Raw genomic sequence first — 57,671 nt, 5'->3', positions numbered from 1 at the left:
GTCTCAAAATCCATGGCGACAAATGGCACGTCGCTGATTGGCGTCTGCGGACTCACCATGCCAGCGCCATAATAGTCGCGCAGTCGTGGATCGCGTGCGGTTTGACGCAGCTGCGCAAAACGAGCCGCCCAATCCAGTGGCTCGTTTGATGGGACTTGTTGACCCGGTGGTGGCAGTGGTGGCGACATCAGTTAATCCGGTTCACCTGATAACGCATGCGCAAAAACTTCTGCGCATTACTGATGACCTCGAACGCGTCTTTCAAATTACGGCGTTCGAATTGCGTCAGATGCTCCGGCTCGACGTTATTGTCCGGCTCGCGTCCGGCTTCAATATCGAGCGCCTGATGGCGAGCGCGAACCACCGCAATAAACTCCAGCGCATCGCGCAAATCGTTGCCGTTGCTGTGACCCAGCACGCGCGATTCGGCAATGTCTTTCAAGCGGTTAAACGAGTTTTGTGAGGTGGAGCCACAGGCCAGCGCATGCACTCGGATAACATCCGACAAGGGTGCGGTGCCGCGTCGTTTTAAGTTGATCGAATTGTTGTGCTCACCGTCTTTTTCCATCACAAAGGTACGGAAAAAACCCAGCGGCGGTGTTCGATTCAACGCATTGCGCGCCAACGCGGCCAGAAACAAAGGTCGATGCCGCGCGCGACCGGCCACCAATCGTTTCAGGCTTTCGGCAAAGGCGGTTTCGCCGTAGACGCCATCGAGATCAAAAAAGATCGATGAATTGAGTAAGGCGCGCGGATCCGGTTTATCAATCCAGTCGGTAAAATATTGCTTCCACACCGACAACGGCTGACGCCATTGCGGGTTGGTCGCCATGATGCCGCCTTTGCAGTAGGTGTAACCGCAGGCCGCCAACCCGTCGCTGACACGGGTTGCCAGTAATTTGAAATATTCGTCGTGTTGTTTGGGATCGAAGCGATCGTCCAAGACCAGCGCATTGTCCTGATCGGTAATGATGAACTGCTCGTCGCGCGCCATGGAACCGGCCGCCAGAAAGCAATACGGCACCGGTGGCGGCCCCAACTCCGCCTCTGCCAATTCCAGCAGTCGGCGAGTAAAGCTGCGGCCGATACCCGCCATGGCGCTGCCGACCATGTGCGAGTTGGCATCTTCATTCACCATCCGCACAAACGCCAATTGTGCTTCCGGCGCCAGTTCCGCCAGTTCTTCCACGGTTTGGCGATGGTGAATGTGGCTGACGATGTAGAGACTCGATTGAGACTCATAACGAATGATGTCCGACAGCCCGACCACACCAATGGTTTCGTTATGGCGACGCACGGGCAGGTGATGAATGTTGTGTCGCAGCATCAACAACATGGCTTCGAACACAAAGGCTTCGCTGGAAATGCTGATGACATCGGTCGACATGATGTCGCTGATCGGCGTGTCGTACCCCAAACCTTTGGCCAGCGCCCGGGTGCGCAAATCGCGATCGGTAATAATGCCCACGGTGTTATGAGCTTCGTCGTCAGAAGCAATGACCAAAGACGATACCCCTTCATCGGTCATCACTCGTGCTGCTTCAGCGAGCGTTGCGGTGATCGGCGCGCGCACGGCTTCACGTGACAACAGTTTATCCAGCCGTGAGGTCATTAATTCGTTGCTTTGTTCGCGCTCTACGACCGCGGAACGCAAACGCGACGGATCATCGATTTCGACGAAATCGGCAAACACTTCCTGCGCTTCCCACAGACGATGAAAGAGGTCCGCTTTGATGTAATAAATCAAAGTGTCTTCGATCGCCTTCACCGGAAACCGCACCGGGCGTCCCATCAGCAGCGCCCACTGGCCAAAGATTTCACCTTCGGCCTGGCGGTTATAGAAGTTGCCATTACGCCGATAGACTTCGACCGCCCCACTGCGTATGTAGTGCAGGTCTTCAATTGACTGACCAAATTCAAGAATGGTGGACCCGGCTTTGAAGTAAGCAATTTCCACTTGGCACGCCACTTCATCAAGCCACACCTCTTCCAGACTGTCGAAGGGGGCAAAACGGCGCAGGTGTTCGCGTATTTCGATCTGTTCGACTTCCATGGGCCTGTTCGGAGCAGACAATTGAGCGCTGAGACTGGCAATGATTGACCGGAAAATCAATTACCCTGCGCCGCTACGTGGCGATTCACCTCTGGGCCGCGCTATCATGCCGCCATGATCAACGCCTTATTCATTGGCCCGGGTGCTATTGGCAGCCTGCTGTGCTGGCAATGGCAGACGCGGTTATCGCCCTGGGTTTACCCGCACCGACCTGACCTGACGTTGCCCAGCGACCTCGTCGATGGGCCGAATACGCACCCCTTGCATTGGCAATTGTGGCCAACGGACGCTGACTTCCGTCGTATCGACCTGGTTCTGGTCTGCTGCAAAGCCAATCAGGTGGCGGATGCCGTTACCGCGCTGCTGGAACCGCTCTCACACGCCACCTGGCTACTGACCTGCAATGGCCTGGGTGCGCAACAATGGCTGGCGGATCAATTACCCAGCCAGGTGCTCTGGGGCACCACGACCGAAGGCGCTCGGCCGCTTGGCGATGGTCGCATGCAACGCAGTGGTACCGGTCAGACCTTGATCGGCCCGGCCGCCGCCCACTCGCTGAGCAACCGCAGTTTCAGCCTGGGACAAAGCCTGGTCACACCAGCCGGCCCAATACCGGTCGACTGGCACGATGATGTGCTGTCCACGCTGTGGATGAAGCTGGCCATCAACGCAGTGATCAATCCCGTCACGGCCTGGCATAGCCTGACCAATGGCGAATTGCTGGCGTCGCAATGGCGAGCAGAGATCGACGCCTTGTGTGCGGAAATTTCCGAGGTTGCAACGGCTTGCCAGCAACCTCTGCCCGACGATCTGGCCCAGCGTGTACTGACCGTTGCACAGCAAACGGCCACCAATCATTCGTCGATGCGGGTTGATGTCGACGCTGGCCGCGCCAACGAAATCGACTTTATTAATGGTTATCTGGTTCGCCAAGGCTACGAAGCTGGCATCAAAACGCCTAGACTGAGCCACTGGCACCAGCGCCTAGTCAGTCTGCAACCCGCGCTGACCTGATTACCGCCAAAAGGATTGTTCATGGCTCACTCCAACCTGTCTTTGCTTGGTCGTTTGCTCGCCTGGTTATTGGGCACAACCGCAGCGAGCAGTGCGGCCATTGGTGTGGTGGTGGTGTCCGGTCGGCATCTCGATGCGGTCGTGGTCATCGCGCTGATCACGGCCATTTCAATTTTGTCAGCGGCCGTTTTGCTGCTGATCATGCGTCGCTATTTTCTTGCTCCGCTGAAAGATCTGATGCGTGTTTCCAATCAGGTTACCAGTACCGACGACATCAAACTGCGCGCACCCAAATACAAGTCCGACGAGCTGGGCCGAGTTGTGGACGCTTTCAATGCCATGCTCGACCGGGTGGAAAAACGCGAAACCGAACTGACGGCTGAACGCGACCGCGCCACCCAGGCGCTGCAACAGTCTGAAGCGATGACCGAAGAAGCCCAGCGAACGATGCATAAGTTGGAGTTTGAAGTGCAGGTTCGCCAGCGCATCGAACGCAAACTGACCGATTTTCAGAACTACCTGAACGCCATCATCAATTCGATGCCATCGACATTGATTGCTGTCGACGCTCACTTGCTGGTTACGCAGTGGAACCAGGAAGCCAGTCGACTCAGTGGCACACGTTCGGATCAGGCGTTGGGTTTGCCACTGGCCGATGCCTTTCCATTGCTCGGTGAACACCATGATCTGGTGCAACAAGCGCTCTCAGAACAAAGCCTGCAAAGCCGCCATAACCTGCAGCTGACGTTGCCCGACGATCAACGCGTTCGGCTCAATCTGGTGATCTACCCATTGCAGCAAACCGAAGCGCACGGTGCAGTGATTCGTCTTGATGACATCACCGAACAATTCCGACTCGAAGAAGTGATGGTACAGACTGAAAAGATGATGTCGGTCGGTGGCCTGGCTGCGGGCATGGCGCATGAGATCAACAACCCGCTGGGTGCCATTGTACAAAACGCTCAGAACGTTCAGCGCCGTCTCGACCCGACGCTGAAAAAAAATCGCGAAACCGCGACCGGGCTGGAACTCGACTTGGAACGCTTCCAAGCCTATCTGCAAGCGCGCGAAGTGCCCCGCTTTCTCAACAACATCACGGAGTCCGGGCTGCGAGCGTCTCGCATCGTAACCAATATGCTCCAGTTCAGCCGCGCCAGCGGCCACCAATTGCATCCCTACCCGATTGGTCAATTGCTGGAACAAGCCATCAACATTGCGGTGAACGACTACAACCTCAAAGCGGGCTACACCGACCACAACCTGTTCGTCGATCAGGATTTTCGCGCACCGGAAATCGAAGTCCCCTGCGTGATGACCGAATTGGAACAGGTGCTACTGAACCTGCTGAAGAACGCAGCCCAGGCCATCCGTGAGCGTTTCGAAACGCTGAACGACATCGACGAAGGCATCATTCAAATCCACCAATATCTGGATGGCGACGACTGCGTCATCGAAGTCAGCGATAACGGCGCCGGGATGAGCGAGGCCACCCGCAAACGTCTGTTCGAGCCGTTTTTCACCACCAAAGAAGTCGGTGTCGGCACCGGTTTGGGCTTGTCGGTAAGCTTCTTTATCATCACCGCTCACCACTACGGCCACATGAGTGTTGAATCCGAACCTGGCCAGGGCAGCCGTTTTATGCTGAGACTGCCGTTGCAGTTGCCGGAAACCGAAACCTCTGAAGCCTCCGCTCACTGAGACAGGATCGAAGCATGGGACACCGCTTATCTAAGATTTATACCCGCACTGGCGATGACGGCGATACCGGTCTGGGTGTATCGCAACGCATCGGCAAAGACAGCCTGCGCATTGCCGCCATTGGCGACATCGATGAACTCAACGCGTCCATTGGCTTCTTAGTACAGGCACTGCCAACGGATCACTCCGGGCAACTCCGCCTGAGCCAGATACAGCATGACCTGTTCGACCTCGGTGGTGAGCTGGCCATGCCGGGCCATGAGTTATTGGACGATGTGCTGGTCACCGAACTGGAAGCCGACATCGATCGCATCAATGCGGATCTGCCGCCGTTAAAAAACTTCATTCTGCCCGGCGGTACCGAAGCCGCCGCTCGTGCGCATTTGGCTCGCACCGTCTGTCGGCGCGCCGAGCGCTCGCTGGTGGCGTTCAATCGCTCCGAGCAACCGGGCCATCAATTGGCACAGCATTACCTCAATCGCCTGTCTGACTGGTTGTTCGTGTTTTCACGCCAACTGGCAAGGGCTGACGGCGGTTCGGAAGTCCTTTGGCAAAGCCGGCATAAGCGATAATTCGGGCACTTCGTCACAGACAGCCCGACTTTCGTTAAGGAAGCTCTAAACCTTAGCGCAGGCCGGTCGATACGGTTTGCAGTATCCCTGATAACGAGAGTCATTGAATGGCGGCCATCATCCTGGGCAAAAACCTTCTCAGCGAAGACGAGCTGATTGAATATGCCTTTAGCAACGACAACAGCAGCGACCTGAATCTGGGCCAGTTACGAACTCTGGCCGGGGAAGCCGCGATGCTGTCGTCGCTGATGCTGATCCGGATCATGAAGGCTGACCGCATCTACATTCCAACCCGCCCCTCCATTACCGGACAGCCACCCAACCATTGACCGCATCAGCAAGCCGCCGTGCAGTAGCCCCTCTCCTGCTCATCGTGATAGATTAGCCGCCAATTCCGGCGGTTTTTGCCGTCTGTCGTTTGCATCGACACTAGACTGACTCCACCACTGACTCACTGAAGGGTTTTCGCATGAGCAATACGCCTGCCGATCTGAAATATCACGCCTCCCACGAATGGGTTCGCGACGAAGGCGACGATCTGGTTACCATCGGCATCTCCGACTTCGCTCAACAACAATTGGGCGACGTTGTCTTTGTCGAACTGCCAGAAGTTGGCACGGCTGTGGTCGCTGGAGAAGCGGCGGCGGTTGTGGAATCCGTTAAAGCGGCTTCGGACGTCAACTCCCCGGTAACCGGCACCGTTGTCGCGGTGAACGAAAGCCTCGAAGAAGCGCCCGAACAGGTCAACGAAGACCCCTATGAAGATGGCTGGTTCTTCCAAGTAAAACTCAATGACGCCGGCGAGTTGAAAGATCTGATGGACGCCGAATCCTACCAGGACCAGTGCGCCGAGGATTGATCCTCAGCCTGCCGTGGGCCGGCCATATTGCCGGCCCGTCACTGTGAATCATGGACCGTGCCGCCCTATGACCGACCCGCTTTCGCTAGAGCAACTCGAAGCCCACGACGAATTCATTCACCGCCACATTGGCCCGACGCCTCCAGAACAGGCGCAGATGTTGGCCAGTTTGAGCGTCGCCAGTCTGGACCAACTGACCGAGCAAATTCTGCCACCTGGATTACGGCTCACCGGCGAATTAAGCATAGAGCGGGCAACCTCTGAAAGCGATGCGCTGGATTATCTGCACGCCGTCGCTCGCCAGAATAAGGTGTTTAAGTCGTACATCGGTCTGGGTTATCACGACACCCGTGTGCCCGCAGTCATTCAACGCAATGTTCTGGAAAACCCCGGCTGGTATACCGCCTATACGCCTTATCAACCGGAAATTGCTCAGGGTCGGCTGGAAGCGCTGTTGAACTACCAGCAAACGATTACCGACCTCACCGCCATGGATCTGGCCAACGCATCACTGCTCGACGAAGCCACGGCAGCGGCCGAAGCCATGGCAATGGCCAAGCGTTGCGTTAAGAACAACCCCGCTCACACCTTCTTCGTTGATGACAATGTGCTGCCACAAACGCTGGATGTGATTCGCACCCGCGCTGCCTATATGGGCATCGAAGTGATTACAGGCCCGATGGAAAACGCCGCAGACCAGCCGGTATTTGCAGCGCTGCTGCAGTACCCTGGCGCTAACGGCGAAATTCGCGATCCTCAGCCGGTGATCGAGCAACTGCATCAGTGCAACGCACTGGCCGTGGTCGCGACCGACCTGATGGCACTGTTGATGCTGACACCGCCGGGCGAAATGGGCGCTGATATCGTACTCGGCAACAGCCAGCGCTTCGGTGTGCCACTGGGATTTGGCGGACCTCACGCGGCCTTCTTTGCCACCCGCGACGACTTCAAACGTTCCATCCCCGGCCGCTTGATCGGCGTCTCCAAGGACGCTCGTGGCCGCACCGCTCTGCGCATGGCCCTGCAAACACGCGAACAACACATTCGCCGCGAAAAGGCCAACTCCAACATCTGCACCGCACAGGTGTTATTGGCCAACATGGCTGGATTCTATGCGGTTTACCACGGACCAACCGGCTTGAGCCGTATTGCGCACCGCATTCATCGACTGACCGGTATTTTGGCCGAAGGGCTTGAGGCCAAAGGCATTCACCTGGTTAACAGCCACTTCTTCGATACCCTGACCATTGACCCCCAGGGCAATCGTGATCTGATTCTGGAGCGCGCGGCCCAGCGACAAATCAATTTGCGTCAGGACGCCGACGGCAAACTCGGCATCAGCCTGAACGAATGCACCAGCCGCGAAGACGTCGAAGAGCTGTTCGATGTGCTGATGGGCGACCATGATTTCTCGGTCGCCGAAATCGATCAGCAGATTACCGATCAGGGCACCACCTTTATGCCGGAGAACCTGGAACGCGAATCCGGCTATCTGGACCATCCGGTGTTCAACAGCCATCACAGTGAAACCGCCATGCTGCGCTATCTGAAGCGGCTGGAAAATCGTGATCTGTCATTGGCTCACGCCATGATCCCGCTGGGTTCCTGCACCATGAAACTTAACGCCAGCGCCGAAATGCAGCCGGTCTCGTGGCCAGAATTTAATCGCATCCACCCCTTTGCACCGCGCCCCCAGACCAAAGGTTACCGCACCTTGTTGGAGGAGCTGGAAACCATGCTGCGCGCCATCACGGGTTTTGACGCCATCAGTATGCAGCCTAATTCAGGTGCTCAGGGTGAATACGCTGGACTGTTGGCCATTCGCCGTTTCCAGCAGGCTCAGGGTGACGAGCAGCGCGATATCTGCCTGATTCCTCAATCGGCCCACGGCACCAACCCAGCGTCCGCGCAGATGATGGGACTGACGGTGGTGGTCGTGAAAACCGATAACGACGGCAACGTTGACCTGGACGACCTGCAAACACGCATTGACGCTGCCGGCGATCGCTTAAGTTGTCTGATGATTACCTACCCGTCCACGCACGGCGTTTATGAAGAAGGCATTCGCGACATCTGCGATCGCATTCATGCTGCCGGCGGTCAGGTGTATATGGATGGCGCCAACCTCAATGCACAGGTCGGTGTCATTCGGCCGGCCGACATCGGTGCCGATGTCGCTCACCTAAACTTGCATAAAACCTTTGCCATTCCACATGGTGGTGGCGGTCCGGGCATGGGCCCAATTGGGGTTGTGAGCCATCTTGCGCCTTATCTGCCTGGTCACGTTCTGGCCACTGAGCTGGACTTAAGTGCCGATCAAGCAGTCTCAGCAGCGCCCTTTGGCAGTGCCTCCATCTTGCCGATTTCCTGGATGTACATTCGCTTGCTCGGTGCTCAAGGCTTGCGCCAAGCCACCCAGGTTGCCCTGCTCAATGCCAACTACCTGGCTGAGCGGCTGAAAGCGCACTACCCCATTTTGTACAGTGGCCGCGAGAATCGCGTGGCGCATGAATGCATTCTCGACCTGCGCCCGCTCAAAGCGGAAACCGGGATCACCGAGGCTGATATCGCCAAACGGCTGATGGATTATGGCTTTCACGCACCTACCATGAGTTTCCCGGTGCCTGGCACCTTTATGGTGGAGCCGACTGAGAGTGAGAATCGGGCTGAGCTCGACCGTTTCGCTGACGCTATGATCGCCATTCGCGAGGAAATCAAACGAGTCGGTTCCGGTGAATGGCCCGCCGATAACAACCCGCTGGTACGAGCGCCTCATACCCAGGCCGATCTCATGGAAGACTGGCAGCGCCCTTACCCAAGAGATCTGGCGTTTTATCCGCTGGACTGGGTGGTGGACGCCAAGTTCTGGCCAACGGTCAACCGTGTCGATGAGGTGTGGGGCGACCGCAATCTGTTTTGTGCCTGCCCAAGCCCGGATGCTTACCAAGAGGACGATGCCTGATGGAACTGATCTTAAGTGTGATGGCCGCCGATCGACCCGGCATTGTTGAACGCATCGCCGCCGTGGTCGCCAGTCACGGTGGCAGCTGGCAAGAAAGCCGACTCGCCACCATGGCCGGCCGCTTTGCCGGCATTGTTCGCGTCAGTCTGGAACAGGAACATTACGGCGAACTGCAAACGGCGCTGCAAGCCTTGCGCGATGAAGGCTTAAGCGTACAAATCGAAGTCGGTGATAGCGATGCCGACGCTGTGGAGTCGCATTGGATTGAAGTGATCGGCAACGACCGCGCCGGCATTGTACGAGAAGTGACGCGTGCTTTGGCCGCCGAGCAAGTTAACGTCATCGATCTGGCGACCGAAGTGGAACCGGCATCGATGAGCGGTGGCCTGTTGTTTCGCGCTCGACTGGAACTGGGCCTGACGCCGGGCCAATCCATGGATGCCGTCATCCAAGCCCTGGAAGACTTATCTCCCGACTTGATGGTCGATCGACTGGATGACTGACGATCGCCAATCCTAAAAAAGGCGGCTCAAGGCCGCCTTTTTTATTCATCCATCACACCCATCAACCTGGCGACAAGCCGCGCATCCGTTCAGCACGACGACGCAACAATTCCAAGGTTGTCAGCAGCAGAATCGACAGCACCACCATCATGGTCGCAACCGCCAAGATGGTCGGACTGATCTCTTCGCGAATCCCCGACCACATCTGAATCGGAATGGTGCGTTGTTCCGGTCCGCTGACAAACAGCACCACCACCACTTCGTCAAACGAGGTGATAAAGGCAAACAGCGCACCGGATACCACACCGGGAGTCACCAGCGGCAAAATCACCTTGAAGAAGGTTGTTACCGGGTTAGCACCCAGGCTGGCGGCGGCCCGTGTCAGACTGTGATCAAAGCTACTCATCGTCGCCGTCACGGTAATCACCACAAAGGGAATCCCCAAAGCGGTGTGCGCCAGAATAACGCCCAGATACGTTTGGCTCAGGCCGACACGAGAGAAGAAGAAAAACATGGCCGCGCCAGAGATGATCAGCGGTACGACCAAGGGCGAGATCATTAATGCCATGATGGTATTGCGGAACGGCATGAAACGACTCGACAACCCCATCGCTGCCAACGTTCCCAAAATAGTCGCCAGAATGGTCGACGCAATAGCAATGAGGATGGAGTTACGGATTGAGCCCAACCAGGCGCTGGAGGTAAAGAAGTCGACATACCAGCGCAGCGAGAACCCCTCTGGCTTCAGCGACAACATAGCGTCGGTGAAGGTGAAATAGGGTTCGGCGTTGAAACTCAACGGAATAATGATCAGCAGCGGCCCGACCAAAAACAAAAAGATCAGCGCGCAGATGAATCGGAAGACGTAATACCAGACCCGTTCCGGGCCGGTTGCATAAGAAGGAACGGCCATCGATTACCCCAGCTTCACATTGTCAACGCCAATCAGGCGGTTGTAGACGAGATAGAATGCGATTACCACAAACAGCAGGATGGAAGCGATGGCCGCCGCCAGACCCCAGTTCAGGGACGTCTGCATATGGAACGCAATAAAGTTGGTGATGAAAATACCATCCTGACCACCCACCAGAGCGGGGGTGATGTAGTAGCCGATGGCAAGGATAAACACCAGAATCGAACCGGCACCAATGCCTGGAATCGTCAGCGGGAAATAGACCCGGCGGAAGGCCAGGAAGGGTTGAGCACCCAAGGAGCGTGCGGCTCGCATGTAATAAGGCGGGATTGTCTTCATCACCGAGTACAGCGGCAAAATCATAAAGGGCAGCAGAATATGTGTCATCGCTACCAGCGTGCCGGTTTTGTTGTAGATCATCGACAATCGACTGTCATCGGCAATGATGCCGAGGCCGACAAAGATGTCGTTCAATACCCCTTGTTGCTGCAAGATGGCAATCCAAGTGGTGGTACGAACCAGCAACGAGGTCCAGAACGGCAACAGCACCAGAATCATCAGCAGGTTGGAATAACGCAGCGGTGTATTGGCCAATAAAAACGCAATGGGATAACCCAACAACAAACACAAACCGGTAATCGCAATACTCATCCAAAACGTTCGGACAAAGAGTTGTTGGTAGATCTTCAGATATTCCGGCTGAGAGACAATCTCACCGTTGCTGTCGTATTTCATATCCAGCGCAGCCAGGTAATACGACAGTGTATAAGGGTCGGACTCGCGCTCAATTAAACGCCAGGTTTCCAGTTCACCCCAGTCTTCATCAATATCCAGAATCGCAGCCTTATAGGGGCCACTTTCAATTCTTCCGGCGCGGCGCGAGGTTTTCATAATCAACGATCGCATACCGGAAGATTCATAATTCAATCGGCTGGCAACTTGACCCAGATTGCGCGCTTCTGCGCCTGCCAGCAGGTCTTGGGTTAAGGCATCAAAAACGGGTTCATCGGGAATGCTTTCGCCATCCCAATCTTCCAAAGCGGCGACGGTGCGCGACAGCTGAGTTCCCACTTCGGGGTTATCGACGCTGCGCTGGAGCATATCCAGAATAGGCATGATAAAAGCGACGACAAGGAAAACCAGAAGCGGTGCTACCAATAAAAAAGCGCGAATTTGATTGCGCCGGTTGGTCCGCATCAGGCTGACCTTCAGAGGTACGCCATTGGCCGTTGTCAGCCCTTGGCCGGCCTTGCTCATACTGTTTTCAGTCACATTACTGTCCTGTTACGGAAATAAACGTCTGGAAAGATACCGGGGCCAAACGGCCCCGGTGACACTCACCCTTAGCGGGCCAACCAAGCGTTGAAACGCTGGTTCAGTTCGTCGCCATAGTTGGACCAGAACTCGTCATCTTTCTGAATGGCAGTCGCGAAGTTCGGACCGTAAGTCGGCATGTGCGGCTTCATATCAATGCCTGTTTCAGCGTGGGTGCTGACCATGGCAGCAGAAGACTCACGAGCCGGACCGTAGGAAATGTACTTGGCTTGGTCCGCCAGACGCTGGGTATCGGTTGCGAACGCCAGGTAATCTTCAACTTTGTCGAGTTTGCCAGCCGGTACAACCCAACCATCCAGTTCGAATACCTGCTTGTCCCAGATAATTTCAAACGGCTGGCCTTCGCTAACGGCAGCATCGAACAGGCGACCATTATAGGCAGAAGCGAAAACCACTTCCTGGTCAGCCAGCAACTGAGGTACCTGAGCACCTTCTTCCCACCAGATCACGTGATCCTTAATGGTGTCCAGCTTGGCAAAAGCACGCGCCACGCCTTCTTCGGTTTCCAGAACGTCGTACACGTCTTCAACAGCAACACCATCAGCAACCAACGCCCATTCCAGGTTGTTGATCGGACGACGCTGCAGTGCACGCATGCCCGGGTAGTCTTCCAGGTTGAACACGTCTTCCATCAGGAATGGCTGGTTGTCCGCTGGGAAGGCTTCCGTGTTAAAACCGATCACGTTTGAATAAACGATCTGTGGCACGAAGCATTCGCTCAGCGAGCCTTCGATAAAGTCTTCAGAAGGCAGAGTGCCGTCTGGAGCCGCCGCCAACAGAGCATCGTGATCAATCGGCTCGACCAGACCTTCGTCACACGCAACCATCGCATCAGACGGCAGGATATCGACCAGATCCCAGGTGACGTTACCGGCTTGGGTCTGAGCGCGCAGACCGGCCAGTGCATTGGAAGAACGGTCAATATTGACGATCTCGTCTCCGCTCATTTCCATCCAAGGTTGGTGATAAGCCTGCTGTTGACTGGCTGTGTAGGCACCGCCCCAGGATACGATGTTCAGTGTATCCGCCTGGGCCCAAGTACCGGCTAGGGACATTACCGCCAGGCCTGCGAGAGCCTTAGGTACAATTACCGTCTTCGCTTTCATGGTTGAGTCTCCTGCATCATAGTTAACCGGTGATATCCGGCATTCTGATCTGCTTATAATTGTTGATGCGCGTTTCATTACGCATCTAGGGCTCGACAATCGGTGTGGGACCAGCCCACCCGGATCTTCTGACCACGCTTGAGGGACTGCTTGTCGATGGAATTCGGTGTCTTCACCACAAATTCATCATTGCCACAGACCGACACCCGCGTACGCAGATGATCACCGAGGTAAATCACATCTTTCACCTCAGCATCGAAGATGTTGGGCAGTGCTCCGTTATCCGGATTGATCACCACCCGCTCAGGGCGAATCGACAGGGTTGAACTCTGACCGGCATCGTTCACCGCCACCGGCGTGGCTTCAACAACCGACCCATCCGACAAACGCACCTGACACTGACCATCCTTCATTTGCGCAACTTCACCGCCAAAACGGTTGTTCTCGCCAACGAAAGACGCAACGAAGGCGTTCTCCGGACGTTCGTAGAGTTCATCCGGTGTTGCCAGCTGTTGCACCACGCCGTCGTTAAAGACCGCAATACGGTCCGACATGGTCAACGCCTCGCCCTGATCGTGTGTCACGTAGATCATGGCCACATTCAGTTCTTCGTGAATGCGTTTGATTTCTAACTGCATTTCTTCGCGCAGATTTTTATCGAGTGCGCCAAGTGGTTCATCCATCAGCACCAGCTCCGGCTCAAAGACCAGTGCACGAGCCAGAGCGACACGTTGCTGCTGACCGCCCGACAACTGCGCGGGGCGACGACCTTCAAAGCCTTGCAACTGCACCATACCCAGTGCCTTGTCCACCTTCTTGGCGATTTCGGCTTTATCGAAGCCGCGCACTTCCAGTGGGAAGGACAGGTTTTCAGCGACACTCATGTGCGGGAAAAGGGCGTAATTTTGAAACACCATGCCAATGCCGCGTTTATGCGGTGGCAAGCGGGTAATGGGCTCGTTTTTGAGCAGAATCTGACCATGCGTTGGTGTTTCAAAGCCGGCCATCATCATCAGACAGGTGGTTTTACCTGAGCCGGAAGGACCCAGCAGGGTGACAAATTCACCTGGCGCAACATCCAGATTGAAATCCTTCACGACCAACGAAACACCGTCATAACTTTTCTGAACGTTCTTGAACTTTGCGAATGGCTCCACGGGGTGATCCTGTCCAGTAAATTAACCTTATAGCTATAATTAACAGCCTTACGAAACGGCGTCCAGTCTTGCGTTAAAAATCTTGATTGCTACTGATTTTTAACGTTTTTTTTGATTTATTTCGGTTCACAAGGCCCCTCAATCGCCCCAGTAAGGTGCGAAAATGCGACCGATTACAGCCACGTCCTCAACAATGGTTCGACCAAGAAAAGTTAGCAATTTCCTTGCCTTCTAAAGCTTTCGACAACGAAACTTTTTTGAGCGTTTTTCGAGCCATTGGCGCAGTGGATCGGCCAAAAAAAAGCGAGCCTGTCAGCTCGCTTTCTTGGTCAACCTTCGCTTAAGAGCGTGGCTCCGAAGCCAGCCCCTTATAAAGGGTGTAACAGCCGACCAGCAGCACCAGCGTAAACGGCAAGCCGGTGGATACGGCCATCGCCTGCAAGGCTGCCAAGCCACCACCCAGTATCAGGGCGATTGCCAACAGACCCTCAAAGGACGCCCAGAATACGCGCTGCGGTGTGGGTGCTTCCATCTTGCCACCAGCGGTAATGGTATCGATTACCAAAGAACCGGAGTCCGATGACGTCACGAAGAACACAATGACCAGGATGATGGCGATGAACGAGGTGATCTCTGCCAACGGCATGGCGGCCAACATCTCAAACAAACGCAGATCCAGACCGGCATCCGCAACAGCGGTGTAGCCATCGTTGATGAACTGGTGAATGGCAGTGCCACCAAAGGCGCTCATCCAGAAAGCACAGACCAGTGACGGAATCAGCAACACACAGATGATGAATTCACGGACGGTGCGGCCACGCGAAACGCGCGCGATGAACATACCGACGAACGGTGACCAGGAGATCCACCAGGCCCAGTAGAACGATGTCCAGCCCTGGCTGAAGTTGGAGTCGTCACGTGCGAACGGCATGGACAGACCACCAAAGTTCTTGGCGTAGTTAAAGAGGTCGCCAAAGAAGCCAGTGATGATAGCCAGCGTCGGACCGACCAGAACCACGAACAACAGCAACAGAATCGCCAGACCCATGTTGATTTCAGACAGTCGCTTAACCCCTTTTTCCAGACCAGCGACGACCGAAATCAAAGCAACGGAGGTAATACCCAGCACCAGAACAACCTGAGTCGTGGCTCCCAAAGGAATGCCGAACAAGGCGTTCAGACCAGCAGCCGCCTGAGCAGAACCCAGACCCAGCGAAGTCGCCAAACCAAAGATGGTGGAGAACACCGCCAGGATGTCGATGATGTGACCCGGCCAACCCCAGACGCGCTCACCCAGAATCGGGTAAAAGATCGAACGCACGGTCAGCGGCAGACCTTTGTTGTAGGAGAACAACGCCAGGCCCAACGCCAGAATGGCGTAGATCGCCCAAGGATGGAGACTCCAATGGTAGATCGCCGCAGACATGCCCAAATCAGCCGCGGCCAATTGATCGCCGGCTGCTGCACCCAATGGCGCCCAGTCCGAACGAGCACCGCCGTCAGCAACGCTGGTGCCGCCCAAAGCGGTTTGGAAGTGGCTCATCGGTTCGGACACGCCGTAGAACATCAAACCGATGCCCATACCGGCGGCGAACAACATGGCGAACCAGCCTGCGTACGAATAGTCCGGCTTGGCTTCTGTACCGCCCAGTCGAACCTTACCCAGTGGTGACAGGACTAACAGCACACACACCAGGACAAAGATGTTACCGCTGAGCAAGAAGAACCAATCGAAGTTGGTATACAACCACGACAGCAGGCTTTCAAACACCGGACCAACACTGCTTTGGAACGCCAGCGTCAGGAATACAAAAGCAACGATGACGAGACCGGAAATCATGAACACCCGGTTATGGATGTCGAGACCAAACGGACCAATACTCATCTTAATATTGTCCTGGCCTACCTGATAATCGGTATCGATCGGATTCGCCTCTCCTTCAGGAGGGATCATATCCGTGTTATCTGTCATTACAGTCCCCTACTCTAATCATCATGACGGAGTTTTATGCGACTGGATCCACCAGCCATTGTCTCACCTGACACGACCGACTGCACAAGCAATAACAGACCGTATCGACAGTGATGACTTTTTATTTCGAGGTCTAAACACTACGGCATTGACAGAGTACTTACAACCCGATTCCCCCGCATTCCCTGCCTGCAAGCGACATAGAATGCGGGGTTAGCGACCTGATAACCGGGCTATAAGAGGCTTAAGAAAGGGAGGATGACAACTGCCCATCGGCAAACTGAAGATCGGCCAAACGGCGATACAAGGGTGATGATTGCAACAATTCCGCATGACGACCAACGGCTTGAATGCGGCCTTGATCGAGCACCAGAATACGATCCGCTTCCAACACGGTTGCCAAGCGATGCGCAATGATGACCGTCGTGCGATCACGCATCAGCACGCTCAACGCCTGTCGAACCTGATGCTCACTTTCGGCGTCCAGCGCGCTGGTCGCTTCATCCAGTAACAAGATGGCGGGGTTTTTCAAAATAGCCCGGGCAATGACCAGCCGTTGTTTCTGGCCACCGCTCAAACGCACACCGTTTTCACCCAGATGACTGTCAAAGCCGTCGGGCAGCGCCATGATGAAATCGTAGGCATGGGCGGCTTTAGCCGCAGCGATGACGTCGTCATCACTGGCGTCGGGTCGACCATAGCGGATGTTGTGCCAGACATTTTGACTGAACAACACCGGCTGTTGCGGCACCAGACCAAACTGATGGCGCAGATCGTCTAACGCCAACTCGCGTACGTCCTGCCCCTGCACCCTGACCTGCCCTTGCTGCGGATCGTAGAACCGCAACAGCAACTCAAATAACGTCGATTTCCCGGCGCCACTCGGACCGACCAACGCAATGGTTTCGCCGCGCTGCACACTCAGCGACACCTGGTCCAGCGCCGGTTTATCCGGTCGACTGGGATAACTGAAGCTGACGTTATCGAGGCGCATGGCTTCACTGTGCGTCAGATTGGTGGTTACTGCCTGATCCGGGTCGGTAATTAAAGAAGGCTCAGCGAGCAACTCCATTAAGCGCTCGGTTGCACCCGCCGCGCGCTGCACCTCGCCATAGACTTCTGACACACCGGCCACACCAAACGCGACCATAACGGCGTAGAAAACGAAAGCCGCCAACTCACCGCCCGTCATCTGACCCGTCATCACGTCATAGCCACCCACCCAAATCATGGCGGCAATGGCGGTGAACGCCAGCAAAATCACCACCGCCATGAGAAAAGAGCGCTGGCGAATACGCTGTCGGGCAACGGCCAATGCTTCGTCAACCTCGACCTGAAACGCCTGACGTTCGAAATTTTCCCGACCGTAACTTTGCACCGTTTTAATCTGTCGGATGATCTCGCCAGCATAGGTCCCGACATCCGCCACGCTGTCCTGACTGCGACGACTCAACACCCGCAACTGGCGCCCCATCAATATGACCGGTACCAACACTGCTGGCACGCCCAGTAACACCACTGCCGACAATTTTAGATTGGTCACCACCAACATGATCAGCCCGCCAGTCACGGTGAGCATATTGCGCAACGCAAAAGACAAACTCGAACCGATGATGGATTGCAGCAACGTGGTGTCTGTGGTCAACCGCGACATGATGTCGCCGCTTTGGTTTTCTTCAAAATAACTGGGATGCAACCGCACCAGTTGGGCAAACACATCGGCGCGCAAATCAGCGGAGACTTTTTCACCCAACCAGGTCACCAGATAAAAGCGGGTAAAGGTACCGATGGCCATGGCAACCACCAATACCATCATCAAACCCAACGTCTTATTCAGCGCCTCCAGCGAGGAAGCCAGCAACCCCTGATCAATCACCAGACGCACGCCCTGCCCCATCAGTAAGGTGAGACCGGCGGTTAAAACCAGGGCTAGGATGGCGCCTATCAAAATGCCGCGATAGCGACTCAAATAAGGCCAGAGCTGGGCCAAAAAGCCAAACGGCAAGGAAGGTGGGACAACGGGTTGGCTGGACATGGGGATCCCCTTTCATGGATGCTGCCACCATCTGGGCCCAACCTCGGCAAAACAAGCGCCGCCGGGCCGAAAGTGACTTCTGGACAGCGACCCACCGGAGCCCTGAATGGCTAAAAAACCTTTGGCATTACTCAGCAAAGAACAGCGTGAACACCTCAACCACCATTGCCAGCACTGGTTCAATAACGAACTCAATGTCGATCTGGGTCAGTTCGAGGTGGAATCGGTCATCGATTATTTTATTGAGCAATTAACACCGGCCATTCACAACCGAGCCATCGCCGAAGCGTTGGCGCTGGTGCGTGAATACCACGCTCGCACGGAAGACGATCTTTACGCGCTGGAAGAAGCTGAACGCGGCTAACGAACAACGGCCCGGTCAGACCGGACCATCCAATAACGCCGCGGGTGTCTGCTCACAAACGGCATCCCCAAAGGCGGCTTTTAAACTTGGGTAGGCGTTGATCAACTGGGTTAACCGAGACGGATCGCCCGTGGTCAGTAAGGTGGTTTGCGCGGCCTGCCCTGGCATGGGTTGATAGCGCCGCCCCACTTCAGCAGCAATGGCTTCCCCGGTGTCGATCAGTCGAACGCCCGAGCCGATTAAATCCTGAATGCGTTCACGCGCCAACGGATAATGCGTACAGCCAAGAACCAAGCGATCGATTCCGGCTTCCACCAAACCTGGCACGTATTCATGCAACAGCCGCTCGATATCCGGGTTATCCGGGCCACGTTCAATGGCCTCAGCCAGATGCGGACACGACTGATTGAGAATACGGGTGTTGGGGTTAAAGCGGGCGGCTAAATCCTGATAGCGCGTTGAGGCGAGGGTGTTCTCGGTGGCCAGAATGCCGATGGTGCCGGTTCGACTGCCCAGCGCAGCGGGTTTAATGCCCGGCTCAACGCCAACAATAATGACCGGCAGCCGCTTACGCAGCGCTTCCACACAATGGGCGGTGGCAGTGTTACACGCCACCACCAGCATGGTTGCGCCCTGTCGCAACAACCAGTCAGCGATCGCATCGCAGCGTTGCTGCAATAACCAACTGGGCTTGGCCCCGTAAGGCGACCAGCGCTGATCGGCGACATACAACAAAGGGGCTTGCGGTAACTGCTGGCGTACCCAGCGCAATACCGTCAGCCCCCCGATACCTGAGTCGAAAACCCCGATCACACCTGTTACTCCTGCTCAATCGAGGCAGCAAGCCTAAGGTGAGACTGCGGGGAAGTAAACTCAGATCAGTTGCAAAGCTTCCTTGGCATCCCGGTATTCCAGACCCAGATCCTCGGCGACGCTTTGATAGGTCAATTGACCGCGACAAACGTTCAGGCCGGCCAACAAATGCGCATCATCTTGCATCGCTTGTTTCGGACCTTTATTGGCCAACGCTAAGGTAAACGGCAAGGTGGCATTATTCAGCGCCATGGTTGAGGTCCGGGCAACCGCACCGGGCATATTGGCAACGCAGTAATGCACCACATCATCGACGACATAGGTCGGTTCGGCGTGGGTCGTTGCTTTCGAGGTTTCAAAACACCCACCCTGATCGATGGCAACATCCACGACCACCGCACCTGGCTTCATCCGTTTAATGAGCTCCGCGGTCACCAGCTTAGGCGCTGCCGCCCCGGGAATCAGCACCGCACCAATCACCAGATCGGCTTCAAGCACTTGCTGCTCCAAGGCTTCACGCGTCGAATAGAGGGTGCACAAACGGTTGCCATACTGACGATCCAGCGCTCTCAAGGTGTCGATGTTTTTGTCCAACACCACCACGTCAGCACCCAGACCAATCGCCATAGCAATGGCATTTTGACCGACCACGCCACCGCCGATGACAACCACTTTAGCCGGCGCCACACCGGGAACACCGCCCAACAACAAACCCCGACCGCCCTGAGCTTTTTCCAGACAATGCGCACCCGCCTGAATGGACATACGGCCCGCCACTTCAGACATCGGTGCCAACAGCGGCAACCGACCGGCAGTATCAGTGACCGTTTCATAAGCGATGCATACCGCACCGGATTCCAGCAGATCGTGAGTTTGCTCCGGATCGGGAGCCAAATGCAGGTAGGTGAACAGCGTGTGGTGGGGTTTCAGCTTCTTGCGTTCGATCGCCTGAGGTTCTTTGACTTTGACGATCATTTCAGCCCAGTCAAACACCGCATCGGCGGTCGGCAAAATCTGGGCACCGGCCGATTGATATTCTTCATCGCTAAAACCGATGGACGCGCCAGCGCTGGTTTCAATGGCCACTTGATGACCGTGGTGGATTAACTCGCGTGCCGCTGAAGGTGTCAGCCCCACGCGATATTCATGGTTTTTGATTTCCTTGGGAACGCCAACTTTCATCGCAGCCCTTCTCCTGTCGAATGGATTTGGCCAGGCCCCGAGTCGGGCACAGGCAACCCTGACAGTATAGAAAGTCCACCTCAAAAAGGGGTTCTGTAATGGCTCAACAAAACCCGGGATTACTCGATAAAACTTACAGTCTAGAGATGTTTTATCCAGAAAAAGACAAATTCACAGGAATATCATCTGCTCAATTGGCATCAGGACTGACCTGACGAACCGAGTGACGCTCGATTAAGCGCGGTGTAAAGCGGCGCGGCTGTTCAACGGCAGGAAAGCGCTCTTCCAGATCGTGCAACACCAATTGGGCGGCCAGAGCACCCATCTCGCCAATCGGGTAGCGCACAGTGGTTAACCTCGGAGACAACAGTCGCGCCAGTATGACATCATCAAAACCAACGACTGATAGTTGCTCCGGCACGGCATATCCGCTGTCTTTGAGCATGTTAATCGCACCACCGGCCATGGCATCGTTGTAGGCAAAAACCGCAGTCAGGTCGGGACTGCGCCGCAGCACTTCGGCCATGGCATCGTGACCACCGGCCTCATCGGGAAACGCCCGCACCTGGTCTTTTCGATCGGCCTCCAGCCCAAACTCCGCCAAGGCACGCTGATACCCACGTTCACGATCGGCGCCATCTTCAATGCCTCGGTTGGAGCCAATGTAGCCAATACGGCGATGTCCGCGGGACAACAAATGACGAGTCGCCAGGTAAGCGCCTTCTTCGTTGTCGAGGTAGACGCAACGTTCTTCGAACTCCGGCAACAGATGGTTAATCAACACCACCGGCGTCGAGCCTTTTAACAGCGCCGCCAACTCTTCTTCCGGTAACGCCTTGGCATGTACGATCAGGGCATCACAGCGACGCTCCAGCAAGAACCGGATGGATTCCCGTTCCTGCTCAGCCTGGTGATAGCCCGCAGTAACAATGACGTGTTTGCCCGCATCCAGCAGGACACGATGCACACCAGCCATCAGTTGCGCAAAAAACGGCGAATCAATCTCACCCACCACCAGACCAACACAGTCGGAACGTTGGCTCACCAACGCTCGAGCCAATGAGTTGGGTCGATAATCGAGCGCCTGCATCGCCGCCAAAACCGCCTGTCGCTTAACTGGCACAACGGAGTCCGGGTGATTGATCACTCGCGAAACCGTCGAAATCGAGACTCCTGCCTGAGCGGCAACGTCTTTAATGGTGGACAAACAACCGCCCTCTGCTGATAAAACGGAGCCACAGTCTGACCGCTTTCCAACGGCGATACAACGACGAGCGTGCGCACCACTTGAAAACGTTTTCAAATCACTTAGACTGAGCCAATAAAAATACAGGAGTCCATGATGACGCCGCCAAAGTTCGATGCGCAAGACCATCCGCATCGCCGCTACAATCCTTTGACTGACGACTGGATTCTGGTCTCACCCCACCGTGCTAAGCGACCTTGGCAAGGACAGACCGAAGTTCAAGACAATGCGGTTCATCCCAGTTACGACCCCGACTGTTATTTGTGTCCGGGCAACGAACGAATCAGTGGCGAAACCAATCCGCATTATCAGGATACCTACGTTTTCGAAAACGATTTCGGCGCCTTGATGCCAGATGCACCCACCCAGAGCGACAACACTGACGACCCGCTGATGCGCGCTCGTCCCGAAGCCGGTGTTGCCCGGGTGCTGTGCTACAGCCCAGACCACAGTCTGACACTGCCCGAACTGCCATTACCGGCAATACGGAGGTTAGTCGATACCTGGGTCGAGCAGTTAACCGAACTCGGCCAGCGCTACCGCTGGGTGCAGCTGTTTGAAAACAAAGGCACGTTGATGGGGTGTTCGCAGCCTCACCCCCATGGCCAAGTCTGGGCCAATACCAGCTTACCGTCTTTGCCAGCGCGCGAGGATCAGAGCCAGCGTCATTATCACAACGATCATCAAAGCCCTCTGCTGCTCGATTACGCTCAGCGTGAAGCCGCGGACGGTGCACGAACCCTGGTGCAGAACGAGCACTGGATTGCCGTTGTGCCTTACTGGGCGAGCTGGCCGTTTGAAAGCCTGGTACTGCCCTTGGCACACCGCCGTCATCTGAATGAGTTGAGCGATGCCGAAAAAGACAGCCTGGCGGATTTACTCAAACGCCTAACCAGTCGCTACGACAACCTCTTCCAAACCAGCTTTCCTTACTCCATGGGCTGGCATGGCGCACCCTGTGGTGACAGCGATACCAACCACTGGCAAGTTCACGCTCACTTTTTCCCACCCTTGTTACGCAGCGCCACGGTGCGCAAGTTTATGGTGGGTTATGAAATGCTGGCAGAGGCCCAACGCGACCTAACACCCGAACAAGCGGCCGAACGGTTACGCGCTGTCAGCGACCATCACTATCGGGAGCGTCGCGCATGAATCCATTAGCTATCGCAACCCGAAGCGCCTTTGAACGCTTGTTTCAAACACCGGCCGAAGCCAGCTTTCTGGCGCCGGGTCGGGTCAACCTCATTGGCGAACACACCGATTATAACGATGGCTTTGCACTGCCCGCGGCCATCGATTTCCACACCTGCCTGGCGGGTCGGGCGCGAGACGACCGCATCATTCGTCTGTGTGCTTTGGATCAGGGTGAAAGCTGGTCTGAATTTGACCTGGACAACCCCATTGAACGCGACCCCAAAGCGCCCTGGTCCGACTACCTGCGTGGCGTCTGCAAAGTCATGCTCAGCTCCGGCTATCGCTTAAGCGGCGCCGACCTGCTGATTCATGGCAACATTCCTCAAGGCACCGGTCTCAGTTCATCGGCGTCTATGGAAGTGGCCACCGCCCGAGCCCTGACTGGTTTCAGTGGTGAACCACTGGATGGCCCGGCAGCGGCGCGTTTCGGTCAACGTGCAGAAAATGAATTCGTCGGCATTCAGTGCGGCATCATGGACCAGCTGGTATCGGCCTGTGGCCTGGATGGGCACGCGACTCTTATCGATTGTCGTTCGCTGGACATCCGTCCGGTGCGCTTGCCCGACGACGCTGCCATTGTGGTCATCAACTCGCGCATTCAACGAGGATTGGTCGACAGTGAATACAACAGTCGCCGCCAGCAATGCGAGCAGGCCGCACACATTCTCGGTGTCGCCAGCCTGCGCGATGCTAAACCCGAAGATCTGATCACCCACCGGGAAGAACTGCCCGCCGTCACGGCTCGCCGAGCGCGCCACATTTTGACCGATAACGAGCGCACCCTGGCCATGGTTGACGCACTGGAGCGCAGTGACTGGCAGGCCATCGGCAAGCTGATGGCCGAAAGCCACGCGTCCATGCGTTACGACTTTGAAATCACCCTGCCGCCCATTGATGAACTGGTCGATGCAGTTGCTCAAGCGCTGCGCGGCATGGGCGGTGTACGCATGACCGGCGGCGGCTTTGGCGGCTGCATGGTGGCCGTCGTACCTCGTGATCAGGTCGATACAGTCCTGGCCGTGGTCGAGCGTGGCTATCCGGATGGTCGGAAGCCGGCACCGGTTGCCTATGTCTGCCAGCCGGTCGATGGCGCATTCTAAGCCGGCTGGACTTGACCGAAGCCAGCTTACACAATGCGCCTTCAGCCATTCTCAGGAGTCGATCTTGTCTGATAACACGCTGATTGCCGAAGAAGTCTGGGGCCAACTGGACGACGGTCAGGAAGTGCTTGAATTCCATTTGCGCAATGGTGCTGGTGCGCAGGCGCGTTTCACCAACTACGGCGCCGCGCTGATCGGCTTCTCCCTGCCCTGGCAAGGAGAGCCTCTGGAACTGGTGTTAGGCTGCGATACCCTAGATGCGTTTATCGAGCAACGCGCCAGCCTGGGTGCCACCGTTGGTCGCGTGGCAAACCGCATCGGCAACGGTCGTACCGAGGTCGAGGGTCAAACACTGCAACTGGAAACCAACGGCGCTCCGCATCACCTGCACGGCGGCAGCCAAGGTTTCGGGCAACGACTGTGGGACTCACGACTGTCGTTGGAAGACGGCATTCCAACGCTGGTTTTGCGCTTACATACCCCCGATGGCGACGCGGGCTACCCCGGTGCCGTTGATATTGTTCAGACCATTCAACTGCTGCCAGACAATCAGTTGTCGATTGATATTCAGGCAAAAACAGATCAGGCAACGCTGTTGAACCTGACCAATCATGCCTACTTTAATCTGGGCGGTGATCTGTCGGGCGAACTGAAAAACCACGAGTTCCGCATTCACGCTGAACGCTATACCGAAGCCGATGAAACGGCCTTACCGACGGGGCAAATTTTACCCGTTGATAACAGCGTTCTGGATCTGCGTGAGTGGACCGATATCAGCCCAAGGTTGGCAACGCTCGAAGATGAATCCTTATTGCGCGCGGGTGGCTACGACCATAATTTTATTATGGCCGACTCGGTGTTGGATAAAACCGTATTGCAGGCGGAAGCACGCAATAACGTCACTGGCTTTTGGTTGAAGTGCTTCTCCAATCAGCCGGGTGTGCAGTTCTACAGCGGAAACTTCCTCGGAGGTACTCCGAAGAACGCACAACAACGCTATTTGCGTCATGGCGCCTTCTGCTTCGAACCCGGGCTGTGGCCAGACAGCAATAATCACGACCACTTCCCCGACGCCATTCTGCGTCCGGGCGAAACCTATCATTCGGTCATTATTTACCAGTTCGGTCAGGACGACCCGGCACACTGGTACGCCTGATACAGCGGTTGAAAGAAGGCGTTTGCCTTCTTTCAACCGTCCACCCCTAAGACTGTTCGCGTTGCGCCAAGCGTGCCGCTTCTTTTTCCGCCTTACGCTGAGCAATATCACGACGTGCGTCTTCACCGATATGGTGTTCGCCACGGGCCCGAGCTAATTGCACTTGGCGTTCGCGTTCGATAAACCGTTGGCGACGTTCTTCGGTAACTTCGTCGTAGCAGTGCGGACAACTGACACCGGCTTCGAAATGCGCATGGGCTTTATCGTCCGCTGAAATCGGACGGCGACAAGCGTGACACTGATCGTAATGGCCCGGTTTCAGCCCGTGTCCCACCGTTACTCGGTTATCGAACACAAAGCATTCACCCCGCCACATCGACTGCGCTTCTGGCACTTCTTCCAGGTATTTCAGAATGCCACCTTCCAGGTGATACACCTCATCAAACCCTTTTTCCTTCAGAAAAGCGGTCGATTTTTCACAGCGAATGCCACCGGTACAAAACATGGCAACCTTGGTGTGACGCTCAGGATCAAGCTCACGCTCCACGTACTCAGGAAACTCACGAAACGTCTGAGTATTAGGGTTTACCGCTCCTTCAAAGGTGCCGATGCCGACTTCGTAATCGTTCCGTGTATCAATAAGCAACACGTCTGGATCACTGATCAGCGCATTCCAATCCTGCGGTTTTACGTAGGTGCCGACGATATGACGCGGGTCGATGCCTTCCACACCCATGGTCACAATTTCTTTTTTCAGCTTCACCTTGGTGCGATAAAAAGGCATCTCATCGCAAAAGGATTCCTTATGGCTAAGCCCGGCAAAGGGAGGGTGAGATTGCAACCAGTCAAGCAGTTCGGTAATGGCCTCTTGACTGCCGGCCACGGTTCCGTTGATGCCTTCACTGGCTAACAGCAAGGTGCCACGAATGCCTCGGGCGTCCATCAGATCCAGCAGCGGCTGGCGGTATTGGGTGTGATCGTCCAGGCGCACAAAATGATAAAGCGCCGTCACGACAATGGGTGCGGTCATCGAATCGTCTCCAGCGGACTGAACCGTAAATTCAGAGCCAAAGTGGGTGTCAGTTTCAGGGAGCGGGATTTTAGGCAAGACGTAAAGGTCTCGCAAGTATGAGGAACTTGTTCTCATCACAGTCGGTACGGGGTTCAACCTGAACGTAAACCTAACTAGACTGATTGCTTCGTTCTTGATTCTTATCGTTAAGGAGTCGCAACATGAAGAAACTGGCATTTACCGCAGTACTGACAACCCTCACGATTGCCGGCACTGCTGCCCAGGCTGGTGGTGGCGGTACCGAACTGGGCATCGCCAGTTACGATAGCGCCCTCGGTGTGAACGGTGCCATGGGTTTCCCAATCAATATTCCCGCCCTGTCCGGTAACGGTCTGAACACTTACGGCGAATTGGAACTGGGTGCTGGCTTTTCAGACAACCCCGCCGTCGGTGCCGACCTGTCCATGGGCGTGTTGATCGATATCGAGTACGGCTTGGGACTGTACGGTAGCTTAGGCCCAGGCATCAGTTTCGAAAATGATGGTGAATTCGGCCTGGCCGCTGAGGTTGGCCTGAATATTTTGATCAACAACACCACGCTGTTTGTTGAAGGTGGTGCGCATCCCAACAGCCCTTACTTCTCTGTTGGCATGCAATTCTGATTGCCTCATGCATAAAAAAACGGCCCTTTCGGGCCGTTTTTTTTGTACAAAACTACGAGCAGTGAATACCTTGTCGCCTTAAAAAAGCCAGAATTTCCTGCTGTGTCTTAACGGTGTTTTCCGGCGCTAACAGATCGCCTGCCACAACATGATTGGAGTGCCCAATCAGTTCCTCAACTTTGACACGCTCACGTGGCGCACCCCAACGTTTAAAGACCTTATCGGTATAGCGGCTGTCGACAACCTGATCGAAATCGCTGTAGATGAACAAGGTTGGCGCCTTAATGTTACCCATATCACTGCGCTGCACCGCTTGCACCAGCGCCTGCAATTCGTGCAGTACTTTGGTTGGATAACGCACCGTCCAATAGCGCGCAACGAATTCATTCGGTGCTTGTGTTTCGCGATGCGTGCCCGCCAGGTAACGCAGCCAATAACGAGACCAAGGCCAGGTAAACATCGTTGCTGCCCACAGCCGAATCTTAAAGTTTGGCGATACCAGCACCATGGCCGCCAATTGCTCCTGAGCACTGGGCTGCTGCGCCAACCAGGTTGCCAGGGTGCCGCCGGTTGAACAGCTAAGGATGATCACCTTGCGCCCTAACCGCGTGGCCAGCTCCCAAGCTTCGGCGGCGTCTTTAAGCCAGTCACCGGCGGTGGCTTCACCCAACTCGTCGCCACCAACGCCATGACCGGTCAGGCGGGAACCGAAACAGTTAGCCCCCAGCGCCTGTGCGACATGTTGAGGAATCGGCGCCAACTCCTGACGCGTTGCCGAAAAGCCGTGAAGATACAGCACCACATATTCCGTCTGGGCCGGGTGGTCTGGGTCGGCAAAATCGATAGCCTTTTCGCCACCGGGAACAATATCGAACCTGGATTCCTGCTCTTTTAACCAGTTCGGTAGCTGATCCAACTCAACCGGCAGTTCATCGACCAGCCATTGCAACACCACCTTTGGCCTTGGACCGAACATCCAGAGTAAGATCAGCGTCCCTACCAGTATAGATATCACGATGGTTGTCACGTTTCAGACTCCATCCAGTCTTTGACTACAGTCTAGCAAAGTATCCATAAAATAATCTTTTATTTGTTTATTTTAGTAAAAAGAATATCCATTTGATACCCAATAGCTGCTATTAAGGCCGTGAATTGAGCCACTTCGGCTTCTGTGAGCGACCGCTTCATCAAACGCCGCACCCAGTAGAGCCACTGCACTTGCTGCTTTCGCTCCAGACCACTGAGCCAGGTATTAAAATCGGCACCGCCCATATCCAGTACGTCACGACGAGCGTGATTGCGTTGTCGTAACTGATACCAGCAGCGCAGCGCCCGACCGATCATCGCCAACGCAAAATCCAGACTGGTCATCGGCCCCAATTGCCAGTGTTCGTAGCCAGGCACGCGTGAAACCCACTGGAAAGTCACGCCGTTTCGACCGGCAAAACCGCCGGCAAGACCGCCCAGCACCCCACCACTGACGGCGCCCAGCAGCAAGGAGGTACCTCCTGCCGCGGCGTCAACGGCCAAACCCGACAGAGCACCCGCAGCCCCACTGAGCGATGCCAGACGCGCCCGGGACAGCCCCCATACGCGCCACTCGCGCGCATCGGTCAAATCGTCTTGCGCCAGCGCCTGCCACTCCGTACGCCAGTCCAAATCTCCGTGACCATAAATCTCCGCCAAGCGCGTGCGCAGGCCTTTCTCCAGCTGCTGCAAGGCCTGATTGTATTGCGCCAGCCCGGCGGCTCGAACCTGGTCTCGCGGCCCAACCATCGGCAGCTGCAGCTGCAGGTGAAGCATCCGCTCGAAATAGAGCAACAACGCCTGTGCCGCCTGGTCATGGCGCTGCTGACGTTGTTCCGATAACGCATCGACGCCCTTAATCAGCGCTTCACGCCAAGGTGGGTGTACTTCTGCCAGCGATCGAAGCAGCGCTAAGTGCTGCTCAAAGGGCGCCACTAACGGATCGAACCGGCGGACAAGCGAGAAATACTGACTGAGTGCGGTTTGCCACTGGGCCGCATGGCGGTCATTGCCAATGGGATTGAGCAACGCCAATCTCGGCTGAGCCGTCCATGACAACAACTGCAGCTCTGCATCAAACACTGACCCGAAGGGCTGACTGACATCCACCACATAGACAATGCCCGCGCCGTTCAAAATAGGCTCAAGCAAGGCGCAATCATCACTGAATCGCCGATCATCCCGATGCTGAGCGACAAAACTGGCTAACACAGCCGGACGTTCGGCGGCATCCGCTGCACGCTCATTGCACCAATCGAGAATTTGACGAGCGCGCTGAAATCCCGGCGTATCGACCAGCTCATAGAGCACCTGGTCTGCGAGCAATAATTGATAGCGGTGCGCACTCTGGGTGGTACCACTGATCGGACTGACCGCGATATGGTCATCTTGCACCAGGGTCGATACCAGACTGGATTTACCCTGATTTGGATGCCCAACCACAGCAAAACGAGGCGTCGCGCTGTCACTCATTGAGCGCCTCCGTCCAACACAGAATCACCGGCACATCACTCAGACGATGTCGCTCCATAAAGGCCCGCCAATTGCGGGCCAGGTTCAGTGGTTCAAGAGTGTCACCCCGACGCGCCAGCAAATACACGCGGGGATGACCACCGGTCGCGCGATGTTTCAGCAGCAGGTCAGCCAGATCCCCAGTGGGCACCGACCGAGCAGAACAATACCAGACCGACAGCGTCCGCGACTGCTTTGCCACCGCCTGCTCGTCTTCACGCTGTGATATTGCCCCCAGGCGCAGACTGCCTTGTGATGGTTTAAAGTCGCGTCCAAGTTGCCAGATAAACCCCGGTTCAAGCGGCTCGGATTCTTGTTCATCCAACGGTGTCACGGCCAAATTCGCCACCGGTTCAGCCGCATCCAAAGCCTGATAATGCACTGCTGACGGCGACGATAATTGGAAGCGGGCTCGCAATTGATGATTGTACTGCGGCCAGCGCTTTAAGACGGTCATCAAACGAAGCTGAAACACGGGCAACAGCAACGCCAACGGCAATAGCACCCACAGCGCCACCACCTGACTAAGCCATGCCGCCCAGTAGAAGGAGTAATTCAACAGAGTCTGTTGCCAACCACTGACGGCGCCCGCTTGAGAAGCACTGATGATCAGCGGATCCGGCGCGTCCAACCAACCCAGCGTCAGCATTGCCAGGCTTTCATCCATCAGTCCGCTCACAGCCGGAAGGGAGGTGCTCCAATAGAACACCACTTCCCGGCCGAACAACATCGCCCACAACGTTGCCAGCGCAGCCAGCGTAAAACTCAGTTGCGCCAGCACCGCCTGCCGTGAGCACCACAAACCAATGACTTTATCTCGATGTGAGGTGAACAGTGGTCGCCACCAAGGCGCGCGATTGGCCGACAACAAGGCCGTCGCTTGCCAGCTCCAGAACAGCACCGGCAGCAACCAAAACAGCAGCAGAAACCCCAGCAAATGGATGCCACTGGCGGGCCAGACATTCAGGCCGACCATGCTCAGCACACCATTGATAGCCGCCAGCAGGGGCCAATACCGCACCAGGCGCAGGCGCACCTGAGCCGGTAAAACGTTCGCCTGGCGCAGAAACGTCAGCCAGTCACTGGCTGGGCCAGCCGGATAATCGGGGTCGGCATCGAGCCAACGCAAACCGAGGTCGAGTTGATCGGTGGCCTTGATGGCGACGCTCCTTGAACCACAGCAAAAACATAAGTGTCGGGTTCAAAAGACAGCAGTTCAAGCCTGATCGGAGCGTTTGGCTTCTTGTTCCAGCAACTGACGTTTACGCTCAACGCCCCAACGATAACCGCTGATTGAGCCATCGGCGCGGGTAATGCGATGGCAGGGCACCACCACCGCCAGCTTATTGGCAGCGCAGGCACCGGCGACGGCTCGGCTGGCTTCCGGCCGACCCAGGCGGGCAGCCAGTTCGGCATAGCTGAGCGTCTGCCCTGCCGGAACAGTACGCAATGTTTGCCAAACCTGACACTGAAAGGCGGTGCCTTGAATATCCAGCGGCAAGTCGAACACCTGTTCCGGCTGTGCCAGAAAAGCCACCACCTGAGACAGCATCTCATCGAACGCTTCACCTGCTTCAATCAGCGTTGCCTTGGCGAAAGTCTGCTGCAGTCGCTGTTGCAGGCTGTCCGCATCATCGGCCAGTTCAATGCCACAGATGCCCCGCTCGCTGGCGACCATCCCGACCCAACCCAGGTGACAGGGTGCCCGGCCATAATGCAGGCGCTGTCCGGGAGCACCCTGGCGATAATCCGACGGTGACATGGACAACCGCGATCGGGCCGCCTCAAACAAACGGCTGCTGGAACCGTAGCCGGCCTGGTAACTGGCATCGGTAACGCTGGTCGCTGTTTTTAACGCCGCTTTCAAACGCCCTGCGCGATACTCTGTCGCATACTGATGTGGGGTCACCCCCATCACCCGACGGAACAAGCGCTGGAAATGCCACTGGCTGAGTTTCAGATCGGCCGCCAAATTGGCCAGCGTCGGCGTTGGATCTTCGTTCTCCAGGCGACGGCAGACAGCAACCAGCGCCTGGCGTTGTTGCTGTGCTGGCGTCTGCGCATCCGGCCGACACCGCTTACAGGGTCGAAAACCCGCCGCTTGCGCTGCCGTCAGTGACTCAAAAAACCGCACATTCTCACGGCGCGGACGACGCGATGAACAGTCCGGCCGACACACCACACCGGTGGTAATGACGGCGTATAAAAATGGCGCCAGTCCGTCGAATTGGCGTTCCAACAGGGCGTGCCAACGCTGGTCGTCCAATGATGAAGCATTCACAGTCATACTCAGGTCTCCTGATGTCAGCGATCTTCACCCAGACTAAGGTTGCCAGCAAGCACGCTCACTCCGAGCCTTGCGCTGCAATTTTTAATCTGTCGTCCAGTAAACTGATTTGCTCTAATACGGCCACCTATCCATTGACCAGGATGCTGTATGCGTTACGACTGGATCGTCTTCGATGCCGACGACACCCTCTTCGACTTTGGCCAGGCCGAGCATCACGCCATTGGTCGCTTGCTTACCGGTATTGGCCTCACCGACACCACGGAACATCGAGCGCTTTACTCCGGCATCAACCGACACCTGTGGCAAGAGATGGAACGCGGAGCGATTCGTCCCGAAGCCATCAAGCTGATGCGCATCCGACGACTGTTTGATGAAGTGGGCGTCGATGAGGCAGCCGAGCCCTGGGCTGACCGTTTTCTCGACTTTTTAGCGGAAGGCTCAACCTTGTTGCCCGGTACGTTAACCACCCTGCAACGCCTGGCCGAGCACGCCCGTCTGGCGGTACTGACCAATGGCCTGACGCGGGTACAGCGCCCACGGCTGGAACACTCCGGCCTGGCTCCGTTGATCAGCGCCCTGGTGGTATCGGAAGACATTGGCGTTGGCAAACCCGACCCCCGAATATTCGAAGCCATGAATCTGGCCATGGGCTCCCCCGAACGCGACCGCGTATTGATGGTCGGGGACCGCTACGAAACTGACATCCAAGGCGGTCGCAACTACGGTTGGGACACCGCCTGGCTAACCGCCGCCCTGCCCGACGAATTGGAACCTCCAACGCGTCAGATTCAACGTATCGAAGAGCTGGCCACTTGGCTGCTGGAGGACTGATCGATTGCGTCTGGCCAGCTACAACGTCGCCCTGAACCGAGCGTCAGAATCGGCCCTGAACACCGAGCTTAAAGGTGCCGGCAGTACTCAGTTGCGTGCCGTCATAGAGGTGATGCAATCACTGCAGGCGGATGTACTGGTGCTCAACGAAATCGATCGCGATGCGGACGCCACGAACCTGGATTTATTCGCCGATCGTTGGCTACTGCCCGCTGGGTTGGATTATCCGCATCGCTATTTTGCGCCGGTTAATACTGGCGTTGATTCCGGTCGCGATCTGGTTAAAGACGACCAGCAAAAAACCACCCCTTTTGGCTTCGGTGCCTTCCCGGGTCAGTACGCTATGGCGGTCTTATCGCGTTGGCCGATCGACCTTTCTGCCAGCCGTACGTTTCAGCATTTTTTGTGGCGCGACCTTCCTGGCGCTGACTTCCCCAAACAACCCGACGGCTCTGACTTTTACCACCCTGATGACCTGGGCGTGCTGCGATTGTCGAGCAAGTCGCACTGGGATGTATTAATTCAGGCACCGGATGGGGATTTCCATCTGCTGGTCAGCCACCCGACGCCGCCCGCCTTCGACGGACCGGAACGACGCAATGCACACCGCAACAACGATGAAATTCGCTTCTGGCTGAACTACCTGAATGCAACGGAAACATCGCCAACAATCAGCGACGACCAGGGTCGACAGGGCGGGCTAAACCGTGATGCAGCTTTTGTCATCGCAGGCGACCTAAACGCCGACCCTGACGCCGGTGACAGCCTGGGTGCCATTGAGCAATTGCTGAACCATGCACACGTCCAGGACCCCAAACCCACCAGCCCGGGCGCTCGTCAGCGCTGGCCCGCGGGTAACGGGCGGCAAACCGCAGACTGGGGGTTACGGGCCGACTATGTGCTGCCTTCACGGCAATGGAAACGGGATCAATCCGCCGTACTCTGGCCTGCGGATAACCACTTGGCCGAGGCAGTTCGCACCGCCTCAGACCATAGACCTGTCTGGGCCGACCTGACCCTCAACTTGGCTTAACGTGTTCCGCCAAATACAACCAAGTATCGAGTACCGAGTCAGGATTCAGTGACACAGACTCAATACCCTCGTCCATCAGCCACTCGGCAAAGTCCGGATAATCCGACGGACCCTGACCACAGATACCGATGTACTTGCCGTGCTTCCGGCACGCCTGAATCGCCAGACTCATCAGCCGTTTAACCGCCGCGTCACGCTCATCGAAGCTGCCAGCCACCAGCCCGGAATCGCGATCCAACCCTAAGGTTAACTGGGTTAAATCGTTGGAGCCGATGGAGAAGCCATCAAAATACTGCAAGTAGTCATCGGCCAGCAGAGCGTTGGTCGGCAGCTCGCACATCATGATGACTTTCAGTCCGGCTTCGCCTGACTTGAGTCCATTCTCTGCCAGCAGTTCCACCACCTGGCGACCTTCATCGACGGTGCGCACAAAAGGCACCATCAACTGGACGTTATCCAAACCCAGCTCTTCCCGGACTCGCTTCATGGCCCGACATTCCAGTTCAAAGCAATCGCGGAAACTGTCGGCGACATAACGCGAGGCACCGCGAAAACCGATCATGGGGTTTTCCTCAGCCGGCTCATACAAAGAACCGCCCACCAGGTGCGCGTACTCGTTCGATTTGAAATCGGATAACCGCACAATTACGGGTTTCGGATAAAACGCCGCCGCGATGGATGCCACGCCCTCAACGATTTTCTCAACGTAGAACTCCACTGGGCTGGCATAGCCGGCCATGCGGTGGTCGATGCTTTCGCGCACATCAACCGGCACCTCGTCATAGTTCAGCAAGGCTTTAGGGTGCACACCGATCATGCGGTTGATGATGAACTCCAGTCGCGCCAGTCCCACACCGGCATTGGGCAACGCTCTAAAATCGAAGGCCCGGTCGGGGTTACCCACGTTCATCATGATTTTAAACGGCAGTTCCGGCATCGCCGATAAATCGCTTTGATCGACGTTGTAATCCAGCAGTCCGGCATAGACTCGACCGGTATCGCCTTCCGCACAAGAGACCGTTGCTTCGACGCCACTGCTCAATCGTTCTGTCGCATCGCCACAACCGACCACCGCCGGTATACCCAGTTCACGGGCAATGATTGCGGCGTGGCAAGTGCGACCGCCGCGATTGGTAACGATGGCCGAGGCGCGTTTCATGATCGGTTCCCAATCGGGGTCGGTCATATCGGTCACCAGCACGTCGCCGGCCTGGACTTTGTGCATCTCACCCAGATCGTGAATCACCTTAACCGGGCCGCTGCCAATACGCTGACCAATGGCACGACCTTCAATCAATACCTTGCCGTGCTCTTTCAGCGCATAGCGTTCAATCACATTGGCAGCACTCTGGCTCTTCACCGTTTCCGGCCGTGCCTGCACGATATACAACTGGCCATCGCTGCCATCGCGCACCCATTCGATGTCCATGGGGCGACCGTAATGCTGCTCAATGGTCACGGCCTGACGCGCCAGTTCGTGTACTTCGTCATCCGTGATCGCAAAGCGCATCCGTTCATCTTCCGGCACGTCGACAGTCTCGACCGAACGACCGGTTTCTGCGGCTTCGCCATAAATCATCTTGATCAGTTTGGAACCCAGGTTGCGCCGCAAAATCGCCTGTTTTCCAGCCTTCAGCGCCGGTTTGTGCACATAAAATTCGTCCGGGTTCACCGCACCCTGAACCACCGTTTCACCCAAACCGTAGGCCGCGGTAATAAACACCACCTGATCGAAACCGGATTCGGTATCGATGGTGAACATCACCCCGGAGGCACCGATGTCAGAACGCACCATCCGCTGTACACCCGCAGACAGCGCAACCAGGCTGTGATCGAACCCCTTATGCACTCGATAGGCGATCGCCCGGTCATTAAACAGCGACGCAAATACTTCCTTAATCGCCTGCAACACCGAGTCGATGCCGCTGATGTTCAAGAAGGTTTCCTGCTGACCGGCAAAAGATGCGTCCGGTAAATCTTCGGCGGTGGCCGAAGAACGCACCGCCACGGAGGTGTCTGGATTGGCGTTACACAAATCGGCATAGGCTTCGCGCACTGCCGCTTCCAACTGTTCCGGAAACGGCGCTTCCATAACCTCTGCCCGTATTTGTTTGCCGGCACGAGCCAAGGCTTCAACATCGTCTACATCAAGCGCAGACAAGGTGGCGTCGATGCGCTCTTTCAGACCTTCATATTGCAGAAATTCACGATAAGCATCAGCCGTTGTCGCAAAACCGCCCGGGACTGAAACACCGGCGTCTGCCAGATTACTGATCATCTCGCCGAGGGACGCATTCTTGCCGCCAACCTGGCCGACATCACCAATACCGAGATGTTTGAAGTCGATAACGAAGTCCATCTGTGTATCCTCCCGCCCGGACGGCTGTTTTATTGTTGTTCCGTGGTTCGCTGCTCTCTACTGTAGCGTTCAGCCCGTTCATTCCAGGCATTTTTTCGTTGAATGTTCACCATTCGTCATCCGAATAAGCATCGGACTTTTCTATAGATGACAATAGCCCACCTGCGGCGCTACTGTCTGATCTGTGTCAGTCAATGGAAGGATTCACCATGACCACTCGCTCCATCTACTTCATTTCCGACAGCACCGGTATTACCGCTGAAACCGTCGGTTACAGTTTGTTATCGCATTTCGATGGACTCGAGTTTAACGAGACGGTCATGTCGTTTATCGACACAGAAACCAAGGCGCGCAATGCGGTAGATCGTATCGCGCGTGATGCTCGTAGCAGTGGCCTGCAGCCCATCATTGTGGAAACCATCATCGACCCCAAAGTCCGCGCGGTTATCCATGCCAGCGATGCCCACGTGGTGGATGTGATTTCCACCTTTCTTTCGCCGCTGGAAAACTTACTGGGCCAACCTTCCAATATTCGCATTGGCCGACCTCAGGTATCGGCGCATCAGGGTCGATACCAGCGTCGCATCGATGCCATGCAGTTTGCGTTGGAAAACGACGATGGCCGACGTACCCAGCACTACGATCAAGCGGATATTATTCTGGTGGGCGTGTCACGATCCGGGAAAACCCCCACCAGCATTTATCTGGCCTTGCAGGCCAATGTTTACGCAGCCAACTACCCTTTAACGATGGACGATTTTGATCACCCCAAATTACCACCGGTTCTACAAAGCCATCGCGACAAACTTTACGGATTAACCATCGCGCCACGCCGACTGCATCAGATTCGGCACGGCCGTAAAGCAGACAGCGATTACGCCTCATTAAGACAGTGTGAAGACGAAGTAAGAATGACCGAAGCGTTGTTTCGTCGCTTTGGCATTCCCTTTATCGATACCACCCAACTATCAATTGAAGAAATTTCGACACGCATTCTTGTCGACAAACGGTTGCGTGAGCGGGTGCGAAATTAACGCACACTCCGGTACTCGTGATGGAAGCTTGGTTTTGTAAAAACCAATTGCCATAGCTGCCCCTGGCGAGAACGGAAAAAACCAGCGCAGGAATAGAGGTAAAACCGCCACAGCCGTTGAAAACGTTCATCATACTGAGGCAGTTCCTCCCAGGCTTTGTTGATATTGTCGGCCCAGGCCATGAGCGTACGATCATAATCCGGGCCAAAATTGTGCCAGTCTTCCAACCGTAATAAATCAATACTGCTGCGCGTAATTTCCTGGCGCGATGGAATTTTTCCATTCGGGAAAATGTATTTATGGATATAAGGTTCTGGCGCTTTCGTAGTGATTTCATCACCAATGGTGTGCAATAAGAACAAACCATCATCGCTCAGTAACTCAGCCGCTTTGGTAAAAAACGTCCGGTAATTCTTAACCCCAACGTGCTCAAACATACCCACCGAGACAATGCGATCGTAGTGGCCGGTTAACGACCGATAATCCTGCAACCGAATATCGACCGGTAAACCTTGCACCATTTCGCACGCCAGTTTGTGCTGCTCTCGAGAGATGGTGACACCGGTTACCTCTACGCCGTACTGCTCAGCTGCATAAGCCGCCATCCCGCCCCAACCACAGCCGATATCAAGCAGTTTCATGCCGGGTTCCAGTTTCAGTTTACGGCAAATCAAGTCGAGCTTATCGGTCTGTGCATCGGCCAGATTGTCGGCTTTAGTCCAGTAGCCGCAACTGTACATCATGCGCGGATCGAGCATGCGGCGATAAAGATCGTTACCGATGTCGTAATGCGCTTCACCAACGTGAAAGGCGCGCTTAATGCTCTGAAAATTTAGCAACTGATACGCCACTGCACTGAGTGCTAATTTCAACTTGACCAGCAGACCAACTCGATCGTTTAAGCGCGCTCTTAAAACTCGGGTAAAGAACTCATCCAACTGCTCGCAACCCCACCAGCCGTCCATATAAGACTCGGCTAGACCGATGGATCCATCGCGTAAAATCCGTTTATAAAAAGCGGTGTTATAAATCTGGATATCCCAGGGGCGCTCACCATTAATCCGAATATCGGCCAGTGCCAGCAACTGTACGAAATGATCAGGCGGGGTATGTTGGGTGCCGCGGGCAAAGGCTGCAGCATTCGCGTCGGCTGGAGGCGCCGATGAACCTAAGGTTTTACTGGTATCGGTATCACTGTTCATCCCGCACTCCTGTTCAAAAGATTGATACAAGAGCCTCGGTACTGCTAGCGATACCTTACAAAAAAGGTATCGCCAACCGGGCATTTCCCGACATTATTCCGATTGCTTATGCTATTCGAATTAATTCGGCCAATGCTGTCAATAGCCAGGTCGTACAGTGGTTTATTCAAAAACGTGACGATGATTGCGCTGTGATTGCAGTCGCACTACCAGGCTTTCTATTTCGGCATCCCGAATATCGTTTTCACTGAGATGGCGCGCAATGTTTAACAGATAATCCCGGCTGGAACCGCGGCCTCCAACCGCATGGCGAATCATCTCAACCTTGTCGTCCAGATCCGGCTGCACAAATTGTGGATGACTTTCGTTCACCACCATGGTCAGCGCCGAAACGCTGCGTCCATCGGACAGATCGATCGGCAGCCACAGCGGCACATAACAATCGGTGACTAATTCGCGCTCAATCAGTCGATGAAGGGATGGTTGCAGCTGTGCTTGGTCGAGCCGAAAGGCGTGACCTTCGCAGCAACCACCGGCTTGGTATCGAATGCCCAAGACCAAACCTGGCTGTTCTGGAGACCCCCGGTGCACCGTCGCCTTGATGCACATCTCACGGCGATAATGCGCCAGGCTGGCGGCGCCGTCTTCCACCACGGCCATTTCCGGGTTCCAGATCAATGACCCATAACCAAACACCCACACCGGACCAGCATCGGGTTTATGCTGCAATATGACGCGTTCAATGGCGCCCAAATCGGTTAAATCGGCCTCAGCCAGGAAGGCCCTCATCTGCTCCAGCATTGTTCAGACTCCCACCAGAACCCAGGCTAAAACCAATGGCATAACCACCAGACTGGCGGCATTGGAGAACAGCACCATGGCCGCCACCTGGTCAGGCTGCTGGTTAAAGCGTTCGGCCACCAGAAAATTCAGCACCGCCGGAGGCAAGGCGCCAAACAGCATCAACATGCCGGCCTGCACCGGTGGCAAATCAAACAGCACCACCAGTGGCCAGGCAACGAGCAGCCCGAGCACGGGTGCGGCAATGGCACTGATGACGCCAATACGCCAGCCACTGAGATCCAGCCTGACCAAGCGTACGCCCAGTGAAAACAGCATTAGTGGTACCGCTATGTCACCCAACAATTGCAGTGAACGAACCAGCCAATCGGGCAGATTGATATCAAAACCCGCAATCAGCAAACCGCCGACTGCCGCCAAAATCATGGGATTTTTCAGTACGGCGAGCAGATGAGTTCGTGGATTAAGCAGCCACATACCCACGGTAAAATGCAGGGTGTTTTCGACAATGAATAGAATCACCGCCACCGGCATGTACTGCTCACCAAAGGTAAACAGAAACAGCGGCAGGCCCATATTACCGCTGTTCCGGAACATCATCGGCGGTACAAAGGTTTTCCACTGAGCGCCGATCATTCGTCCCAAAGGCCAGGCCAGCAAACCCGGCAGCAGAGTCACTAAAATGGCGGCCAGTGCTAATGGTCCGTAATGACTCAACTCCAGCGGCCGCGATGCAAAAACGCTTAAAATCAGAAAAGGGGTAAACACATCCATATTGATGCGATTGGCCGCTTCCATATCCGGCGCGTGCCTTCGCCCGTATAGATAACCCACCAACACCACCAAAAATATGGGGACAACGATGGCGGCAATACGTTCAATCATCCATTAACCTTAGCGCCATCAGCGCGCGTCGTTTGGTAAACCCAGAGCAGCCATAAGACGGCAAAACTCCATTCGTAGCCCAATTGCCACACCCCAGGCCACGCATTGCGTTGCCAGAACGCCAGTTGCAGCAGCACAAAACAGACCAGCAGCACCCACTTCAATACCCGCCCCAACACCGTCATCAGCGTCAAACGCCAGCCTGCGACCAACGCACCGGCATACAGCACCCAAACCAGGGTGTTGTGCAGCAGTTGAGTGACTGACCCTTGCAAAGGGCAACTCAGATCACAGGGGAACACCATGCGGCCGATCAGGCTGGCCGCAAAGGCAATGACACCAAAACGAACCCAAGGATCCATACGCTGCGGTTCGTGGAATTTGCGGACGGCTTCAACCGTGCCCATCCAAAACGCGCCGATCAGCAGAAAAACACCGTTCGCCAAGGAGCGCTCACTGTACTCCAAAGCACCGCGTTCATTGATCAACTGGTTCGGCAGATCCAGACCCAACAACCAGGGCGTGGCGAAGATTAACAGCGCCGACAGCGCGCTTAAAAAAAGTGCCTTGCTCACAATGGCTTCCATCGGTGTGTAAAAGCCGTAGCTTAACGGCCGGCCGAGGACAGGAAAAGCAGACTCTGCCCAACACATCATTGCCTGAGGAGCAACGCTTCGGCTCATAAGCCCAAGTGATTTCCCCCATCGCCTTGCGTATAATTCGCGCGCCTTACACCTTTCACCGGTTTCGGCATAGCTATCGCGCCAAGCGCCAACGCTTCGCTTTGATCCTCAGCGACGTGCCCCGACGACTGCATGCGCAACCGCTGTGCCGGTTCATAGATGCACAGAGGTAGCGTTACGTTATGCCAGAGTTTCTGACCCCCTTGTTAATTGCCCTCGCCGTCCTGGCTTTGTTGGGCGTCATCTTCGAAGAAGTAACTCACGTCAATAAAGCCAAAGTTACGTTGTTTTTCGGCACCCTGGCCTGGGTGCTGCTGTACGTCTTTGTCGATGACCCTCAATCACGGGAAATGGTCAGCGAAACCTTCAGTGAAAACCTCGGGGAAATTGCCAATCTCTGGCTATTCCTGGTGGCCACCATGACCTTCGTGGCTTACCTCAACAAAAAAGGCATGATCGAGAATCTGATTTACCTCTTTATGCCCAAAGAAGTCAGTGAAAAAGTCCTGCTGTTTTTAACCGCAGTATTCTGCTTCGTATTCAGTTCGCTGGCCGACAACATCACCGCCACCTTGGTATCCATGACGCTCGTTTTGTCGCTGAAACTGGACGCCAAAAAGACCGTGCGCTTCGCCACACTGGTCATTTTTGCCGTGAATTCCGGCGGCGTTGCTTTAATTACCGGCGACGTCACTACCTTGATGATCTTCCTGGCAGGAAAAATTGGCATTGCTGATCTGCTGTCATTGATTGCGCCCTCTTTTATTGCCGTTATGGCATTGGCGGTGATGCTCTCCTTTGGTCTCAAAGGTCGGGTAGTGATCGAGCAAAACCGCCACGAAGTCCGGCGTGTGGACATGATCATTGCCGCGGTCTTTTTGTTGACCATTTTTGCCACCATCGTCGGCAATGCACTCTATCAACTGCCACCCGCGCTGACTTTTTTAACCGGTCTCTCGGTGATGTTTTTAATCTCACGTTTCTATAACGATGACGAAGATCAGATTCTCGAATTTATTCGCGTCATCGAATTCGAAACGCTGCTGTTCTTCCTGGGTATTTTATTACTGGTTGGCATGCTCAAAGAAATTGCCGTCCTGGATATGATCGCACTGCAATACACCGAAGCGCCTTCGTTCATTGCGAACTATGTAATTGGCTTTGTTTCCGCGCTGGTCGATAACGTGCCGTTAACCGCGGCTCTTCTGAAGTCCGACATCGATATGGATGCTACGGCCTGGATGGGCCTCACCTACGCCGTCGGTGCGGGTGGCTCCTTGCTGGTCATTGGCTCAGCCGCTGGCATTGTCGCCATGAGTAAGGTGAAAGAACTGACTTTCAAATCTCACCTGGCGTCAATCTGGTTACTGATTCCAGCCTATACGCTGGGTTATTACCTGGTGTATTTGCTGGGTAACTGGATGCATGGCGGTCTGTAATTCATCAAACAAAAAAAGGGCGCCTAGGCGCCCTTTTTGATGAAACCGAACAAATGATCAGCCATTCACTTCTTTAAAGGTGGCTTCCATTTCTTTCGACGGTTCCGCTGTCATTTGGCTCACCACAACAATGGCCAACGTTGACAGAATAAAGCCCGGTACGATTTCGTACATGTCGAATAAACCGCCGGACAGCTGCTTCCAGATCACCACGGTCAAACCACCGACAATGATACCGGTCAGGCAGCCAAAGCGGTTCATGCGTGACCAGTACAGCGACAGAATCACCGCCGGACCGAAGGCCGCACCGAAGCCTGCCCAGGCATAAGACACCAGACCCAGGACACTGCTTTCCGGGTTCAATGCAAACAGCCAGGCAACAATGGCGATCACCACCACCGCGGCGCGACCGATCTTAACCAGCAATTGCGGGTCGGCGTCTTTATTGAACAGCGATTTGTAGAAATCTTCGGTCAACGCTGAAGACGACACCAGCAACTGAGAATCGGCGGTCGACATAATCGCAGCCAGAATGGCGGCCAACAGTACCCCGGCGACCAGCGGATGGAAGATGCCCTGAACCAGACTGATAAAGACGGTTTCAGCATCGGCCAGCGGCGTATCGAAATAGCCGTTACCCGCAATACCCACCAGCAACGCACCGGCCATGCCGATGAATGTCCAGGTTACCGCAATGCGGCGCGCCGTCGGCACTTCAGCGCGGCTCTTGATGCCTTTGAAACGCGCCAAAATGTGCGGCTGACCGAAATAACCCAGGCCCCAGGCCAGCGACGAAATAATCGCCATGGCACCTAAGGTGCTGCCATCCGGGTTCGTGAACAGGCCCAGCATGTTAGGGTTGGTGTCGTTCAATACGCCGACCGGTCCCTGACCCACTGCAATCAACGCAGCAATCGGTACCAGAATCAGTGCTGCTGCCATCAACAAGCCTTGCACCAGGTCGGTCCAGGAAACGGCCAGATAACCACCAAAGAGGGTGTAAGAGACCACGGCAATGGTGCCGATGGTGACGGCAACGGTGTAGTCGAGACCGAAGACGCTCTCGAACAACTTACCGCCGGCAACCAGACCAGAGCTGGTGTAGAACAGGAAGAACAGCAAAATAAAGAACGCAGCGATCACGCGGATCATGACCGTGTCTTCAAAACGATTGCTGAAATACTGAGGCAGGGTCAGGCTGTCGGACGCGGCTTGAGAATAAGCACGCAGACGCGGTGCCACTACCAGCCAGTTCAGATAGGTGCCGACCAACAGGCCAACGGCAATCCAGGACGCCCCCAAACCAGACGCGTAAACCGCGCCGGGCAAACCCAGCAACAGCCAACCCGACATATCCGACGCACCGGCGGACAGTGCCGACGGCCAAGGCCCCAAAGAACGACCACCGATGATGTAGTCCGACAAGTTAGTGGTACGGCGATACGCCCAAATACCAATCCATAGCATTACCGCCAGATAGGCGATAAAGGTCAAACTGATAGCAAACATATTGCTCATAGTTGACTCCAGGTTGTAGTTGTTTTGATCAATGCTGATTCGAGCATGACGTTATTGTTATCCGGCCAAAGCCGGCTTACCCAGAGAGTGACGCTCACCCGTCACACCCCTGGGCAGTGGCCGCCAAGATGCAGCGGCAACTTCGTTGACCCCTCAGTCGTCGGTTTCCAGCGACAACAAGGTGGCGTTGCCGCCAACGGCAGTGGTGTTGATGGTGCGCACCCGCTCCGTCGCAAAGCGCTTGATGTAGTTGGGGCCGCCGGCTTTCGGACCGGTGCCCGATAATCCACGGCCGCCAAACGGCTGCACACCAACAACGGCACCGATCTGGTTGCGATTCACATAGCAATTCCCAACACGCGCCCGCGCTTCAATATAAGCAGCGGTCGCTTCGTTGCGGCTGTGAATGCCCAGCGTCAGTCCGTAGCCGGTGTTGTTGATATCCTCGATCACCTGATCCAGTTCCTTCGCTTTAAAGCGATGAATGTGCAGGATGGGACCAAACTGCTCGCGGCCGATTTCGTGGAAGCCCTCAATGGTCAGCACCACCGGTGCCAGGAAGTGGCCTTTCTCAGTGCCTTCACCCAACTCGGCCTGAGCCACCACTCGATCCTTAGCGCGCCAGCCTTCAACGTATTCGGACAACGCCTGGTGTGCCTTGGCGTCAATCACCGGGCCAGAATCGGTGGCGTAAAACTGCGGGTTCCCAATTTTAAGTCGACCCAGCGCGCCGCCAATCAGCTCAATAATTCGATCGGCTATATCGTCTTGCACGCACAACACACGCAACGCCGAACAACGCTGACCAGCACTGGCAAAGGCTGACTGCATGACATCCGCCACGACCTGTTCGGGCAGTGCCGTAGAATCAACAATCATGGCGTTCTGACCGCCGGTTTCGGCAATCAAGGTCGGAATGGCACCGGTGCGTTGCGCCAGCGTCCGGTTGATGCGATGCGCGGTTTCGGTCGAGCCCGTGAAGGCAACGCCGACCAGTCGTTCGTCCGGCAACAACGCATCGCCCAAAGTAGCACCCGCGCCCGGCAGGTAATGCAGCACATCGGTCGGCACACCGGCCTGATGAAAGAGTTCGATGGTGCGGCCAGCAATCAGCGAAGTTTGTTCCGCTGGTTTTGCCAACACCGTATTACCGGCGACCAGTGCCGCACAGATCTGGCCGGTAAAAATTGCCAGCGGGAAGTTCCATGGGCTGATGCACAGGAAGACACCACGGCCTTCGTAATAGTGCTCGTTGCTTTCACCGGTCGGTCCGGGCAGCAACGTGGGCTCGCTCATATTGGTACGGGCTTCGGCTGCGTAATAGCGGCAAAAATCGACGGCTTCGCGCACTTCGTCGATGCTGTCTTGCAAGGTTTTACCGGCTTCACGCGCGCACAGCGCCATCAATTCAGCGGTGTTTGCTTCCATTAAATCGGCCAGTTTATCCAAACAGGCCGCGCGCTTAACCGCGGGCGTTCGGTTCCAACCGGACCAGGCCTGATGCGCCGCGGCGAGTGCTTCGCTTGCCAGCTCGGCCGTCGTCCAATCCAACTGGCCGACGCTCTGGTTAGTGTCATAAGGTGACACTATGGTTTGCGTTTGTCCGGTTGCCACCGCCTTGCCTGCCACCAGCGGTTTCAGATTCCACTGGGTTTCATCGTAACCGGCAATGTCTTCCAGCAACGGCTCGCGTTCAAACGCAACCGCCAGGTTATAACCCTGAGAGTTACGACGACTGTCACCGAACATCTCACCCGGAAGAGGAATTTTCGGATTGCGAAACACCGGATGACGCAGGGCCACTTCCACCGGCGACTGCACCAGATCGCCCACTGGAGTTTCAGCGTCGACCAGGCGATGGACGAACGAGGAATTCGCACCGTTTTCCAACAGGCGACGCACCAAATACGGCAACAAATCTTTGTGCGCACCAACCGGCGCGTATATCCGCACCGTGGGTTTATCGGATTCCAGCAAACTGTCGTAGAGCGCATCGCCCATGCCGTGCAAACGCTGGAATTCGAATTCTCGCTTTGGATTCAGACGCGCCAGTTCCGACACCGATGCCACGGTGTGAGCATTGTGCGTGGCAAATTGTGGATAGAGCGCACCACCAACGGCATCGCTCATCAGAAAACGCGCGCACACCAAATACGACACATCGGTGTTTTCCTTGCGCGTATAGACCGGATAATCGGCCAGACCCAACTGCTGGGCGTGCTTAACTTCGGTATCCCAGTAAGCGCCTTTAACCAGACGAATCGGAATGATGTCGCCTTGTTCCTGCGCCAGTTTGGTCAGATACCCCAGCACCGCCAGCGCACGTTTTGAATACGCCTGAATCACCAGACCAAAATGCCCCCAGCCACGGGCGACGTCGCTGTTAAAAACCTGCTTGAACAGACGTAGCGACAGTTCCAGCCGGTCCATTTCTTCGGCATCGATGGTGATGCCCACGCCCAGCTTACGGGCCTCGACAACCAGCTGGCTGACACGATCGGCCAGCTCGGTCATCACATCATCCTGATGCGCTTCTTCGTAACGCGGATGCAGTGCGGAGAGTTTGATGGAAATGGTCGGACGCGGCAGTTCGCCCCACTCGTCTTTGCGCTCACCGAGGATACGCACAGCTTCGAGGTAGGACTGGAAATAACGCTCGGCATCGTGGTCGGTAAAGGCCGCTTCGCCGAGCATGTCGAAGGAATAGGTGTAGCCTTTTTTGCGATAGTCGCGGCCGTTCTTGATGGCCTCGCCAATGCTGCGACCGAGCACAAACTGTTTGCCCATAATGCGCATGGCCTGGTTCATCGCAGCACGAATCACCGGTTCACCGGCGCGATTAATCAGTTTGGACAAGAGGTTCGCCGGCGAGGTTTCGCGGCTGTCGAGCGACGTCACTTTACCGGTCAGCATCAATCCCCAGGTCGAGGCGTTAACCAGCAAAGAATCCGACTTACCCATGTGTTCTTTCCAATCCGCGACTGACAGTTTGTCGCGGATCAGATCGTCAGCGGTTTCGGCATCGGGCACACGCATCAGCGCTTCGGCCAGACACATCAGAATCACGCCTTCTTCATTATCCAAGCTGTATTGTTGCAGCAGTTTGTCGACCGCGTGAGCAACATCGCCCTGATCGCGCACCTGTTCAACGATACGGCGCGCGGTGCTTTCTACCTTGGCGCGACTGCCGTCGGACGGTTCCGCCAGCTCAATCATCTGCGCCATGTATTCGTCTTCATCGACGGCGTACTGATCACAGATAAAGCGGAACCATTGGTCCGCGTCCAGATTACGGTATTCGCCGGAGAGCGCCCGGGCCGGATCAAACTGAGTCATAGCGTCGTGCCTGTCGGTTAGGTGAATCACTGACCAACCACAGTAGAGCGCCGTGCTCGTTGCTGGCTTGTCAAAAAAACCGGTTCTTTTGCAAAAAAATCCGCTGTTGCGAACTCAGATCACAGCTTGAAGCGACGGTTCTTGACGTCGGAAAACGACTTAACTGGACTGCTGACGGCGCACCTGGCCCGGTGACAAACCCAGTTCGTTTTTGATGGCGTGCGTCAAAGCACTCTGGCTGGAAAAGCCGGTTTCAACGGCAATGTCAGCAATGGGATGGGACGAACAACGCAACAGCCAAACGGCCTGATCGAGGCGGTGTTTCATCACATATTGGTAAGGTGTAAGACCCGTGGTCTGACGAAAACGCAGGTGAAACTGACTGAGACTGAGATGACAGGTTTCCGCCAATTCTGCGACTGAGACTTTGTCCTGGAGGCGCTGTTTGATCAGTTGATCAATGCGCTCCATATCGAGCCGACCCGGGCTTTCGTGCGCTCGTAAGGTCTCGCCGGTCAGGCGCTGGTAAAGACTGTGCAACAACAACGCACTGATGTGTTGCTGCATTTGAGGGTCCTGGCCGTGCAACTCCAACTCGTGCGCCATGGCTTTCAGCAAGGTGCTGAAATGCTCGTCCAGTTGGAAATAATGCGGACGGTCGAACAGACGATCGAGCATTTCCCGATCGATGCGGCTGTCGATGGCACTGTCCAGATCAAAATCCAGCACCAGCATGCGATTATCACCGAGCCCCTGAAACGCATGGCCGCATTCGGTGGGCACCAGACAACCACCGCCGATGCGCAGCTGCTCACCACCGGTGCCTTCGAGCTCAAAATCAGCAGCCCCTTCAAAGCCCAGCACGACCTGATGATGACGGTGATGATGACGATCGCCGCTTTGCGGCATCTGCGCCAATCGACTCACTCCACCCAGCCACATGCTGCCTCCTTTTACCGACTAAAGTCGGACCCCGTCTCAGTGGGTGACACCTTAAGCCGCGCCAGCCCCGTTGCCAATAGCCAGGCCGGTATCCCTACAAAACGACACCGGAAATCTTTGCAGACCGCTTTTATTTCAATTAATATCCGACCGGTTGGTTATTAATGGAGAAACAGCATGGCTCGAACCCGGAGCATTGATCAGCAAGGCATTCTGGATGCGGCCGAAGCCGTCGTCGCCCGCGATGGCGCTACCCGCTTAACACTCGATGCCGTTGCGACCCAGGCCGGCGTTAGCAAGGCTTCGGTGCTTTATGACTACAAAAACAAACAGGCGCTGATTGCGGCGGTGGTGCAACGCGCGACCGACCGGGACAACGCCTTTAACCAAAGCCAGATCGACGCACTGGGCAACACCGACAGTCCAGTGATTCGTGGCCGGATCAACGCCGCCAGTCAGCCGTTTCCTGAAGAGTTTGGTGCGGTCGCGTTGCAGCTGTGTGCGGCGCTGGCGCAAGACCAGACGCTGCGCGGCATCATCCAAACCAACCAGCAGCAAACCCTGGCGTCGGTGCTCGATACCGCCAACAACCCACGCGGTGCGCGTCTGGCTTACCTGGCCCTGGAAGGCCTGAAACTGTTGGAGTCGTTCGACTACCTGCATTGGTCCGACGAGCAGCGCCGTGAAATTCTCGGTGACATCAAATGGCTGGTGAACAGCCAGCCTGGCAACGCGGCCAACCCCGACTGAATCCCAACCTTTGAGAATGAATTGATGACAACAACGTCGTACTTTTTAACCGGCGGCAGTGGTTACATCGGCCGTAACCTGATCCGTTTTCTGACCGCCCAAGGTCATGCGGTGAACGCCCTGGCACGCAGCGAAAAATCGGCTGCGATGATAGAAACCCTGGGAGCAAAAGCCGTGCGTGGCGATGTACTCGACAGTCATCTGGCTGAGGTGATGGCCGGTTGCGCGGTACTGATTCATGCAGCCGCCGATACCGATCACGACAACCGCTCCAAAACGCAGTACCAAACCAATGTCGACGGCACCCGTAACGTACTCGACAGCGCTCGTCGCGCGGGTATCAAAAAAGCGCTGGTGCTCAGTACGGAATCGGTTTTGCTGACAGGAAAACCGCTGCACCACATCAACGAAGATCAACCGATACCTGCCAAAGCCATTGGTGAATACAGCCGCAGTAAAGCCGCTGCCGAACGTCAGGCACTGGCCTTTGCCGCTGAGGATTTTCAGGTCATCGTCGTGCGGCCGCGGTTTGTCTGGGGGCGCGATGACACCACCGCCTTGCCGCATTTAGTTGCAGCAGCCGAATCGGGACAGCTGGCCTGGATTGACGGAGGGCATTACCAAACCTCCACCACTCATATTCACAATCTCTGTGTGGGCATCGAGTGCGCATTGGCGAACGGCAAAAACGGCGAGGTGTATTTTATAACCGACGACGAACCCGTTGAATTCCGCCAATTCGCCACCGACTTACTGGCCACTCAAGACGTTGCCGTTCCCGACAAAACTGTGCCACTGAGGTTACTGAAAACACTGGCGAGCGGGGGCGATTTTCTCAGCCGGATAAGCGGCGGTGTGATCCGAGGCCCGGTGACCCGACAATCGCTGGCGACCTCTGCGTTTGAGGTCACCCTCGACATTAACAAAGCAAAAACCGAGCTGGGTTATCAGCCAGCCATCAGCCGCGCTGACGGTCTGGCCGAGTTAAAAAACAACACCTGGTAAGCGCTAGCCGTCGGCTCGATAACCATTGACCGACGGCGATTCCCATCCCCCACTATTGGTCGAATCCGGCTGATAGATTTCCACCACTAAGGGATAACACGACGCCGCATCACTGGAATGACTGGCGCTGCAATCACCGCCCGGACAGGCCGACAGCGCGCCGAGCAAATCGTCTTCGGCAAAAAATTCCAGATAATCGCCGGGCCGCACCGGACTCGCTTTCATGATGTATTGATGCGTATCGAGACTGAAACCAGTACACATAAAGACATTCAATACATCGTGCACATAAGGCTCGGCCTGCCCGAACGACCAGCCTTTGTAGTCGGCCAGGGCGCGCGTCAAATTGGAGTGGCAACAGTGGTGATAATGCCGGCCACTCAATTGATGCTCGGTGTAGGGATCGCAGCGCGTACCAATCACATCGTGCACGCTGCAACCGTCGTCGTCCCAACCGTACCAATCGAGCGTATCGGCAGTGATGGTCGCCAGCGGACGCAGAAACGGAAAACGACTCCACAAGCGATCACCGGTGCTCAGGTGAGTGCCGTGCAAAGCGCGCGTTTTGCCGCTGTAGAACGCTTCGTTTAAGTCATGCTGATGCCACAGATTCAGATCACCCACCTGCGGCCCTTCGGTCGAAACGATGCGAAAGAAATGGCCCGCTGGTACAGAAAAAACGTCGGCACTGCGCGGGTTAATTTCAAGGCACTTCAGCAACGTCAGTTTTTGACGAGCGCTTTGATAAACGCGCCGGTCAGCGGTGGTGTGATCGTTCGTTGGGTAAGCCACCACCGCGGGTTCGGCGCGGCGAGCAGCAGCATCAGCAGGAAGCGGAAATTCAGGGGACGATTTCATAAGCGACTTCAGTATGCATGAACTGGGTGCTCCAGCATGCAGTGACGAACACCGCCTGCCAAGTCCGGTTGGTGGTGCGCCCCTGTCTTACCGAGCACAGCCCTGGTGCGTTTTGAAGCGTTGGACGCTGTCACCCCGATTCAACAGCACGGCTAGAGCTGGCGTCTGCTCTGCCTGTACCGGTTGGCATTCAATAATGGCACGCGCCCTGCTTTGGATTTACCAAGCCAGCGCAGCGAGGGCGTGAACAGGTTGAACCTTCCCTGCGCTGGCTGCTGACAGGATATCGGTGAGTGTTATGACTTCGACGCTACGGTGACCTCACCGTCGTCTTTGCATACGACCCGACCCCAACACTCACCCTAATCCTGCATTGCATGTACGACCGCGGCGTCATCATTGTTCCTACAGTGATGGCGCCGTTTTTTGTTGGCGACCTATACCGACGGCCAACTGGTCTGATGCCGGCATCGGCGTTATGCTCGAGATAACGTCAAGGGGTCGCATTGTTGTGACGCAGCTGGAATTTTTCGACATCCCCAGTCCCTGCATCGGGGTCTGCGAATCCGGACCGCGCGGTTTCTGTCGCGGTTGCCTGCGCTCGCGCACTGAACGCCAGCAATGGCATCAGCTTGATACGGCCACCAAACGACAAGTGATCCGTGCCTGCCAGATTCGCAAACTGCGCCTGGCTCGCGGTGCACCGCTCAATGATGAAGACGCCCCCGATCAAAGCCTGCAAGTGTCGCTGTTTGAATCTGACGACGCTGAAGAAACCTAAACCATGAACGACTCTCTGTTCACCGACCTGACCGCCCTGTCCTGCCCTTACTGCGGCGCTGCCATTCAATTAATCACCGACCCGATGGATGAAGAACAGGATTACATTGAAGACTGCGAAGTCTGCTGCCGCCCCATGCGTGTATTGATCAGCCCGGACGGCAACATCCAACTGCTGCGCGAAGACGACTGACCACCCGCACGCCGCCCTCTTTTTGCACATTCACGCCGGTCTATTGTTCATCCTTGGTGCGACAACCGACCGATAAACCGACCAGTGTTAACCGTCAAAATCGCCGCAAAGCCCGTGTTCAGGCGGTTTTAAAAAGTTGGCACAGCCTTCGCTTTATAGAAATCAGTCATGGCAGAACGCCGCTGAATTGATCAGAGGCGGGCTGTAATGGCCTTACACTGTGATTTGCGTATCGAGCATTGGCGCTCTTGGGGATTCCCCAAGAGCGTCTTTTTTTTGCGCCTAAGAAATGTCACGCAGCGACGGAGGAGACAGCAATGAGCCAGCGCAAGGACCTTATCATCATCGGCAACGGTATGGTCGGCCACCATTTTGTCGACACCTTCCGCGCATTGAATGGTGCTGACCAATGGCGCATCCACATCATCGGTGAGGAGCGCCATTCGGCTTACGACCGGGTGCATCTGTCGGAATACTTTCAGGGCCGCAGCCACAGCGACCTGGCATTGGGAACCAGCGAGGGCTATCAACAGGCCGGTATTGCCGCTCATCTGGGCACGCGGGTAGAACGCATCGACCGCGCCGCCCACACCGTCTTACTCAGCGACGGCGAAGAGCTGTGTTACGACAAGTTGGTACTCGCTACCGGTTCTTATCCTTTTGTGCCGCCCATTCCCGGCCACGATGCTGAGCGCTGTTTTGTCTATCGCACCCTGGATGATCTGGACGCCATTCGCAGCGCCGCCGATCAGGGCAAAACCGGCGTGGTCATCGGTGGCGGTTTGCTCGGTCTGGAAGCCGCCAACGCGCTGACATCGCTGGGTCTGACCACTGAAGTGATCGAATTTGCGCCCCGGCTGATGCCCGTTCAGCTCGACGCCACTGCCGGTACGGTGTTGAAAGACAAGATCGAAGCACTCGGCGTTCGGGTACACACTGACACCGCCACGCAGCAAATTGAAACGCTCAACGATGGACGCCTGCGCCTGCATTTTGCCGATGGCGAACCACTGGAAACGGATGTACTGGTGTTCTCTGCCGGCATTCGTCCACGTGACGAACTGGCGCGCCAGGCTGGATTAAAGGTCGGTGAACGCGGTGGCGTATGCATCGACAACCACGGCCGGACGTCGGACAACGACATCTACGCCATCGGCGAAGTCGCGCTTTGGGATGAGCGCATTTTCGGTCTGGTCGCACCCGGTTATCGCATGGCCGAAACCGTGGCCGCGCACCTGGAAGGCTGCGACAGTCCTTTTCTGGGTGCCGATATGAGCACTAAATTAAAACTGCTGGGCGTAGACGTTGGTGCTATTGGGGATGCCCATGGCACCACGCCCGGTACCCTCAGTTTTCGGTACCACAACGAAGCCAAGCAGCAGTACAAAAAAATCGTTACCAGCGCCGATGGTAAACGTCTGCTCGGCGCCATTCTGGTCGGCGACAACAGCGCTTACGACAGCCTGCTGCAGTATTACCTCAACGACATAGCGCTGCCGGCCGAACCCGACAGCCTGATTCTGCCCAGCGCCAGCGCCGCCCCGGCATTAGGTCCCGATGCCCTGCCCGATTCGGCCACCATCTGCTCGTGCATGAACGTCACCAAAGGCGGCATCGTCACGGCAATTGACGGCGGCTGTTGCAGCGTTGCTGAGGTCAAAGCCGAGACACGCGCCAGCAGCAGTTGTGGCGGTTGCGCAGCGATGCTGAAAAACCTGGTCGATGCCACCTTGGAAGCTCGCGGTGTTGAAGTCGATCATTCCTTGTGTGAACACTTTTCCTACACCCGTCAGGCGCTGTATCACCTGGTGCAGGTGGAACAGATTAAAACCTTCGATGAACTGATCAGACGGCACGGTCGCGGTCACGGTTGTGATATCTGCAAACCGGCCGTCGCCTCCATTCTCGCCAGTCATTGGAACGAAGGCGTGCACGACGCCGCGCACGTGAAACTGCAAGACACCAACGACACCTTTCTGGCGAACATGCAAAAAGACGGTACCTACTCCATTGTGCCGCGCATTGCCGGTGGTGAAATCACGCCCGATAAACTGCTGGTGATCGGTCAGGTGGCCAAAGATTATCGGCTCTACACCAAGATTACCGGCGGTCAGCGCATTGACCTCTTTGGCGCACAACTGCATCAGCTTCCGGAAATCTGGCAGCGATTGATCGACGCCGGTTTTGAAACCGGTCACGCCTACGGCAAAGCCTTACGAACGGTAAAATCCTGCGTCGGCAGCACCTGGTGTCGCTACGGCCAGCAGGATTCGGTTGGCATGGCGATCTTACTCGAGAACCGCTACAAGGGTTTGCGCGCACCGCACAAAATTAAATTCGCTGTGTCCGGTTGCACGCGAGAATGCGCCGAGGCGCAAAGCAAAGATATCGGCGTGATTGCGACTGAAAACGGCTGGAATTTATACGTCTGCGGTAATGGCGGCATGAAACCGCGACACGCCGATTTATTCGCCACCGACCTCGATGACGTTCATCTGATTCGCACCATCGATCGCCTGCTGATGTTCTACGTACGCACCGCCGACCGACTGCAACGCACTGCCCGCTGGATGGAAAGTCTCGAAGGCGGTCTCGATTATTTAACCGACGTCATTCTAAACGACTGCCTGAATCTGGGAGAGGAACTCGACCAGCAGATGGCGCGCATTGTCGATACTTACCAATGCGAGTGGAAAGCCACCTTGGAAGACGAACAAAAGCTGAAGCGTTTTCGTACCTTTGTGAACAGCCCGGCCGGTGACGACAACATTCTTTTCGTCGAAGAACGGGATCAAATCCGACCGGCTACCCATGAAGAAAAGAACCGCTTAATTGCATCAGCCTGAGGCATTAAAAATGACTGTTCAAACTCAAAACCTGAAGTGGGTTCAACTGTGCCAACGCGGCGATTTAGTAGCAGAATCGGGTGTCGCCGCTCGCCTTGAAGACCAGCAGCTTGCGTTGTTTTATTTGCCCGATGAAAATCGAGTGTATGCCATCGACAATCACGACCCATTCAGCCAGGCCAATGTGCTGGCTCGTGGGTTAATCGGTGACCTGCATGGCGAGTGGGTCGTGGCATCGCCCATCTACAAACAACACTTTCGCCTAACCGATGGTCAATGCCTCGAAGCATCCGAGGTGCAACTGAAAACCTGGCCTGCGCGCCTGAATAACAATAACGTAGAAATTGCACTCGCACTTTAAAGGGTACTGACCCATTAAACAGCCTACTTAAAACCGCGTAATGCCTGCTCAACATCGACGCCAGCAACCAAAATACCCAACAACCGACCGTTCGCTGCGCGTATTGGCACACTGATTTTCACCTGAAAGGTTCGGCTGGATTCGTCGTACTCCAGTTCATCAATGTGATAGCGGGTATTGCGGCCGGTTAGTTGCTGAAAAATTGCCTCATCACCCTGGTAATAATCGCTGGTGGGTTCGCTGGCTCCCGCGTTTAAGCCCAAACGATCGGTGACAAATACCTCACTGAACACACCGTCTTGTTGACTCTGCATATAGGCAAGTCGAATGGACAATTCCGACTCCATAACCGCATCCATCAACTCGCCGCCCCCTTGACGCAATTCATCGCGCCATTGCTGATCCAAGCGTTCAATATCGTCAGTTGTCAGCCATTGATGCGCCTGATTTTGTCGCAGTAAGGCTTGCACCATCCAGTCCGACGTTTGCCACTGTGCCAACTGTTCCGCCAGCTGCACCAGCTGTTGCCGGTCATTTTCGGTGAGTAAAGGGTTGGTTGATCGGCAAGCGTGCGCCGCCTCATTAAAACGCTGCATAAAGTCCGGATTGTCCACCATAAAGGAATCGGTGACGTACAACCCAAGCTGAATATAGCCAACAAAACGACGCTCAATATTCGCCAAATCACCATTGAAGTTGGACAGCGTTTCATCAAACACTGAGTCACTGATCAACAGATGATCGGCTCGCCGCGCCAAAAAGGCGCGCACCAAACTGTCGTTACTCTGAACGGTCAAAAACTGTTTAAAACCGCGCGCTTCCAGCCAGAGTTTCTGATAGGTCCCGCTTAAAACCAAGATGCTTTGATCACGAAAATCCTCCAGCCGTGCGTTACCAATCGGCTGGTGGCTGTACCAGTACCAGGTTTCTAATTGCAGCGGCTCCGACAGCTCCGCAAAGCGGTCACTGCTGGCGTTTTTAACGTATAAGAACCAGCCATCGATGTTGCCCTGATCGGCTAATCGGACCACTCGCGGCCAAGGCGCAATCGAGGTTTCGTATCGATAGTCGGGCAGCGCATCAAACACACAGTTCAACGTCGCCGTTGCCTCGCCCATCAATTGGCGATCGTCGGTGATATCAGTGTAGGGCGGCATGATGTTGGTGCCCAGGCGCATCGTTGTTGTGGTTTGCGCCAACGCACTGTTGATCATCACAGCCAGGAGGAAAGCGGTGGCAATTCGCATGGCCAGCCTCCAAACAGTGGTTCCTCACAGTATAGTCGAGGAATACTCATCTGCTCGTTGGCTGACCTAAGAATCGCCGATTTAAACAGTGATCGTTAACCTTGCTTGGGTCCCACCCACACCTGTTTGGCATTCACAAACTCGCGAATGCCATGCGGACCCAGCTCCCGACCCATGCCCGAACGCTTTATTCCACCGCTGGGCAGACGCGGGTCGGTTTTAACGATGCCGTTCACCGCCACCTGGCCGGTTTCCAGTTGAGCGGCAATGGCTTCACCGCGCTTGGCATCACTCCAAACCGCGGCAGCCAGACCGTAAGGCGTGTTGTTGGCAATACGAATGGCGTCGGCTTCGTCTTGCGCTTTCATCACCACCGCAACCGGACCAAAAGTCTCTTCGCGCGCACCACACATCGATTCAGTCACATTGGTCAGCAGTGTCACCGGATAATAAAAACCCGGACCGGACGGCAGTTCACCCCCGAGCACACAGCGAGCACCCGCAGAAAGCGTGTCGTTGACCTGACGGTGCAGGTTGTCGCGTAAATCAGCCCGGGCGATGGGGCCGATGTCAGTGCTCTCTTCGCGCGGATCGCCCAGCTTGAGTTTGGCCAGACGCTCGGTCAGCAGTTCAACCATCTGGTCGTACACCGGCGCCTCAACGATGATGCGCTTGGCAGCAATGCAGCTTTGACCCGCGTTGATGATGCGCGACAAGGTCAATGTATCGGCCGCGGTTTCCAGGTCGGCATCGGCCAAGACGATGGCCGGGTCTGAGCCACCCAGTTCCAGCACCGAGTGTTTGATTTCCGAAGCGGCGATGGATGCCACAGCAGCGCCCCCTTTTTCAGAACCGGTAAACGACACGGCCTGAACACGGGGATCGCGAATCACGGCTTCTACCGCCGGCGTTTCCAATGGCAGATTCAGGAAAATGTTCTGGGGTGCACCGGCGCGCACAAAAACATCGGCAATGGCTTGCGCGCAAGCCGGGACGTGGGGATCGTGTTTCATCACACACACATTGCCGGCCATCAGCGTTGGAGCGCAATAACGAAACGCCAGCCAGAACGGCGCATTCCACGGCAGAATGCCGAGAATCACACCCAGAGGTTCATAGCTCACGTAGGAATGATGCGCATCAGAAGCGAGCGTTTCGGTGGCGAGATATTGCTCGGCGTGTTCGGCGTAATGCTCAGCACACCAGGCGGCTTTTTCCACTTCGCCACGGGCTTCTTTAATGGGTTTGCCCATTTCTTCCGTCATTAGAATGGCGAGCCGGTCAACGTCGTCACGCATGACGTTGGCAGCCTTACGCAATACCTCGGCGCGTTGTGCAAAACTCGTCTGGCGCCAATCTCGATAGGCCGTTTCGCCGTCCGCCAGAATGCGTTCCACCTGCTCGGCACTGGCGGGTGCAAATTCATGCAGGGTTTCGCCGTTGCTGGGATCAATTGCTGTCAGCATGCTGAGTCCTCTTACTAAAACAGTGGCCGCAGCCACTGTGTTGGAGACGATAAAGTTGCCAAAACCAATGGCTGGCAACCGCCAGCCATCCTCGTTTGGTATCAGGCGTTCATCACCGACTTGATGGTGGTTTCCAAAATGCCCAGGCCTTCGCTTAAGTCGGCATCGGGAATGGTCAGTGGCGGAATCAGCTTCAGCACTCGACCACCGGAACCGCAGGTACCCAACAGCAGACCGCTTTCAAAGCATTGCTGTGCAACCGTCTTGGCTTTAGCACCGTCACCGAGATCGATGCCTTGCATCATGCCTTTGCCGCGGACGCTCACGCCGTTAAAACCGCTGGCAATGCTTTCCAGATGTTCTTTC

50 protein-coding genes (2 of these 50 cut by a window edge) are annotated in these 57,671 nt (G+C 55.7%); 22 read left to right on the top strand and 28 right to left on the bottom strand.

The genetic code is table 11. The features are described from left to right. Together BGP77_RS11910 and BGP77_RS11905 are read right to left on the bottom strand one after the other, a co-directional pair. Nucleotides 1-188, bottom strand: partial view of a 3'-5' exonuclease gene (locus BGP77_RS11910; protein ID WP_108164954.1) — the 5' end (the start) only. It extends 553 nt beyond the left edge of the window; 188 of the gene's 741 nt are visible here — the first part of the coding sequence; the start codon lies at nucleotides 186-188; its stop codon lies off the left edge, out of view. Beyond that, nucleotides 188-2,053, bottom strand: coding sequence for a DUF294 nucleotidyltransferase-like domain-containing protein (locus tag BGP77_RS11905; RefSeq protein ID WP_108164953.1), 1,866 nt, complete (start codon nucleotides 2,051-2,053; stop codon nucleotides 188-190). Before BGP77_RS11905 ends, BGP77_RS11910 begins: the two co-directional genes overlap by 1 nt. 114 nt (nucleotides 2,054-2,167) lie before the next feature. Between BGP77_RS11905 and BGP77_RS11900 the strand changes: the two genes are divergently transcribed. The 7 genes from BGP77_RS11900 (at nucleotide 2,168) to BGP77_RS11870 (ending at nucleotide 9,661) form a co-directional block, all read left to right on the top strand. Continuing rightward, nucleotides 2,168-3,067, top strand: coding sequence for a ketopantoate reductase family protein (locus tag BGP77_RS11900; protein WP_108164952.1), 900 nt, complete (start codon nucleotides 2,168-2,170; stop codon nucleotides 3,065-3,067). A gap of 21 nt (nucleotides 3,068-3,088) precedes the next feature. Continuing rightward, a complete protein-coding gene (locus BGP77_RS11895; protein ID WP_108164951.1) occupies nucleotides 3,089-4,765 on the top strand; it encodes a PAS domain-containing sensor histidine kinase in 1,677 nt (558 codons plus the stop codon). A gap of 14 nt (nucleotides 4,766-4,779) precedes the next feature. Continuing rightward, nucleotides 4,780-5,337, top strand: a complete 558-nt coding sequence (locus BGP77_RS11890; protein ID WP_108164950.1) for a cob(I)yrinic acid a,c-diamide adenosyltransferase — start codon at nucleotides 4,780-4,782, stop codon at nucleotides 5,335-5,337. A gap of 107 nt (nucleotides 5,338-5,444) precedes the next feature. Continuing rightward, nucleotides 5,445-5,666: a hypothetical protein gene (locus BGP77_RS11885; protein ID WP_108164949.1), complete on the top strand. Its 222-nt coding sequence runs from the start codon at nucleotides 5,445-5,447 to the stop codon at nucleotides 5,664-5,666. Between the two features lie 140 nt (nucleotides 5,667-5,806). Next, nucleotides 5,807-6,196, top strand: coding sequence for a glycine cleavage system protein GcvH (gcvH, locus tag BGP77_RS11880; protein WP_108164948.1), 390 nt, complete (start codon nucleotides 5,807-5,809; stop codon nucleotides 6,194-6,196). Nucleotides 6,197-6,263: 67 nt separating this feature from the next. Continuing rightward, entirely contained in the window at nucleotides 6,264-9,158 is a 2,895-nt protein-coding gene (gene gcvP, locus BGP77_RS11875; RefSeq protein ID WP_108164947.1) for an aminomethyl-transferring glycine dehydrogenase, read from the top strand. Further along, a complete protein-coding gene (locus BGP77_RS11870; RefSeq protein ID WP_108164946.1) occupies nucleotides 9,158-9,661 on the top strand; it encodes a glycine cleavage system protein R in 504 nt (167 codons plus the stop codon). The genes gcvP and BGP77_RS11870 overlap by 1 nt, the downstream gene beginning before the upstream one ends. Before the next feature lie 61 nt (nucleotides 9,662-9,722). Here BGP77_RS11870 and BGP77_RS11865 read toward each other — a convergent pair whose 3' ends face one another. From BGP77_RS11865 to BGP77_RS11840, 6 genes are all read right to left on the bottom strand, one after another. Continuing rightward, complete coding sequence (locus BGP77_RS11865) at nucleotides 9,723-10,574, bottom strand: ABC transporter permease (RefSeq protein WP_108164945.1); 852 nt, start codon at nucleotides 10,572-10,574, stop codon at nucleotides 9,723-9,725. Between the two features lie 3 nt (nucleotides 10,575-10,577). Continuing rightward, nucleotides 10,578-11,846, bottom strand: a complete 1,269-nt coding sequence (locus tag BGP77_RS11860) for an ABC transporter permease (protein WP_233252352.1) — start codon at nucleotides 11,844-11,846, stop codon at nucleotides 10,578-10,580. A 71-nt stretch (nucleotides 11,847-11,917) separates the two neighbouring features. Then, nucleotides 11,918-13,015: an extracellular solute-binding protein gene (locus BGP77_RS11855; protein ID WP_108164943.1), complete on the bottom strand. Its 1,098-nt coding sequence runs from the start codon at nucleotides 13,013-13,015 to the stop codon at nucleotides 11,918-11,920. Between the two features lie 77 nt (nucleotides 13,016-13,092). After that, the gene (locus tag BGP77_RS11850) at nucleotides 13,093-14,172 is read right to left on the bottom strand and encodes an ABC transporter ATP-binding protein (RefSeq protein WP_108164942.1); all 1,080 of its coding nucleotides are present in this window, start codon (nucleotides 14,170-14,172) and stop codon (nucleotides 13,093-13,095) included. A gap of 340 nt (nucleotides 14,173-14,512) precedes the next feature. Beyond that, on the bottom strand, nucleotides 14,513-16,144 hold the full coding sequence (locus tag BGP77_RS11845) for a BCCT family transporter (RefSeq protein WP_108164941.1): 1,632 nt from the start codon (nucleotides 16,142-16,144) through the stop codon (nucleotides 14,513-14,515). 244 nt (nucleotides 16,145-16,388) lie between these two features. Further along, a complete protein-coding gene (locus BGP77_RS11840; protein WP_108164940.1) occupies nucleotides 16,389-18,179 on the bottom strand; it encodes an ABC transporter transmembrane domain-containing protein in 1,791 nt (596 codons plus the stop codon). A 106-nt stretch (nucleotides 18,180-18,285) separates the two neighbouring features. Between BGP77_RS11840 and BGP77_RS11835 the strand changes: the two genes are divergently transcribed. Then, nucleotides 18,286-18,543, top strand: a complete 258-nt coding sequence (locus BGP77_RS11835; protein ID WP_108164939.1) for a DUF2164 domain-containing protein — start codon at nucleotides 18,286-18,288, stop codon at nucleotides 18,541-18,543. A 15-nt stretch (nucleotides 18,544-18,558) separates the two neighbouring features. Here BGP77_RS11835 and murI read toward each other — a convergent pair whose 3' ends face one another. The 3 genes from murI to BGP77_RS11820 all read right to left on the bottom strand — a co-directional run bounded on the left by murI (nucleotide 18,559) and on the right by BGP77_RS11820 (nucleotide 21,745). Beyond that, the gene (gene murI, locus BGP77_RS11830; protein ID WP_108164938.1) at nucleotides 18,559-19,356 is read right to left on the bottom strand and encodes a glutamate racemase; all 798 of its coding nucleotides are present in this window, start codon (nucleotides 19,354-19,356) and stop codon (nucleotides 18,559-18,561) included. 60 nt (nucleotides 19,357-19,416) lie between these two features. Then, nucleotides 19,417-20,538 (bottom strand): alanine dehydrogenase, encoded by a 1,122-nt coding sequence (gene ald, locus BGP77_RS11825; protein ID WP_108164937.1) that lies wholly within the window; start codon nucleotides 20,536-20,538, stop codon nucleotides 19,417-19,419. Nucleotides 20,539-20,728: 190 nt separating this feature from the next. Further along, complete coding sequence (locus tag BGP77_RS11820) at nucleotides 20,729-21,745, bottom strand: LacI family DNA-binding transcriptional regulator (protein ID WP_108164936.1); 1,017 nt, start codon at nucleotides 21,743-21,745, stop codon at nucleotides 20,729-20,731. Between the two features lie 135 nt (nucleotides 21,746-21,880). On the opposite strand from BGP77_RS11820, the gene BGP77_RS11815 reads away from it, so the two are divergent. The 3 genes from BGP77_RS11815 (at nucleotide 21,881) to BGP77_RS11805 (ending at nucleotide 25,234) form a co-directional block, all read left to right on the top strand. Beyond that, the gene (locus BGP77_RS11815) at nucleotides 21,881-22,936 is read left to right on the top strand and encodes a UDP-glucose--hexose-1-phosphate uridylyltransferase (protein ID WP_108164935.1); all 1,056 of its coding nucleotides are present in this window, start codon (nucleotides 21,881-21,883) and stop codon (nucleotides 22,934-22,936) included. After that, a complete protein-coding gene (gene galK / locus BGP77_RS11810) occupies nucleotides 22,933-24,078 on the top strand; it encodes a galactokinase (RefSeq protein ID WP_108164934.1) in 1,146 nt (381 codons plus the stop codon). Before BGP77_RS11815 ends, galK begins: the two co-directional genes overlap by 4 nt. 64 nt (nucleotides 24,079-24,142) lie before the next feature. After that, on the top strand, nucleotides 24,143-25,234 hold the full coding sequence (locus BGP77_RS11805) for an aldose epimerase family protein (protein ID WP_158269358.1): 1,092 nt from the start codon (nucleotides 24,143-24,145) through the stop codon (nucleotides 25,232-25,234). Nucleotides 25,235-25,280: 46 nt separating this feature from the next. Here BGP77_RS11805 and BGP77_RS11800 read toward each other — a convergent pair whose 3' ends face one another. After that, a complete protein-coding gene (locus BGP77_RS11800; RefSeq protein WP_108164932.1) occupies nucleotides 25,281-26,264 on the bottom strand; it encodes a rhodanese-related sulfurtransferase in 984 nt (327 codons plus the stop codon). 203 nt (nucleotides 26,265-26,467) lie between these two features. Here BGP77_RS11800 and BGP77_RS11795 point away from each other — a divergent pair, with 203 nt between their 5' ends. Next, nucleotides 26,468-26,908 (top strand): hypothetical protein, encoded by a 441-nt coding sequence (locus BGP77_RS11795; RefSeq protein WP_108164931.1) that lies wholly within the window; start codon nucleotides 26,468-26,470, stop codon nucleotides 26,906-26,908. Nucleotides 26,909-26,960: 52 nt separating this feature from the next. On the opposite strand, the gene BGP77_RS11790 is transcribed toward BGP77_RS11795, so the two are convergent. The 4 genes from BGP77_RS11790 to ada all read right to left on the bottom strand — a co-directional run bounded on the left by BGP77_RS11790 (nucleotide 26,961) and on the right by ada (nucleotide 31,733). After that, nucleotides 26,961-27,935, bottom strand: a complete 975-nt coding sequence (locus BGP77_RS11790; RefSeq protein ID WP_108164930.1) for a carboxylesterase — start codon at nucleotides 27,933-27,935, stop codon at nucleotides 26,961-26,963. Between the two features lie 59 nt (nucleotides 27,936-27,994). After that, nucleotides 27,995-29,407 (bottom strand): DUF3482 domain-containing protein, encoded by a 1,413-nt coding sequence (locus BGP77_RS11785; RefSeq protein WP_108164929.1) that lies wholly within the window; start codon nucleotides 29,405-29,407, stop codon nucleotides 27,995-27,997. Continuing rightward, nucleotides 29,400-30,575, bottom strand: coding sequence for a DUF2868 domain-containing protein (locus BGP77_RS11780; RefSeq protein WP_108164928.1), 1,176 nt, complete (start codon nucleotides 30,573-30,575; stop codon nucleotides 29,400-29,402). Before BGP77_RS11780 ends, BGP77_RS11785 begins: the two co-directional genes overlap by 8 nt. An 87-nt stretch (nucleotides 30,576-30,662) precedes the next feature. After that, nucleotides 30,663-31,733: a bifunctional DNA-binding transcriptional regulator/O6-methylguanine-DNA methyltransferase Ada gene (ada, locus tag BGP77_RS11775; protein WP_108164927.1), complete on the bottom strand. Its 1,071-nt coding sequence runs from the start codon at nucleotides 31,731-31,733 to the stop codon at nucleotides 30,663-30,665. A gap of 150 nt (nucleotides 31,734-31,883) precedes the next feature. Between ada and BGP77_RS11770 the strand changes: the two genes are divergently transcribed. Both BGP77_RS11770 and BGP77_RS11765 read left to right on the top strand, forming a co-directional pair. After that, nucleotides 31,884-32,567, top strand: a complete 684-nt coding sequence (locus BGP77_RS11770; RefSeq protein ID WP_108164926.1) for a YjjG family noncanonical pyrimidine nucleotidase — start codon at nucleotides 31,884-31,886, stop codon at nucleotides 32,565-32,567. Nucleotides 32,568-32,571: 4 nt separating this feature from the next. Continuing rightward, nucleotides 32,572-33,600, top strand: coding sequence for an endonuclease/exonuclease/phosphatase family protein (locus BGP77_RS11765; protein ID WP_108164925.1), 1,029 nt, complete (start codon nucleotides 32,572-32,574; stop codon nucleotides 33,598-33,600). Here the strand turns inward: BGP77_RS11765 and ppsA are convergent. Beyond that, a complete protein-coding gene (gene ppsA, locus BGP77_RS11760; RefSeq protein ID WP_108164924.1) occupies nucleotides 33,587-35,959 on the bottom strand; it encodes a phosphoenolpyruvate synthase in 2,373 nt (790 codons plus the stop codon). The two genes, BGP77_RS11765 and ppsA, sit on opposite strands and share 14 nt — an antisense overlap. A 209-nt stretch (nucleotides 35,960-36,168) precedes the next feature. On the opposite strand from ppsA, the gene BGP77_RS11755 reads away from it, so the two are divergent. Beyond that, nucleotides 36,169-36,993 (top strand): pyruvate, water dikinase regulatory protein, encoded by an 825-nt coding sequence (locus BGP77_RS11755; protein ID WP_199224269.1) that lies wholly within the window; start codon nucleotides 36,169-36,171, stop codon nucleotides 36,991-36,993. Here BGP77_RS11755 and cfa read toward each other — a convergent pair. The 4 genes from cfa to BGP77_RS11735 form a co-directional block, all read right to left on the bottom strand. Continuing rightward, nucleotides 36,990-38,195, bottom strand: a complete 1,206-nt coding sequence (cfa, locus tag BGP77_RS11750; protein WP_108164922.1) for a cyclopropane fatty acyl phospholipid synthase — start codon at nucleotides 38,193-38,195, stop codon at nucleotides 36,990-36,992. The genes BGP77_RS11755 and cfa overlap by 4 nt on opposite strands. A gap of 162 nt (nucleotides 38,196-38,357) precedes the next feature. Then, nucleotides 38,358-38,996 carry a gamma-glutamylcyclotransferase gene (locus BGP77_RS11745; protein ID WP_108164921.1) on the bottom strand — a complete coding sequence of 213 codons (639 nt, stop codon included), beginning with the start codon at nucleotides 38,994-38,996 and terminating at the stop codon, nucleotides 38,358-38,360. A gap of 3 nt (nucleotides 38,997-38,999) precedes the next feature. Next, the gene (locus tag BGP77_RS11740) at nucleotides 39,000-39,881 is read right to left on the bottom strand and encodes an AEC family transporter (RefSeq protein ID WP_108164920.1); all 882 of its coding nucleotides are present in this window, start codon (nucleotides 39,879-39,881) and stop codon (nucleotides 39,000-39,002) included. Continuing rightward, nucleotides 39,878-40,456: a DUF998 domain-containing protein gene (locus BGP77_RS11735; RefSeq protein ID WP_146171239.1), complete on the bottom strand. Its 579-nt coding sequence runs from the start codon at nucleotides 40,454-40,456 to the stop codon at nucleotides 39,878-39,880. The genes BGP77_RS11740 and BGP77_RS11735 overlap by 4 nt, the downstream gene beginning before the upstream one ends. A 290-nt stretch (nucleotides 40,457-40,746) precedes the next feature. Between BGP77_RS11735 and nhaD the strand changes: the two genes are divergently transcribed. Beyond that, entirely contained in the window at nucleotides 40,747-42,003 is a 1,257-nt protein-coding gene (gene nhaD, locus BGP77_RS11730) for a sodium:proton antiporter NhaD (protein ID WP_108164918.1), read from the top strand. 57 nt (nucleotides 42,004-42,060) lie between these two features. Here the strand turns inward: nhaD and putP are convergent, their stop codons facing one another. The 3 genes from putP to BGP77_RS11715 form a co-directional block, all read right to left on the bottom strand. Continuing rightward, nucleotides 42,061-43,521, bottom strand: coding sequence for a sodium/proline symporter PutP (gene putP, locus BGP77_RS11725; protein ID WP_108164917.1), 1,461 nt, complete (start codon nucleotides 43,519-43,521; stop codon nucleotides 42,061-42,063). 153 nt (nucleotides 43,522-43,674) lie between these two features. Continuing rightward, on the bottom strand, nucleotides 43,675-46,857 hold the full coding sequence (gene putA / locus BGP77_RS11720; protein ID WP_108164916.1) for a bifunctional proline dehydrogenase/L-glutamate gamma-semialdehyde dehydrogenase PutA: 3,183 nt from the start codon (nucleotides 46,855-46,857) through the stop codon (nucleotides 43,675-43,677). A 159-nt stretch (nucleotides 46,858-47,016) separates the two neighbouring features. Continuing rightward, nucleotides 47,017-47,799, bottom strand: coding sequence for an AraC family transcriptional regulator (locus BGP77_RS11715; RefSeq protein ID WP_108164915.1), 783 nt, complete (start codon nucleotides 47,797-47,799; stop codon nucleotides 47,017-47,019). A gap of 177 nt (nucleotides 47,800-47,976) precedes the next feature. On the opposite strand from BGP77_RS11715, the gene BGP77_RS11710 reads away from it, so the two are divergent. Both BGP77_RS11710 and BGP77_RS11705 read left to right on the top strand, forming a co-directional pair. Beyond that, on the top strand, nucleotides 47,977-48,549 hold the full coding sequence (locus BGP77_RS11710) for a TetR/AcrR family transcriptional regulator (protein WP_108164914.1): 573 nt from the start codon (nucleotides 47,977-47,979) through the stop codon (nucleotides 48,547-48,549). A gap of 24 nt (nucleotides 48,550-48,573) precedes the next feature. Continuing rightward, nucleotides 48,574-49,554, top strand: coding sequence for an NAD(P)-dependent oxidoreductase (locus BGP77_RS11705; protein WP_108164913.1), 981 nt, complete (start codon nucleotides 48,574-48,576; stop codon nucleotides 49,552-49,554). A 3-nt stretch (nucleotides 49,555-49,557) separates the two neighbouring features. Here the strand turns inward: BGP77_RS11705 and BGP77_RS11700 are convergent, their stop codons facing one another. Further along, nucleotides 49,558-50,412 (bottom strand): DUF1989 domain-containing protein, encoded by an 855-nt coding sequence (locus BGP77_RS11700; RefSeq protein ID WP_108164912.1) that lies wholly within the window; start codon nucleotides 50,410-50,412, stop codon nucleotides 49,558-49,560. Between the two features lie 511 nt (nucleotides 50,413-50,923). Here BGP77_RS11700 and BGP77_RS11695 point away from each other — a divergent pair. The 4 genes from BGP77_RS11695 to nirD all read left to right on the top strand — a co-directional run bounded on the left by BGP77_RS11695 (nucleotide 50,924) and on the right by nirD (nucleotide 54,592). After that, nucleotides 50,924-51,193: a DUF1289 domain-containing protein gene (locus tag BGP77_RS11695; protein WP_255414357.1), complete on the top strand. Its 270-nt coding sequence runs from the start codon at nucleotides 50,924-50,926 to the stop codon at nucleotides 51,191-51,193. A 3-nt stretch (nucleotides 51,194-51,196) separates the two neighbouring features. Continuing rightward, nucleotides 51,197-51,385 carry a CPXCG motif-containing cysteine-rich protein gene (locus BGP77_RS11690; RefSeq protein WP_108164910.1) on the top strand — a complete coding sequence of 63 codons (189 nt, stop codon included), beginning with the start codon at nucleotides 51,197-51,199 and terminating at the stop codon, nucleotides 51,383-51,385. A gap of 317 nt (nucleotides 51,386-51,702) precedes the next feature. After that, the gene (gene nirB, locus BGP77_RS11685) at nucleotides 51,703-54,231 is read left to right on the top strand and encodes a nitrite reductase large subunit NirB (protein ID WP_108164909.1); all 2,529 of its coding nucleotides are present in this window, start codon (nucleotides 51,703-51,705) and stop codon (nucleotides 54,229-54,231) included. Nucleotides 54,232-54,241: 10 nt separating this feature from the next. Beyond that, the gene (gene nirD, locus BGP77_RS11680) at nucleotides 54,242-54,592 is read left to right on the top strand and encodes a nitrite reductase small subunit NirD (protein WP_108164908.1); all 351 of its coding nucleotides are present in this window, start codon (nucleotides 54,242-54,244) and stop codon (nucleotides 54,590-54,592) included. A 23-nt stretch (nucleotides 54,593-54,615) separates the two neighbouring features. Here nirD and BGP77_RS11675 read toward each other — a convergent pair whose 3' ends face one another. The 3 genes from BGP77_RS11675 to BGP77_RS11665 all read right to left on the bottom strand — a co-directional run. Then, the gene (locus BGP77_RS11675; RefSeq protein ID WP_108164907.1) at nucleotides 54,616-55,839 is read right to left on the bottom strand and encodes a hypothetical protein; all 1,224 of its coding nucleotides are present in this window, start codon (nucleotides 55,837-55,839) and stop codon (nucleotides 54,616-54,618) included. A 95-nt stretch (nucleotides 55,840-55,934) separates the two neighbouring features. Further along, nucleotides 55,935-57,305 carry an NAD-dependent succinate-semialdehyde dehydrogenase gene (locus BGP77_RS11670; protein ID WP_108164906.1) on the bottom strand — a complete coding sequence of 457 codons (1,371 nt, stop codon included), beginning with the start codon at nucleotides 57,303-57,305 and terminating at the stop codon, nucleotides 55,935-55,937. A gap of 101 nt (nucleotides 57,306-57,406) precedes the next feature. Further along, nucleotides 57,407-57,671 carry the 3' portion of an aspartate aminotransferase family protein gene (locus BGP77_RS11665; RefSeq protein WP_158269419.1) on the bottom strand. It continues 992 nt past the right edge of the window, so only the last 265 of its 1,257 coding nucleotides appear in the window; the start codon falls outside the window, past its right edge; the stop codon is at nucleotides 57,407-57,409.

Source organism: Saccharospirillum sp. MSK14-1 (assembly GCF_003054965.1).
Lineage (GTDB): Bacteria > Pseudomonadota > Gammaproteobacteria > Pseudomonadales > Natronospirillaceae > Saccharospirillum.
This window is presented reverse-complemented; position numbering and strand designations above follow the sequence as displayed.

Coding starts and splice junctions, on each gene's coding strand:
- BGP77_RS11905 (WP_108164953.1), bottom strand. CDS start 2,053: ATGGAAGTCGAACAGATCGAAATACGCGAACACCTGCGCCGTTTTGCC.
- BGP77_RS11900 (WP_108164952.1), top strand. CDS start 2,168: ATGATCAACGCCTTATTCATTGGCCCGGGTGCTATTGGCAGCCTGCTG.
- BGP77_RS11895 (WP_108164951.1), top strand. CDS start 3,089: ATGGCTCACTCCAACCTGTCTTTGCTTGGTCGTTTGCTCGCCTGGTTA.
- BGP77_RS11890 (WP_108164950.1), top strand. CDS start 4,780: ATGGGACACCGCTTATCTAAGATTTATACCCGCACTGGCGATGACGGC.
- BGP77_RS11885 (WP_108164949.1), top strand. CDS start 5,445: ATGGCGGCCATCATCCTGGGCAAAAACCTTCTCAGCGAAGACGAGCTG.
- gcvH (WP_108164948.1), top strand. CDS start 5,807: ATGAGCAATACGCCTGCCGATCTGAAATATCACGCCTCCCACGAATGG.
- gcvP (WP_108164947.1), top strand. CDS start 6,264: ATGACCGACCCGCTTTCGCTAGAGCAACTCGAAGCCCACGACGAATTC.
- BGP77_RS11870 (WP_108164946.1), top strand. CDS start 9,158: ATGGAACTGATCTTAAGTGTGATGGCCGCCGATCGACCCGGCATTGTT.
- BGP77_RS11865 (WP_108164945.1), bottom strand. CDS start 10,574: ATGGCCGTTCCTTCTTATGCAACCGGCCCGGAACGGGTCTGGTATTAC.
- BGP77_RS11855 (WP_108164943.1), bottom strand. CDS start 13,015: ATGAAAGCGAAGACGGTAATTGTACCTAAGGCTCTCGCAGGCCTGGCG.
- BGP77_RS11845 (WP_108164941.1), bottom strand. CDS start 16,144: ATGACAGATAACACGGATATGATCCCTCCTGAAGGAGAGGCGAATCCG.
- BGP77_RS11840 (WP_108164940.1), bottom strand. CDS start 18,179: ATGTCCAGCCAACCCGTTGTCCCACCTTCCTTGCCGTTTGGCTTTTTG.
- BGP77_RS11835 (WP_108164939.1), top strand. CDS start 18,286: ATGGCTAAAAAACCTTTGGCATTACTCAGCAAAGAACAGCGTGAACAC.
- ald (WP_108164937.1), bottom strand. CDS start 20,538: ATGAAAGTTGGCGTTCCCAAGGAAATCAAAAACCATGAATATCGCGTG.
- BGP77_RS11815 (WP_108164935.1), top strand. CDS start 21,881: ATGACGCCGCCAAAGTTCGATGCGCAAGACCATCCGCATCGCCGCTAC.
- galK (WP_108164934.1), top strand. CDS start 22,933: ATGAATCCATTAGCTATCGCAACCCGAAGCGCCTTTGAACGCTTGTTT.
- BGP77_RS11800 (WP_108164932.1), bottom strand. CDS start 26,264: ATGACCGCACCCATTGTCGTGACGGCGCTTTATCATTTTGTGCGCCTG.
- BGP77_RS11795 (WP_108164931.1), top strand. CDS start 26,468: ATGAAGAAACTGGCATTTACCGCAGTACTGACAACCCTCACGATTGCC.
- BGP77_RS11785 (WP_108164929.1), bottom strand. CDS start 29,407: ATGAGTGACAGCGCGACGCCTCGTTTTGCTGTGGTTGGGCATCCAAAT.
- ada (WP_108164927.1), bottom strand. CDS start 31,733: ATGACTGTGAATGCTTCATCATTGGACGACCAGCGTTGGCACGCCCTG.
- BGP77_RS11770 (WP_108164926.1), top strand. CDS start 31,884: ATGCGTTACGACTGGATCGTCTTCGATGCCGACGACACCCTCTTCGAC.
- ppsA (WP_108164924.1), bottom strand. CDS start 35,959: ATGGACTTCGTTATCGACTTCAAACATCTCGGTATTGGTGATGTCGGC.
- BGP77_RS11755 (WP_199224269.1), top strand. CDS start 36,169: ATGACCACTCGCTCCATCTACTTCATTTCCGACAGCACCGGTATTACC.
- cfa (WP_108164922.1), bottom strand. CDS start 38,195: ATGAACAGTGATACCGATACCAGTAAAACCTTAGGTTCATCGGCGCCT.
- BGP77_RS11745 (WP_108164921.1), bottom strand. CDS start 38,996: ATGCTGGAGCAGATGAGGGCCTTCCTGGCTGAGGCCGATTTAACCGAT.
- BGP77_RS11740 (WP_108164920.1), bottom strand. CDS start 39,881: ATGATTGAACGTATTGCCGCCATCGTTGTCCCCATATTTTTGGTGGTG.
- nhaD (WP_108164918.1), top strand. CDS start 40,747: ATGCCAGAGTTTCTGACCCCCTTGTTAATTGCCCTCGCCGTCCTGGCT.
- putP (WP_108164917.1), bottom strand. CDS start 43,521: ATGAGCAATATGTTTGCTATCAGTTTGACCTTTATCGCCTATCTGGCG.
- putA (WP_108164916.1), bottom strand. CDS start 46,857: ATGACTCAGTTTGATCCGGCCCGGGCGCTCTCCGGCGAATACCGTAAT.
- BGP77_RS11715 (WP_108164915.1), bottom strand. CDS start 47,799: ATGTGGCTGGGTGGAGTGAGTCGATTGGCGCAGATGCCGCAAAGCGGC.
- BGP77_RS11710 (WP_108164914.1), top strand. CDS start 47,977: ATGGCTCGAACCCGGAGCATTGATCAGCAAGGCATTCTGGATGCGGCC.
- BGP77_RS11705 (WP_108164913.1), top strand. CDS start 48,574: ATGACAACAACGTCGTACTTTTTAACCGGCGGCAGTGGTTACATCGGC.
- BGP77_RS11700 (WP_108164912.1), bottom strand. CDS start 50,412: ATGAAATCGTCCCCTGAATTTCCGCTTCCTGCTGATGCTGCTGCTCGC.
- BGP77_RS11690 (WP_108164910.1), top strand. CDS start 51,197: ATGAACGACTCTCTGTTCACCGACCTGACCGCCCTGTCCTGCCCTTAC.
- nirB (WP_108164909.1), top strand. CDS start 51,703: ATGAGCCAGCGCAAGGACCTTATCATCATCGGCAACGGTATGGTCGGC.
- nirD (WP_108164908.1), top strand. CDS start 54,242: ATGACTGTTCAAACTCAAAACCTGAAGTGGGTTCAACTGTGCCAACGC.
- BGP77_RS11675 (WP_108164907.1), bottom strand. CDS start 55,839: ATGCGAATTGCCACCGCTTTCCTCCTGGCTGTGATGATCAACAGTGCG.
- BGP77_RS11670 (WP_108164906.1), bottom strand. CDS start 57,305: ATGCTGACAGCAATTGATCCCAGCAACGGCGAAACCCTGCATGAATTT.